The sequence below is a fragment of the Micromonospora sp. BL4 genome (assembly GCF_003667505.1).
In the GTDB taxonomy this organism is placed as follows: Bacteria; Actinomycetota; Actinomycetes; order Mycobacteriales; family Micromonosporaceae; genus Micromonospora.
This window is the reverse complement of the sequence record NZ_RCVJ01000142.1, coordinates 1-44,089: the sequence shown is the minus strand read 5'-3', so window position 1 is coordinate 44,089 and position 44,089 is coordinate 1. Positions and strand designations below refer to the sequence as shown.

Sequence of the window (44,089 nt, the reverse complement as noted above, 5' to 3'; positions counted from 1 at the left end):
GGTTACCCCCGGGGCGCCGCCGCGGTGCCGGCGGCACCCGTCCGTCAGGAGCATCAGCCGGCGTACGCCCGGCAGGCCGGCCCGGCTCTGCCGTCACCCGATCCCCGCCGGTCCCGGCCCGGAATGGTGCTCCTCGCCATCTTGCTGGCCGTGCTGGTCCTGCTCTGCTCCGGCGTGATTTCCTACAACCTGCGGAAGCAGTCGCAAGCCGGTGAACCCGGTGCGCTGGCTCCACACACCGTGACGTCCGACGTGCTGCGGCTCGACGGACGCGACGATGCGACCCGGACGTCGTACCGTCTTGGGATACGGCTCCAGCCGGACGACGGCGGGACGACGACGAGTGAAGGACGACAGACGCGATGACAGCGCAGGCCCGCCTGCTCGGTGGCAGGTACCAGGTCGGCGAGCTGCTCGGCTACGGCGGCATGGCCGAGGTGCACCGCGGTCGCGACCTCCGGCTCGGTCGTGACGTCGCGATCAAGATGCTCCGCACCGATCTCGCCCGGGACGCCACGTTCCAGATGCGGTTCCGTCGGGAGGCGCAGAACGCCGCCTCGCTCAACCACCCGGCGATCGTGGCGGTCTACGACACCGGCGAGGAGACCGCGCCGACCGGTGAGACGCTGCCGTTCATCGTCATGGAGTTCGTCAACGGGCGAACCCTGAAGGAGGTGCTCGGGGCCGAGGGCCGGTTGCAGCCCCGCCGGGCCCTGGAGATCTGCGCCGACATGTGCGCGGCGCTGGAGTTCAGCCACCGGCACGGCATCATCCACCGGGACATCAAGCCGGGCAACGTCATGCTCACCCAGACCGGCCAGGTCAAGGTGATGGACTTCGGCATCGCCCGGGCGCTGGCCAGCGGCGCGACCACCATGACGCAGACCAGCGCGGTGATCGGCACGGCCCAGTACCTCTCCCCGGAGCAGGCGCGCGGTGAGGCCGTGGACGCCCGCTCCGACGTGTACGCGGCCGGCTGCGTGCTCTTCGAACTGGTCTGCGGGCACCCGCCGTTCGTCGGCGACAGCCCGGTCAGCGTCGCGTACCAGCACGTGCGGGAGACGCCGCCGACGCCGAGCGACATCAACCCGGACGTCAACCCCGCGGTCGACGCGATCGTGCTCAAGGCGCTGTCCAAGAACCCGCTCAACCGCTACCAGAGCGCCGGCGAGATGCGTGCCGACCTGCTCCGCGCCGCCGCTGGCCGTCCCGTGCTGGCCACCCCGGTGATGCGCGAGGCGGAGACGGTGGCGATGGCACCGGCCGGCGGCGGGGGCGGCTATCCGCCCGCCGCCGGTGGGCCGCAGACCCGCCAGATCCCGGCCCGGGTCGGCGACCCGCGCCAGCGCAAGGCGTCCTCCTGGCTCATCGCGACCTTCAGCGCGGTCGGCGTGCTGGCGGTGATCGCCCTGGTCGCGGCCCTGCTCTGGAATCAGCAGCCGGACAAGGACTTGAAGTCGGTCCCCACCCTGACCGGCAAGACCCGGGACGCCGCGTTCGCCGAGATCACCAACGCCGGCTTCCAGCCGGTGGTGGGCGAGCCGGTGCTCGAGAGCAACTGCCAGAAGGACACGGTGGTCCAGCAGAACCCGCAGCCGGGGACCCAGCTGGAGCAGACGCGTCAGGTCACCATTCAGCTCTGTGGCGGCAAGCCCGAGGTGCCCGTCCCGGCTGGGCTCAAGGGCAGCAAGCAGGAGAGCGCCATCGCCCGGCTGGAAGACGCGAAGCTCGGCTACATCATCAAGGCCATTGACAACGAGGAGAGCGAGGACATCGTCCTCAGCGTCAGCCCGCCGGAGGGAGAGCGCGTCCCTGAGGGCACGAAGGTGACTCTGACCGTGTCCAAGGGCAACGTGCGTGAGGTGCCGGACGTTGTCGGGCTGAGCGAGGACGAGGCCAGCCGGACCCTGCGGAACGCCGGCTTCACGGTGAACGTGCAGGAGGGGCCGGAGGTGCCGGCTGACGAGGCCGGAAGAGTCACCGACCAGAGCCCGAATGCCAAGGACAAGAAGCCGAGCGGCACCAGGGTGACCATCAAGGTGAGTCAGCCCGAGGAGGTGGACCCGACGCCGACCGCGACGGCGACACCCACGGCGACGCCGACCGCCACGCCGACAACCCCCGGCACCGGAGGCGGCGGCGGGCTGCCGTTCCCACTCCCGCCGACCCGGCCCAACGAGGACTAGGCCCGATGGCTCGGTTCCGGGGACCGTCGGCGTGACAACCGCCGGACCCTCGGTGACCGACCCGCCGAGCCGGGCGAGGTGGTGGCGGCGGCGCCGGACCCGGGCAGCCGCTCTGGGCCTGGCCGTCGCGCTGCTTGTCGCCAGCCTTCCGTGGCTGTGGACGACGATCTCCGCTCGCGGCCACGTCCACGCCGAGGCCGACGCGCCGGCCGTCGACGTCGTGATCGTCCTCGGCACCGCCGTGGCTGCTGATCGACGTCGACCCGGGGAGCGGCTGGCCGGCCGCCTGGAGACCGCCGCCGAGTTGGTGAACAGCGGGCGGGCCCGGGTGGTCCTGGTGTCGGGTGACGGCGGTGGCACGTCGGGTGACGAGCCGGCGGTGATGACGTCGTACCTGACCGACCTCGGTGTCGATCCGCGTCGCGTGGTGGCCGACCCGCACGGCCTGGACACCTACGACAGTTGTGCGCGGGCGCGCGAGGTGTACGGGATCGAACGGGCCCTGATCGTGACCCAGTCCTACCACGTGTCCCGCGCCGTGACGCTGTGCCGACATCTCGGCCTGGATGTCGACGGAGTCACCGCCCGCTGCACTGGTTGTGGCCCTGCGTTGCTGGTCGAGAAGTCGGTCCGGGACTACTTCGCCAGCGGGAAGGCGGCCTGGGACGCGGTCCTGGGTCGTCCGCCCGCGGTCCGCTCGTCCGAGAATCCGGCGGTGCGGGACGCGCTGCGCGGCTGACCCGGTGCCAGTGGAGGCCGGCTCTCGCTGACCGGGGTCAGGCGGTGGCGAAGGCGGCGCGGCGACGGGCGTCGACCTCGGCGGCCAGCTCCGGGGCCCGCTCCAGCGCCTCCGTGTGGCCGCAGGCCGCCAGCCAGTTGGCGAGCATCAGGTGGCCGCCCTCGGTGAGCACCGACTCCGGGTGGAACTGCACGCCCTCGATCGGCAGCGTGCGGTGTCGCATCGCCATCACCACGCCGGAGCCGGTCCAGCCGGTGACCTCCAGCTCGTCGGGGAGCGTCTCGGGCAGTACGGCCAGTGAGTGGTAGCGGGTGGCGGTGAACGGGTCGGGTAGACCGGTGAGCACGCCGACCGAGTGGTGCCGCACCTCGGAGGTCTTGCCGTGCAGCAGTTCGGGCGCGCGGGCGACGGTGGCCCCGAACGCCTCGCCGATCGCCTGGTGGCCGAGGCAGACGCCGAAGATGGGCAGCTCGCCCGCGTACGCCCGGATGACGTCCAGGCAGATGCCGGCGCGGTCGGGACTGCCCGGCCCCGGCGAGAGCAGGATGCCGGCCGCGCCCACCTTGCCCACGTCGGCGACGTCGATCTCGTCGTTGCGGCGGACCTCGCAGTCCACCCCGAGTTGGCCCAGATACTGCACCAGGTTGAAGACGAACGAGTCGTAGTTGTCGATCACCAGGACGCGCATGGTCACCTGTCCGGGGAGGGCGGCGCGGAGTTGTTCCGGTCGGTGTCGTAGGGCAGCTCGTGTTCGTCGCCGGCCGGGGTCTCCCCGGTCACCGCGTCCCCGTTGCCCGGATCTCCGGGGACGCCGGAGTCCTGGGTGACCTGCACGTCGTCGAAGGGCAGCAGCGGCTCGGCCCACGGGAAGGCCACGTACCAGAGCAGGGCCACCGCGGCGGCGGCGAGCAGCACCGAACCGGTCAGCTTGCCGACCAGGCCGAACGGCAGTTTGCGCCAGATGAACGCGTACATCGGGTCAGCCTCCCAGCTCCGCCGGGCGGCCCGCCGACTTGGGTTGGGTCCGGTCCAGCTCGGCGTGGATGATCAGGCGCTGATAGTTGTCGAACTTCGGGTTGCAGGTGGTCAGGGTGAGCATCCGCTTGGTCGGCTTCTTGTCCGGCTCGCCGGGGACCGGCGCCACCACCTCGACCTGCGTAGGCTTGACGATTCGGGACCGCGACACCCGGTAGACGTACCAGTCGGTCTTGCTCTCGACCACGATCGCGTCGCCGTCGTCCAGCTCGTCCAGCCGCCAGAACGTGGCCCGGTTGCGGTGGCCGGCGACGGAGAAGTTGCCGACCTGTCCGGGCAGCGCGCTGGTCGGGTAGTGGCCCGGGGCGTACCGGATGTCGGCCTGGGTGACGCCCTCGACCACGACCCAGTTCTTGTCGAGCTTGGGGATGTAGAGGCCCGCGATCGGCTTGCCGCGCACCGGCGGCGACGGTTTGACGCTCGGGGTGGCCGACGGGGCGACCGTGGGGTCGTCGGTCGGGCCCCAGGCCTGGGCGAGCTGCTGGCTGAGGTCGTTCTGGTGGGCGTCGACGATGGCCGACTTGCCCCAGACCTCGTAGCCGGCGAAGAGCAGCACCACCAGCCCGAAGGTGATCAGGACCTCGCCGGTGACCCGGACGCCGGTGCGCAGCCGGGAGGCGAGCGAGGGGCGGGTGAGCTCCGAGTAGACGCTCTTGTAGCCCTCGCCGGTCTGGTGCGGCCGGAGCTGGACCACCCGCTCGCCGCGTCGGGGCCGCGGCGGCTCGGAGGGGCCGCTCTCGGCGCCGGCCGGTTCGTCGGTGGCCGCCGTGCGGGGGACGGCCCCCATCAGGGCTGTGGCGTCGACGGCCGGTGGCCGGGACGATGGCCTGGTGGGCACGGTCGGGATCAGTGCGGTCGCGCCCGGGTCGGCGGGACGGTCGGGACCGGCCGGAGCGGCCGGGGAGCCGGTGGCCCGTGCGGGCCGGGCGCCGACCTTGGGGATGAAGGCGGTGGGCGCGTCGACGCCGACGCTCGGGGCGCCCGGCGCCGTCGGGCGGGTCGAAGGGCCGGGGGTGACCGGCCGGGTCGGGGTTCCACCGGGCGCACCCGGGGTGGCACCGGGCAGACCCGGCGTGCCGCCGCTGGCCGGTGGGCGGGTGGCTGCGGCGTTGGGCGGAGTCGGCGGCCGGACGGAGGCGTTGCCGGGGGCGGTCGACCGGGCCGGTCCCTGGTCGGGTGCGGCCGGTCGGCCGGGGCCGCCGTGCGGGCCCAACCCGGCTGGCGCGGCGCCGGGCCAGGGCGGAGGCGCTCCGGCGCCCGGGGTCCGCTGCGGGTCGGGTCGAGCGGGCAGCACGGGGTCGGGCCAGTTGCCGGCCGGCCCCGGCCGGTCACCTCTGGGCTCGGGCCGGTCGACCTTGGGCAGAAACGCCGTCGGCTCGTCGGCCTGGTCCCGGTGTCGCCCGTCGCGCCGGTCGTCCGGGCCGCTCACCGGGGCACCGTCGCCGAGCGCAGGGCGGTCGAGTCCTCGAATGCCGGGACTGTCACCGCGGACACGGACTCCTTGTATCCGAGCTGGTAGTCGTCGACTGCGTCCTTGAACAACCGGACTCCCTCAGAGCTGGCGAGGGCCTGCTGGAGGGCAGCGGGATCGCCGATTGCTACGATCTTGAACGGTGGGGAGTACACCCGCCCGTGGAGCAGCAGGGTGTTACCGACGCAGCGTACCGCGCTGGTTGCCAGCACGCGGACGTTCATGATTGACATGGCCTCCGCCCCGCCGGCCCAGAGCGCGTTGACCACCGCCTGTACGTCTCCCTGGTGCACCACCAGGTCGTCGTTGCTGGCGTCCGTGGGCGTCTGGTCGCTGCGTCGAGGCGCGTCGTTCAGCTCCACCGTCACCCCGGTGCCGCTCAGCGCGGTGAACCCGGCGGCCTGGAGGCTGCCCTGGGCGCGGTCCTGCTGGGCCTTGATCGGGCTGTCCGAGTGGGCCAGCGCGTCGGTCCGCTCCTCGACCTCGCCGCGCAGCGTGGCGGCCCGGCGCTCGCTCGCCGCCACCTGCTCGCGGCGGTCCTCGATGAGCTGGTTGAGCTGGGGACGGCGGTCCTCGCGCAGCGAGGTGCCGCCGGCGGTGGTCGCTGTGGTGGTGAAGAGCAGCCCCGCCGCGGCGGCGATCAGGGGCACTCCGATCGACCAGCCTGGCCGGCGTTGACGCGGTCGCCGGGGCAGCAGCCCGGCACCGGCCCGTCGAAGGACCTTCTGCCAGGAGGCGGCGCCGGATGTGTACTCCACCGAGCGTTCCTTCCGCGTTTCGGGGATTGGTCCGCCCCGGCTGGGCCGGTGATACGAACAGTCCCGCCTTTTTCGGTCACTCCGCGCACCGGCCTGACCCCATTCGTGGTCCGGGCGGGCGTTCCGGACTACGCTAGCTTTCGAACATTATTGGCCATGGACCGTCGCCCCCGCGCCCGGTTGTCAGGCCGGACGAGGTCGTCACCCCCTCTGGAGAGCGTCGTGCCCAAGTCACAGGTCCGCAAGAAGAAGGTGTACACCCCGCCGACGGACGTCCGTCCGACGACGGCGGCATCGTCGCGCAAGCCTAGCCCGGTGTGGTTGCCGATCACCGCGGTGGCATTGATCGTCGCCGGCATCGGGTGGCTGGTCGTCTACTACCTCTCCGAGCAGGAGTACCCGGTCATGGCGTGGGGTTACTGGAACCTCGCGGTGGGCTTCGGCGCGATGGTCGCCTCGCTCGGGCTGCTCTCCCGCTGGCGCTGAGCCGGCCCGGCACGGCGCCGCGCCGGAGGATGCACGTCACCCCACGGAGCCCCTGCCCGGCAGGACCGGGCGGGGCACCCTATGGTGTCCGCAGGGCGGCGTGGCCCGCTGCGAGATGACTCACGTTACTGCTGGGTAACCTTGCGCGTAGGCTGCACTGCATGACCGAGCGGAGCGAGGTCATCGACCGGTCCGGTCGCAGGTGCGGCAGCGGCGCGACGCTGGCTCCGTCCTGACCCGGCCCCCGGTCGCCGAGCCGCTCGACAGGCAGCAGACCGGGGAGGCCAACTCGATGGGCAGCGTCCAGATCGTCACCACGATCCTCGCGGCCGCCATCACCGCCGTGGCGGTGTGGCTTGCGGCACGCGCGGTCCTCAAGATGGTGGCAGTCATCCGGCTCGGGCAGCCCGCGCCGGAGCGGTTCACCGACAAGGTCAGCCGTACGAAGACCATGCTGGTGGAGACCGCCGGCCACACCCGGATGCTCAAGTGGGGCGTGGTGGGCGCCGCCCACTGGTTCGTGATGGTCGGCTTCATCGTGCTGTCGCTGCTGGTGCTCGAGGCGTACTTCGAGGTGGTCACGCCGACCGGTGGTCTGCCGATCATCGGGCACTGGGTGGTCTTCGGGCTGGCCACCGAGATCATCGGCGTCCTGGGCCTGGTCGGCATCCTGGTGCTGATGGCGATCCGGCTGCGCAACCGGCCGAACCGCCCGGGCGGCCGGTCCCGGTTCACCGGCTCGACCATGTGGCAGGGCTACTTCGTCGAGTGGGTCGTGCTGCTGGTCCTGATCTTCGGATTCGTGATCCGGGGCTTCAAGGTCGCCACCGACCACTTCGAGTACCCGCTCTGGGCCACCCCGGTCAGCCACGCGGTCGGCGCGGTCCTGCCCGACTGGCACGACGGGGCGAGCGTCGCCGCCCTCATCAAGATTGTCATCTCGATGACGTGGCTGATCGTCATCTCGCTGAACGTCACCATGGGCGTCGCCTGGCACCGCTTCCTGGCCTTCCCCAACATCTTCTTCAAGCGGGAGCCCGCCAAGCCGGCCGGCTCGGGCCTCGGCGCGCTGCGCCCGATGACGAGCCAGGGCAAGCCGCTCGACTTCGAGGAGGCCGACCCGGAGAAGGACCAGTTCGGCGTCGCCCAGGTCGAGCAGTTCAGCTGGAAGGGTCTGCTGGACTTCAGCACCTGCACCGAGTGCGGTCGCTGCCAGTCGCAGTGCCCGGCCTGGAACACCGGCAAGCCGCTCTCGCCCAAGCTCCTCGTGCTGAGCCTGCGCGACCACGCGTACGCCAAGGCGCCCTACCTGCTCGCCGGCGGCGGCAAGGACCTGACCGGTGAGGAGAAGGCCACGGCGGCGCAGCTCGCGCACGTCGACGTGCTGGCGCTGGCCGAGGCCGACCGCCCGCTGATCGGCACCGCCGAGGAAGGCGGTGTCATCGACCCGGACGTGCTCTGGTCCTGCACCACCTGCGGCGCGTGTGTCGAGCAGTGCCCGGTGGACATCGAGCACGTGGACCACATCGTCGACATGCGCCGCTACCAGGTGCTGATCGAGTCGAGCTTCCCCTCCGAGGCCGGCGTGATGCTGCGCAACCTGGAGAACAAGGGCAACCCGTGGGGCGCACCGCAGAACACCCGCGAGGACTGGACCAAGGGCCTCGACTTCGAGGTGCCCCGGGTCGGCGAGGTGGACGACTTCGAGTACCTGTTCTGGGTCGGCTGCGCCGGCGCGTTCGAGGACCGGGCCAAGAAGACCACCCGCGCGGTGGCCACGCTGCTCAACGAGGCGGGCGTCAAGTTCGCCATCCTGGGTGAGGGCGAGACCTGCTCCGGTGACCCGGCGCGGCGGATCGGCAACGAGTTCGTCTTCCAGATGCTCGCCCAGCAGAACGTGGAGACGCTCAACGAGGCGTTCGAGGGTCGGGAGAAGGCCAAGCGCAAGATCGTCGCTACCTGCCCGCACTGCTTCAACACCCTGGGCAACGAGTACGGCCAGCTCGGCGGCGAGTTCGAGGTGGTCCACCACACCCAGCTGCTGGCCCACCTCGTGTCCACCGGCAAGCTCACCCCGGTGCAGCCCGTCGACGGTGGGGTCACCTACCACGACCCCTGCTACCTGGGCCGGCACAACCGGGTCTTCGCCGCTCCCCGCGAGGTGCTCGGGGACGCCATCGAGGGCGAGATCACCGAGATGCCGCGCAACAGCGAGCGCTCCTTCTGCTGCGGCGCCGGCGGCGCCCGGATGTGGATGGAGGAGAAGATCGGCAAGCGGATCAACGTGGACCGGGTCGAGGAGGCCATGGCCACCGGGGCGAAGACGGTCGCCGTCGGCTGCCCGTTCTGCTCGACGATGCTCAGCGACGGGGTGAACGGCAAGGGCGCGGGCGAGCAGGTCGAGGTGATCGACGTGGCCAGCGTGCTGCTCCGCTCGGTCAAGCCGGAGCAGCCGCAGGGTGACAAGGCGGCCGCGCCGGTCGCCGGCTGAGCCCGCGTACCGCAGAAACACCGGACGGCGGTGGCACCCACGGGGTGCCACCGCCGTCGTCGTGGCAGGGCCCCTTGGCGGCACCGCGGTCAGCGTCGACCACCGTGGAACGCCTCCGCTACCGGCAGGCCGGTGGCCGGGCATCCGCCGTGGCACAATCGCGCCGAGGTGAGGCGAACATCGACGGGATTCTCCTGGCCACGCTGCTGCCCCTGGTCGGCTTCGCTGCGCTGACCGCCGGCAACGCGTTCTTCGTCGCGGCCGAGTTCGCCCTGGTCACGGTCGATCGGGCGGAGATCGACCGCCGGGCCGCCGCCGGGGACCAGGCCGCCCTGACGGTACGCACCGCGCTGCGCGAGCTGTCCTTCCAGCTCTCCGGGGCGCAGCTCGGTATCACCATCACCGCGCTGCTGACGGGCTACCTGGCCGAGCCGGCCCTGGCCCGGATCTTCACACCGCTGCTGCGTCCGGTGGCGGGGGACGGCGCGGAGCGGTTCACCCCGTTCCTGGCCCTGGCCCTGGCCACCCTGATCTCCATGCTCTTCGGCGAGCTGGTGCCCAAGAACGCGGCGCTGGCCCGGCCGATGCCGGCAGCGCTGGCCACCGCCGGCCCCATGCACACCTTCTCCCGCACCTTCGGCTGGGTGATCCGGGGTCTGAACGGCTCGGCGAACCGGCTCGTCCGGGCGCTCGGGGTGGAGCCGCAGGAGGAGCTCCGGAGCGCCCGCTCGCCGGAGGAACTGGGACTGCTGGCGGCCATCTCCGCCCGGGCGGGCGCACTGCCCTCGGACACCGCGATGCTGCTGCGCCGCACCATCCGCTTCGGTGACAAGCGGGCGGCCGAGGCGATGACCCCGCGCGTGGACGTGGTCGCGCTGCGGGCCACGGCCACGGTGGCCGAGTTGCTCGAGCTGTCCCGGGAGACCGGGCGGACCCGGTTCCCGGTGTACGAGGAGACCGTGGACCTGGTCACCGGGGTGGCGGGGGTGCCGGACGCGCTCGGCGTGCCGCTGGCCGCCCGCTCGTCGACCATGGTCGGCTCGGTGGCCCGCGAGCCGGTGTACGTGCCGGAGAGCCTGGACCTGGACGGCGTACTGGCCGCGCTGAAGGCCGCCGGCGCCGACCTCGCGATCGTGGTCGATGAGTACGGCGGCACGGACGGCGTGGTCACCATCGAGGACCTCGTCGAGGAGCTGGTCGGGGAGATCGCCGACGAGTTCGATCCGGCCAGTGTGGACGACGCCGGTCCGGTCGAGCTGACCGTGCCGGGCGGGGAGCGCACGGTGCTGGTCGACGGGGTGCTGCGCTCCGACGAGCTGGCCGAGCAGACCGGCTTCCGGCTGCCCGAGGGGCCGTACGAGACGCTCGCCGGGTATCTGATGGCCCGGCTCGGGCACATCCCGCTGGCCGGCGAGACGGTCGAGGCGGGTGGCTGGGAGTTCACCGTGGTCGAGGTGGAGCGGCACCGGATCGAGCAGGTCCGGGTGCTGCGCCCGGCGGAGCCGGACGACGATGCCTGAGCTGCTGGTGACCGTCCTGCTGCTGCTCGGCAACGGGTTCTTCGTGGGCAGCGAGTTCGCGCTCATCGCGTCCCGGCGGACGGTGATCGAGCCGCTGGCCGCCGGCTCGAAGCGGGCCCGGTGGGCGCTGTCGGCGATGAACCAGATTCCCCTGATGATCGCGGGGGCGCAGCTCGGCATCACGGTCTGCTCCCTGGGTCTCGGCGCGATCGCCGAGCCCGCGCTGGCCCACCTGCTGGAGTCGCCGTTCCACGCGGCCGGTCTGCCCGAGCGGGCGGTGCACCCGGTGGCGTTCGTGCTGGCGTTGGGCGTGGTGGTCTTCCTGCACACGGTGGTCGGCGAGATGGTGCCGAAGAACATCACGCTGGCCGGTCCGGAACTCTCCGCGCTCTGGCTCGGGCCGGCCATGCTGGCGTTCTGCGTGGCCACCAAGCCGCTGCTGCTGGCGATGAAGTGGGCGGCCCGGCGGGTCCTCGCGTTCTGGCGGATCGAGGCGTCCGAGGCGGTGAAGACGGTGTTCACCGCCGAGGAGCTGGCCGGGTTGGTCTCGCAGGCGCGCACCGAGGGGTTGCTCGACGCGGAGCAGCACGCCCGGATCACCGGCGCCCTGGCCCTGCACACCCGGACGGCGGCGGACGCGTGGCAGCCGTGGTCGACGGTGGTGACGGTGGCCGAGGACGTCTCGCCCGCGTCGCTGGAGGTGCTGGCGACCCGGACCGGCCGGTCCCGGTTCCCGGTGGTGCAGCGGTCCACCCGGCGGGTGCTCGGTTTCGTGCACGTCAAGGACGTGCTCGGGTACGCCGGACAGGCGCGCCGGGCACCGGTGCCGGCGGAGATCTACCGGCCACTGGCGGTGGTGCCGCCGGAACGTACGCTGGCCGACCTGCTGCTGGCCATGCGCCGCGAGCGGAGGCACATGGTGCTGGTCAGCGACGGCCGTCGCCCGCTGGGCGTGGTCACGCTCGACGACGTATTGACCGCAATCGTTGGCTGATGGACCAATACCCTTGGTGTGCAAGCGGTTGCGTGACAGTGACGGTGACGCCTCTCGCCTTGATTCCGGTGCTGCGCTTCCCTAATGTGGGGCACCGACCGCTGTGGGTCGTCTGCCTCGGCCCTTCCCTCACGCGAGGCGCCCGGCGGTCGGTTGCAAAGGAGTCGGTGCCGGTGGCAACCATGCCCCCTCATCGTCACGCCCCGGGGCTGCCCGCTCGGCCGGGCGGTCTGCGCCGGGTCGCCCACCGTCTACTCGTCCTGGTCGCCGCCGCCGCGGTCGGCGCCGGCGTGCTCTCCGCGCCCGTGCAGGCCGCGCCCACGGTCGACGAGATCGAGGCGCAGATCGACAAGCAGTGGGAGCAGTTGGAGCCCACCATCGAGCAGTACAACAAGGTGCGGTCGCAGCTGAAGACCAACCGGAAGAAGTCGTCCGAGCTGCAGAAGAAGATCGAGCCGCTGGCGCTGCAGAGCGAGCTGGCGCTGACCCGGGTCAGTGACCTCGCCTCCCGCTACTACATGTCGGGCCCCTCGCACGACATCGGCGCTCTGCTGGTCAGCGCCAAGCCGGACACGCTCACCGAGCAGCTCACCGTCCTCGACCGGCTCGCCGCGCGGGAGCGCAAGGAGGTCGAGGGCGTGCTGGCCGTACGGGCCAAGTACGACGGCCAGAAGCAGAAGCTGGACACGCTGATCGCCACCCAGACCAAGCAGCAGAACGAGCTGGCGGCGAAGAAGAAGCAGATCGACGGCGAGATCAAGCGGCTCGAGGCGTCCCTGCCGAAGACGACGATCAAGACCGAGGGCTGCCCGACCATCAACGGGGTGGCCAACGCGGCCGCCCAGAAGGCGATCAAGACCGCCTGCCAGCAGGTCGGCGACCCGTACGTATGGGGCGCCACCGGCCCGAACTCGTTCGACTGCTCGGGCCTGACCCAGTACGCGTACAAGGCGGCCGGGATCTACCTGACCCACCACACGGGTGACCAGTGGCACGAGGGCAAGGCCATCTCGCGGGCCGACGCCCGACCCGGTGACCTGGTCTTCTTCTTCAGCGACCTGCACCATGTCGGCCTGTATCTGGGCAACGACAAGATGGTGCACGCGCCACGCGCCGGCAAACCGGTGCAGGTGGCCAGCATCAACAACATGCCGGTCGCCGGGTTCCGCAGACCCGGCTGATCCAGCAGGCACGACGAGGGCCCCCGGTCGAACGACCGGGGGCCCTCGTGCCGTTTCAGCGGTTTCAGCGCGGTGCGCCCACCGGAGACGGCAGGAGCTGCACGTCGGCGAGGTCGACGTACATGATCCGGTGGCCGAACTGGATCTGGGCGTACCGGTTCTGGCCGCGGATGACCGTCCAGTCGCCCGGCGACGAGCCGTCGAACGTGGTGGCCCGGTAGTACTCGCCCGGCAGCACCGCGCCGACGGCGTACCGCTGGCCGGCCGCCAGTGTGTACTGGAGCGGCGAGATCGGTTGGTAGGGCACCCCGGCCGGGTACGCGGCCTCCTCGGGGTACGCCCGCCCGTACACGGGGATGGTGGCCCGTCCGGGCTTCGGGGTGGCCACCACGCCGACGGTCCAGGTGGCGGTCGGCGCCGACGCCGGGTTGTGGAACCACGCCTTCTGTCCGAGGTACCAGATCGCCGTCCAGTCACCCTGACGGCCGGCGAGGGCGTACGTCTGGCCGGCGGACGCCCGGGCGCCGTGGTCCGACACGGCCATCGTGTTCGGGGTGCCGTCGGGGCGCAGTGCGATGTCGTTGACCAGCGGCGCGTCCGCGGACGGCGCGCTGCGCAGCACCACCGCCGATGAGCCGCGCGGCGCGCACGGCACTCCGGCCGTGACGCAGCCGGTGAACGCCGGCTGGTTGGTGGCGTAGTCGGGGTCGATCCGGACCAGGCCGGTGGCCGGGATGCCGGTGTCCAGCCGTGGCGCGTGCAGCAGCGTGAAGTAGTGCGTCCAGTCCCAGTAGGGGCCCGGGTCCCAGTGCATTCCGCGCACGGTCGAGGCGACGGTGCCGGGCACGTTGTCGTGACCGATGATGTGCTGACGGTCCAGCGGGATACCCAGCCGCAGGGCGAGGTGCCGGACCAGTTTTGCGGAGGTCCGGTACATCGCCTCGGTGTACCAGGTGCCCTGCGCGGCGAAGCCCTCGTGTTCCAGCCCGATCGACTTGGCGTTGACGTACCAGTTGCCGGCGTGCCAGCCGACGTCCTTGGTCTTCACGTGCTGGGCGATGTGCCCGTCCACCGAGCGCAGAGAGTAGTGCCAGCTCACGTAGGTCGGGTCCTGGACGAGTTGCAGCGTGGTCGCCCAACTCGCCTCGGTGTCGTGGATGACGATGTACTCGATCTTCTGCCGGCCGGGCCGGTCGGAGAGGTCGTGGTTGCCGTAGTCCCCGGCGCCGAACGCCTCGTACGGCGCCGGTATCCACTCGCAGGAGATGGTGCGGGGGCACTCCAGCCCGTCCGGACGGGCGAGCCGGCGCAGTCCCAGCCGGTCCAGCCACGAACGCTGAGGTTGGATCGCCCGGGCCGGCAGCGTGATCCGCTGGCCGTCGTCGGTCACCCGGGACTCGCCGGCGCCGATGGTGGTGAACACCTCGTCGGCGAAGGCCGCCGCGGCGTCCGCGCTGTCCGCGCCCGCGTAGCGGGCCACCGCGCCGTACCAGGCCGCCGGGTCGGTGTCGGCGCCCACCGGCGCGGCGAGCTCTCGCTGGTAGGCGGCCAGCAGCGCGGCGCCGCCACGGATGTTGACGCTCGCGTCGGTACGCAGCGACTCGGGCGCGGCACCGGTCAGTGCGGCGGCGGCGTCCACGGTCTGCAACGCGGCGGCGGGCGGCGCGGGATCCTCGGCCGGGCGGGGCGCCACCACCCGTGCCGGCCGCGAGTCGTCGCCGCGCGGGTCCTCGGTGCCGGCATCGTGGTGGCCGCGCCCCGGCAGGGCGGCCACGTGCCGGGCGTCGGTCAGGTGCATCGGGCCGTAGCCGCCGCTGGTGCTCGGCGTGCCGGCGTTGGTGTCCCAGCGTGACTCCAGATAGGAGACGCCGAGCAGCACGTCGACCGGCACGCCGTACTCGGTGGCCGCGGCGACGTACTGCTGCTGACGGTCGGCCGCGGGCGCGGCCACGGCGGGACTGGCGGGTAGCGGTACCGCGGTCGCGGCCGCGACCACGGCGGCGGCGAGCAGCGCGCGCCGGCCGGTGGACAGGGTTGGACGGTACATCGAACCCCCTAGATCTGGCGGGTGAAGATGAGGCCACCTTCGCCCCGCCCGGAGCCCGCGTCAATACCTTTCCATCCACCGAGGTATGTAGAAGAAAACTTTCGTCTCCGGTCGTCGTCCCCCGCAATCGGTACGGAGTGTCACGGCCCCACCGGTTGCGGATCGGTAACGGCCGTCTCTACTCTGGTCATTCGTCGGGCCGACAGCAGCTCCGCCCACCCGGGCGGTAACGGACCGACACCGCCGAGTCGCTTCTCAGCGAACCGGGGACCCAGGTTTCCTGGGGTGAATCCGCAGTCACTGCGGTAGGGCGCCCACCTTCCCGCCCGAACCCGTCAGCTAACCCGGTAGGCGGTCAGGAAGAAGGAGTACGGAACCCGGTGGCTCACCAAGCCCCGCGGCCGTCGTCCGAGCGGCCGGCGTCAGCCGGCCCGACGTCGATCGTGCCGCGCCCACGCTGGTCCCGCTTCACCACCGCCCTCGCCGCCCTGGTCGGCGTCGCCGTCGTCCTGACCGGCAGCGCCACGGCGGCCCACGCCGACCCGTCCGTCGCCGAGATCGAGCGCCAGATCGACGCCGACTGGAACAAGCTCGAACCGATCATCGAACGGCACAACGCCACCCGTACCGACCTGGCCGCGAAGCGCAGGCAGGCCAACGCGCTGGCCGCCCGGATCGCCCCGCTGGAGCGCCAGGTCGACGCCGCGATGGACAAGGTCAGCTCCCTGGCCGTCCGCGCGTACAAGGGTGAGAACGTCTCCACCGTCAACGCCGTGCTGGGCAGCAGCTCGCCCAGCGAGGTGGTCGGGCAGCTGGAGATGCTCGACCGGTTCGCGCACGACCAGCAGCAGGACGTACGGCAGGTGGCCGACCTGCGCGACGAGTTGGCCCGGCAGAAGGCGCCACTGGACGAGATGGTGGCCCAGCTGACCCGCACCGAGGCCCAGCTGGCGGCCAAGAAGAAGCAGATCAACGACGAGATCGACCGGCTGCAGAAGCTGCGCCTCAAGGTCTACGGCAACGGTGGCGGCGGCCCGCTGCGTCCAGCGCCCTGCCCGGCGAGCTACCCCGGCGGCGGTGCCGGTGTGGCGGTCAAGTTCGCCTGCGCGCAGATCGGCAAGCCCTACGTCTGGGGCGCCGAGGGCCCGAACTCGTACGACTGTTCCGGCCTGATGCTGGCCGCCTGGGCCAAGGCCGGGGTGTCCCTGCCGCACAACGCCGCACAGCAGAGCCGGGTCACCAAGGACGTCAGCAGGGCCGACCTGCGCGCCGGTGACCTGGTCTTCTACTACAGCGACATCCACCACGTCGGCATGTACGTCGGCGGTGGCTGGGTCGTGCACGCCTCGCAGGCCGGCCAACCGGTCAAGATGAAGAAGGTCGACGACGGCCCGATCCACAGCTACGGCCGCCCGGGCTGATCCCTGGTGACCGATGGGCCCGTCGCGATCTGTCGCGGCGGGCCCTCGTCGTTACGGCCTCAGCGGGTTGGCCAGGTGCGCCAGTGCTGCCAGGCGCGGCTCGGGGTCGGGCCGCGCTGGCCCTGGTAGCGCGAGCCGTAGACCACCGAGCCGTACGGGTGCTCGGCCGGCGAGGAGAGCTGGAAGATGCAGAGCTGCCCGATCTTCATGCCCGGCCAGAGGGTGATCGGCAGGTTCGCCACGTTCGACAGCTCCAGCGTCACGTGCCCGGAGAAGCCCGGGTCGATGAAGCCGGCGGTGGAGTGCGTGAGCAGACCCAGCCGGCCCAGGCTCGACTTGCCTTCGAGGCGGCCGGCGAGCTGGTCGCCGAGCGAGATCACCTCCAGCGTCGAGGCGAGCACGAACTCCCCCGGGTGCAGCACGAACGGCTCGCCGTCGGGCACCTCGACGACCGAGGTGAGGTCGTCCTGCTGCATGGCCGGGTCGATGTGGGTGTAGAGATGGTTGTTGAAGACCCGGAACAGCCGGTCGAGTCGTACGTCGATGCTGGACGGTTGGACCAGGGTGGGCTCGAACGGTTCCAGGCCCAGCGTGCCGGCCTTGATCTCGGAGACCAGGTCGCGGTCGGAGAGCAGCATCGGACCACCATAGCGGCGTTGCCGGCAACAGCCAGATTCGGTGCCGGTGACCAGCGCGTCGAGGTCGCTGGTCGTACATTTGTTCGATAGAATGCCGGCATGGCTTCCTGGTCCGAATTCGCCGCCGACGAGCCCCGACTCGCCGACGGGATCCGCGTTCTCCTCCAGCAGTACGGGCCGGGCTTCGGCTACCTGGCCACGGTCCGCGCCGACGGCGGGCCGCGGGTCCATCCGGTCTCCCCGGTCATCACCGACGAGGGTCTCTTCTGCTTCATCCTCGACTCGCCGAAGCGTCGCGACCTCGAACGGGACGGCCGCTACGCGCTGCACTCGTTCCCGCCGGAGGAGAGCGACGACGAGGCGTACGTGGCGGGGCGCGCCTGGCCGGTCACCGATCCGGCCCGGGTGGCCCGGCTGGCGCAGAGCGCACGGGCGGCCCCGCAGGTCGACTGGCGGCTGTTCGAGTTCACCGTCGACGTGGCGATGCTGGCTCGCCGCGAGCAGCACGGCATGGGCATCCCGGGTGGCGCGCCCGGCCGTCCGGCCGTCCAGGTCTGGCTCGACCCGCACGCTCCGCCCGCCGCGGCCGGGCCGTCTTCCGTGCCGCAGACCCGCCCGGCCCGCCGCAGCCGTGACGTCCAGCGCTCGGCCGCCTGACCGCGGCCCACGATCCGGTCCTGGGGAAAGACGCCGGTGCCGGCTCCGTCGTGACGGGGCCGGCACCGGTGGTACGCGGGCAAGCTGCGGACCACGGGGTACCTGGGTGCACCGGCTGGGTGACTCAGGTACAGTGGTGCCGCTTGCGGGTGTAGTTCAATGGCAGAACATCAGCTTCCCAAGCTGACAGTGCGGGTTCGATTCCCGTCACCCGCTCCAACGCGAAGGCCCTGGTCAGGATGCGGAATCCGAGCCGGGGCCTTCGAGCTTCCAAAGGTCGGTGACTGTCGATCGACCATCCTCCGGTCGGGTGACGACGAGCGGCCCGCGGGCGACCATGATGTCGAGATGACCACGGTGGACGACCGGCCGGAGGGCACTGAGCCGGTAACGATCCGTGCCCGCACCCGCGCGCTGCGCCTCGGGGCGGCGATCCCCCTCGCGATCGTCGGTTTTCCGCTCCTGCTGGGGATGGCATTCAACCTGATCTGGTGGTCACCGGCGCTCAGCGGTCCGGGTCCCGACCCGTGCGATCCTGCCGTCGACGGGTGGGGTGCCTGCTGGCGTCCGGAGCAGCGGACCTTCTGGATCGTGGCCGCTGCGGCAGGCCTGCCGGGCGCGGTCTGCCTCGTGCTCACGTTGGTCCGAATTTCCCGCACCGGCCGCTGGTGGCCGTGGCCGATCGCGGCGGCGGCGCTCCTCGTCGCCTGCAGCCTGGCGCTGTCGCAGATTCCCTGAATTCGGGGCGGGGTTCGAGTCCGGCGGGCTCGGCCGGGGTTGCGTCGCGTCGGCACGATGAGCCGGTGCGTCGCCTGATCATGATGCTGAGGCGCCCGGTCTGGGTGACCGTCGGCTGCGTGCTGCTGATGGTGATCGGTGGTGCGTTGTTCTGGTTGCCGATGCGCACCCAGTCCGCGCTTGAGGACTGGGAGACCGAGTTGCGGGCCACCGGTGTACCGGCGCGGGGGATCATCTACGACCGGGTGGCGAAGCGCGGTGGCACCTCCACCACCATGCATCTCCGGTACGACGTGGCCGGCAGGACGTACGAGCAGGAGATCGGCTGCGTCGAGGTGTGCCTGCCGGTCGGCGACGAGGTGTCGATCTGGGTGAACCGCGCCGATCCGAGTGACTTCGTCACCGACTTCGACGAGCTGAGCGGACATCGGGGCCGCATCCAGGGCGTCGTGGGCGCGGCCGGGTTCGTGGTCCTGGTCGCGGGGATCCTTCTCACGCTCTCCCGCATTCCGTTCCGGAAGTGGTTTCCTGCCCGCGCGCGGCGACGGCGGTCCGGCGCTCCGAGCAGGGACGGCGGCGCGTTCACGAGCCGTTCGAAGCACAAGCGGGTCGGTCGAAGCTGAGCCGACGCAGGGCACCTCCGCACTCGGCCGAGGTCGATGCCGATGAGTCATTTGCCGGCTAGTGTCCGGCCTGGAGGTGGTCCCGTGTTCACCGAAGCGTTTCCGATCGTGACTACGCCCGACCTGCCGAGACTGATCGCGTTCTACCGGGATGTCGTCGGCTTCGAGCAGATCTACCGGTTCCCGGACGACGGCGAGCCGGAGTTCGTCGCCCTCCGCCTGGGCAACAGCGAGCTGGGCCTGGCCGCCGACCCGAAGGCCGGCGAACCGGCCCACTCGCATCGTTGGGAGCTGTGCGTATACGCCGAAGACTGCGACGCCGCCGTGAACGCGCTGCGCTCGGGAGGTGCGACGGTCACCGAAGAGCCGGTCGACCAGCCGTGGGGTGAGCGGTCCGCCCGGGTCATGGACCCCGACGGCAACCGCATGCTGGTGCTGTCGCGCCTGTCCTAGTGCCGTCAAACGTGCAGAGATCTTGGACAGTTTCCGTTACGCCAGAACGGAAACTGTCCAAGATCTGTGGGCGGTCTGGCTGCCGGCCGGGTGAGCGGTCGGCCCGGGTCAGCCTGCAGTGATCGTGTCGGCGGTCATCGTCGCCAGAACAGGAGATGGGTGACTCCGCTGGGGCTGGGCACCGACTCCAGGTGGAAGCGGTCGAGAAGATCGCGGGGGCTGGCCCACAACCGCTCACCGCGGTCGAGGTCGACGGGCGCGACGGCGATGTGCATGGTGTCGACCAGATCGGCATCGAGGAACTCGCGGATGGTGGCGACACCACCACCGAGGCGTACGTCCCGACCGTTGGCTGCCTGCTTCGCCTGGGCCAGTGCCTCGGCCGGGCTGGCATCGAGGAAGTGGAACGTGGTGTCGGCCAGGGTGAACGACGGGCGTTCGTGGTGGGTGAGCACGAAGACCGGCGTGTGGAACGGCGGGTTGTCCCCCCACCAGCCCAGCCAGTCATGGTTCTCCCAGGGGCCACGCTGGGGGCCGAACTTGTTGCGACCCATGATCTCCGCGCCGATGTTGCACTCGGCGTCGCGGGTCAGGTAGTCGTCCAGACCGCGCGTGCCGCCGGGCTCGGTGCGATAGACGAAGCTGGCGGTGGCGGCCCGCCAGGAGAACAGCGGAGTGGGGTCCGCGTGGCCGAAGGGCCGTTCCAGGCTCTGTCCCTCTCCGGTGCCGAACCCGTCGCGCGAAACGTTGAAGCACTGCACCCGCAACAGTTGCGGCATGGGATCCCCTCTCGGGTCGATGGTCCGTATCCGGTCGGCGCGGTTCAGTTCGTGGTCACCGTCGGGCCGCCGCCGCGGCCCCGGTCGTCGAGCACGAGCGGGGCGCGACCGCCCACCGCGTACCGGATGTGGGTGACCTGTGGCGTGTGGAGGACGCGGGTGGGCGTCAGCTCGATCGCCTCCTTCTCGCCAAGGTCGAGGTCCGCGTCGAACAGGCGGAGGCCGGTGCCGAGCACGACCGGTACGACGTGCAGCTCCAACTCGTCGAGCAGACCGGCCTTGAGGACCTGCCGCACGAGGCTGCCGCCGCCGGCCACCGCGACGTCCTTGCCGCCGGCCGCGGCGCGCGCCTGCTCGACGGCACTCGCCACGCCGTCGGTGACGTAGGTGAAGCTGGTGCCACCGCCGCGGAGCAGTCGCTCGCGGGGGCGGTGCGTGACGACGAAGACCGGCGCGCGGAACGGCGGCACCTCGCCCCAGGGGACCTCACCTCCGTCGGCCATCCGCCGCCCCATCACGTACGCGCCGGCCGAGCCGAAGGACTCGGCGATCACCTCGGAGTTGGTGTCCTGCTCACCGCCGGCGAAGCCCTGTCGCTCGCGCCACGCCATCGCCTCGGTCGCCCAGCGGGTGACCCGGAAGAAGCCGGCGCTCTCGGCCGAATCCATCCAGTCGCCCTCACCGGCGAATCGCGGGCCGGCGTAGAACCCGTCCGCCGACACCGACAGCTGTGCGGTCACCTTCGTCATCTCGCGTCGTTCCTCTCCTCGGGCGACCCCCGGCTCGGGTGCCGCTCACCGATGGGTCGGAGCCGACCGCTCGCTCCCTACCGGGCTGTCGTGTGGCCTAGGTCACGCCGGTTGAGCGAGAAACTGCTCGATGGCCTCGCGAAACCGCTTCACCTCACGAGGCGGGAGATTGGGGTCGGAGAGGGCGGGACCGGCGAGGAGGTGGGCCAGCGCACCCTTGAGGTGCTCCCGTTCCGCCGCCAGGCCCGACCACGCCGAGTGGGGCAGCCGCAGCACCTGCAGGAGCAGGTCACCCGGGTGGTGGTCGCCCTCGACCAGGGGATTGTCGCGCAGCACGCCCACCGCGAGAGGCAGCAGAGCCGGCACGCCGATCGCCTGCCCGAGCATGATGCGGAGGTCCTCGGCCGTGAAGTCGGCCAGCGGCTTACGACGGAGTTCGGTGCAACGAGTGACGAGGAAGGTGGCATCCGGGCCCGGATCCGGCCACACCTCCCGCTCGAGCTGCTCGATCGTCGGCACCGGGCCAGGCTAGTGCGCGGGGCCGCGGTCCGGTTGCCGGTCGTCCGTGGGCAGGTACCACATCCCAGCGTGCTCGGGGCCGCGCAGCCAGCTCATGCGGGACGCCTCCTCGGGGCGGGGCTTCCAGTCGCGGTACGGCGCCAGGGCCAGCCGCCAGGCGATCACCGCGAAGATGTAGATGCCCGGGCCGACCAGCCACAGCAGGGCGTCGCGGCGGCGGTAGGAGGCGCGCGGGGCCAGCCAGGCGGTCACCACGACGGGCACCGCGATCGCGCCGACGTCGGCCAGCGGCCCACGGCCGAACCGGGCCTCGACCAGCTCGCGAATGACCAGGGACGAAACGAGCACCGCGAGCACTATCGCCACCGCGAAGAGCATGCGCGGCCGGCGACCCAACGGTGCGCGGGCGACGGCTCGTTCGATGACCATGAACGGAGGGTACGGGCCGCCAGCAACGCCGGAACTACGACTTACGGTCGGTGATCGCCGCCTCGATCCGCAGACCGATTCCGGTCAGGATGAGGAAGGCGGCAAGGATCTGCGGCTTGAGCCCGTCGGAGCTGGACGGCATGGTGAGCAGCGAGGTCAGGAAGCCGGCCCCCAGCGACAGGGTGCCGAATGCTCGTACCGTGTCGGCCCGACTCGACCGTAGGTCCATTGGAGAACGGTAGCGAAAGCCGGGTGTCCGTGGTGCCCCGGCTAGGCTGGCGATCATGCGGATTGGCATCGTGATCCTCCCGGACCAGCGCTGGGGTGAGTCGCAGCGTCGCTGGCGGCAGGCCGACGAGTGGGGCTTCGACCACGCCTGGACGTACGACCACCTCGGTTGGCGGGACCTGGTGGACGGCCCGTGGTTCGACTCGATGACCACGCTGACCGCCGCCGCCACGGTCACCTCCCGGATCCGGCTGGGCACCCTCGTGGCGTCGCCGAACTTCCGGCACCCGGCCGCGTTCGCCCGGCAGATCACCACCGTGGACGACGTCTCCGACGGCCGGCTGCTGCTCGGCCTGGGAGCCGGTGGTATCGGCTTCGACTCGGCGGTGCTCGGCGGCGAGACGCTGCCGCCGCGTCAGCGGGTCGACCGGTTCGCCGAGTTCACCGAACTGCTGGACCTGATCCTGCGGGAGGACGGCACCACCTGGCGCGGTGACTGGTTCGCCGCGGTGGACGCCCGCAACAATCCGGGCTGCGTGCAGCAGCCCCGGGTGCCGTTCGTGGTCGCCGCCAACGGGCCGCGGTCGATGCGGCTGGTGGCCCGGTTCGGCCAGGGTTGGGTGACCACCGGCACCGAGGCCGACGACGTGCAGGGCTGGTGGGACACCGTGTCGGCGCTGTCCGCGCGGATGGACCGGACGCTGGAGGAGGCCGGCCGCGATCCGGCCACCCTGGACCGCTATCTCTCGCTGGACGCGGCGCCGGTCTTCTCGCTCAGCAGCGCGCAGTTCTTCGCCGATCAGGTCGGCCGGGCCGCCGACCTCGGTTTCACCGACGTGGTGACGCACTGGCCGCGCGCCAGCAGTTGGTACGCCGGCGACGAGGCCGTCCTGGCGGACGTGGCGACCCGACTGCTGCCGGAGCTGCGCGGCTGAGCCGCGAGCGCCAGCGGCGGGGCCACAGCGCCAGCGACGGGGCCACAGCGCCAGCGACGGGGCCACAGCGCCAGCGGCTGAGACCGCGCCGCCAGGGACGATCGGGTCAGGTGCCGAGGTCGCCGCTGGCCACGCCGCCCTCGCCGCCGGAGACGAGCCGTAGGCGGAGGCAGACGATCGGGGTGTCGTCGTCCACCGGGGTGCCGAGCCGGGCCCAGTAGGCCGAGTGTCCGGCCCGCCATTCCTCGATCGAGCGGTCGCCCTCACCCTCGGCGCGGGCGAAGTCCCACGGCACGTCGGCGAAACGGACCACCTCGACGCCGGTGATCTCCACGACGCCGGCCAGCGCGTCGTCGTCGTCGACGAGCGCCAGCCGCTCGCCGACCCGTTCCAGCTCTTCGCCCTCCTCCGCGTACTCGGCGAGCCGGCCGGCCGTGGCGGTCTTCACGCCGGCCAGCACCAGGGTGTTCAGGGTCGCCCGCAGCTCGCCGGGGGTACCGAGGGCGAGGGTGCGCAGTTCACCGATCCGAGGCCACATCCTGCCGAGGCTAGGCCAGCGCGACCCGTACCGCCGCCGCAATATCCCGGCCCGGTCAGATCAGCTGACCGGCGTAGCCGGCGGCGGCGAGCAGCCGCTCGTCGCCGGTGGCCGCGTGCGCGTCGAGCACCGCGTCGGCCAGCTTGACCACGTGCTCGTCACCGTGGCGGGCCGCCCGGGCGAAGACCTCCGCCGGGGTCGCGGCCGGCACGGTCGGCGGCGCCGTCCCGGCGGTCGGGGCGTACACCGAGGTCACGGCCGCCGTCGCGGCCCAGGCCGCGGCGAGGCTCGGCGCCCAGAGCGCCCGATCGAGTGCCGGCAGGGTACGCAGCACCGCGGTCGGCGCGGTGACCGCGTGCACCAGCATGACCGGCGCCGCGTGCCCGAAGCGCAGGTAGTCGAGGCCGGCCCGGTGCACCAGCGCGGTCAGACCCCGCTCCGCCTCGGCCGGGGTCCGCGCGGGGCGCAGCGCCGCGAGTGCCGGCTCCCATCGCGGTACGCCCGGCAGCCGACCCAGCCGGGCCAGGATGCCCCCGGACTGGTCGTCGATCCGGGGCAGCCCGGCCAGGGCGGCGTCCACGTCCATCCCGTCGGTGCCCGGCCCTCCCGCCTCGGCGGCGGTGGGGCCGACCGGGGCGGCCGGGTCGAGCAGTCGGTCGGCCCCGGGGACCGGCTGCCAGCGGGCCGCCCAGTAGCCGAGGGCCTGGCCCAGCTCGGCGACCCGTTGTGGGTTCGCGCCGCCCGGGTCCAGTGCGCGCACGGCGTGCCCGACCCGGATCACGCCGTGGGTGGCGCCGGCGGCGATGCCGGGCAACAGCCGGGGCCACCAGGTGCCGAGGACCTCCCGCCACGGGCGTTCGCGCAGCTCCCGGTCGAAGTACGCCAACCAGTCACCGGCCCGCTTCGGATCGCCCAGCGCCGTCCGCCAGTCGTCGATCGGGCGCAGCCCACGGGGCAGGTCGTCGAGGCGACCGAGGTAGTCGTCGAGCCAGCGGTGCACCCGCTGCTGGTGGCCGTGCCGGGCCAGCGCCTCGACGGCCATCGGCCCGTGGTTGGTCAGCCAGCCGTCGTATTCGGGGCCGGTGCGGTGCAGCCGTTCGTACGCCTCGTCGAGGATCCCGTCGCTCATACGTCGATCGTCGAAGATGAACCGAGGTTCAGGTCAAGCAGGCAGATCCGCGCCGCTGATCAGGCCGGTGATCCGGAGTCGGGCCGCGACGTCGGGTGGACAGTCGACGGCCACCACGGCGCTGCCCAGCACCTCGGCGCCCCGGGCCGCGCAGATGTCGTAGAGGGCGTGGATCTGCGCTCCGGTGCGTACCCAGTCGTCCACGACCAGGACCCGGTCGCCGGGGCCGAGGTGCCGGTCCCGCACGGCCAGGTCGACCTGCCGACCCCGGTAGTCCGGCGGGCTCTGCGCCCAGGTGAGCGGCCCTGCCGGCAAGCGCCCGTCGCCGGGCTTGTGCGCGGCCACGAAGCCGACTCCGAGGGCGGTGGCGGCCAGCGGCCCGAGCAGCAGCCCGGTGACCGCGGGGGCGAGCACCACGGTCGGCCGGGCGGATCGGTAGGGCGCCACGAGGGCCGGGCCCAGCTCGGCCAGCACCGTCGGATCCCGCCACCAACCGGAGATGTCGCTGACCAGGTGGCTGGTGCCCGGCCCGGGGTCGATCCACCGGAACAGGGTGGCGAGGCGTTCGGTCAGCTCGGCGGGCATCGGTCCATCCTGCGGCACGCGCGGCCGGGGTGCGGGCACCCGGGCCGGCCGGCCCATACCGGCTCGGATGATCGGCTACACGTACCAGTGCAAATACGGGCATACCACAATGATCACGTTGACTTCGGAAGTGCTTCTCTCGTTACGGTCCGACCCGGTTTGTTCAGTCGACGAAAGGACCGGGCCGGTGGCAGGTAGGCACTCCCGTACCCGCATCTTCTCCTCCCCGGCGGGCATCGCGGCCACCGCGGCGGCCGCCGTCGCCCTCGCCGTCGGGGGAACCGTGGGCGCCGTGCAGCTGACCTCGGGGTCCGCGCAGCCGGAGCAGGCCACCATCGAGTTCGCCCCGACCATCGCCGCCAGCAGCCCCGCCGCCAGTTCCCCGGCCGCCGCGCCGAGTGTCAGCGCCTCGCCGAGCGCGACGGCCAGTCCGTCGGCCAGCCGGTCGCCACAGGCAGCCTCGCGGAACAAGACCCGCACGGCGGCGCCGAAGCCGAGCCCGACCGCGAAGAAGAAGACGCCGGCGGCGAAGGTGCTGGAGAGCGGCTCGTGCGGCGCCTCCTTCTACTCCGACGGGCAGCTCACCGCCAACGGCGAGTCGTTCAACCCGAACGAGCTGACCGCGGCGCACAAGACCCTGCCGTTCAACACCAAGGTCCGGGTCACCAACCCGGCCAGTGGCAAGTCGGTCGTGGTACGGATCAACGACCGTGGCCCGTTCATCGACGGCCGCTGCCTGGATCTCTCCCGGGCCGCGTTCGCCACCATCGCCTCGGTCGACGTGGGCGCGCTCACCGTCCGGTACGAGGTGCTCGGCTGAGCGGAGCGGGCGATGCCGTTCCGGCCGGACACCCACGCCAGCCGGACAAAACCTCCTCGGACGACGGGCCAGGTTCATTCACCCGCTCACGCGGATCAGGCATGCTGTCCCTCGTACCCACGCGACTCCTCCAGTCGGGCCGTCGCCCGCTGAGCCCCGGATCCCGCGCCGGCCTCGGCGCGGCCTTCGTCCTGCTCGCGATCGTCTCGGCGGTGGAGGTGGCGGACGGCCGCCCCGCGCACTACGTCGCTCTGCTGGCGGCGGCCCCGTTCCTGGCCGCCGCGGTGGCGGCGTGGCAGGTGGTGCTGGGGGTGGGCGTCGCGGCGACCCTGATCGGGGCCGGCTTCGCCGTGATCGAGCCGGAGATGTCGCTGGTCACCTCGGTCAACGTGGTCGCGGTCGCGCTCGCCACCGCGCTGGCGGTGGCGGTGACGTGGGTACGGCAGCGGCAGGCGGTGAAGATCGCCGAGTTGACCAAGCTCGCCTCGGTGGCCCAGCAGGCGGTGCTGCGTTCGCTCGGTCCACAGGTCGGCACGCTGTCGGTGGCCGGCCGCTACATCTCCTCCACGGCGACGGCCGAGATCGGTGGGGACCTGTACGAGGCGATCGACACGCCGTACGGGGTTCGCATGATCATCGGTGACGTGCGCGGCAAGGGGCTGGACGCGGTCCGGCTGGCCAGCATCGTCCTCGGCTCGTACCGGCACGTGGCCTACGAGCGGGCCGACCTGCGCGCCGTGGTGGCCGACCTGGACCGCGCGGTCGCCCGCAACGTCGGTGACGAGGACTTCGTGACCGCGGCACTGGTGGAGGAGCGTGGCGGCACGCTCACGATCGTCAACTGCGGGCATCCGCCGCCGCTGCTGTTGCGGCGGGGCGCGGTGATCCCGCTGGAGCCGCCCGCGCCGGCGCCTCCGCTCGGGTTCATGCCGGTGGTCCGTCCCCGGGTGGAACGTCTGGAGCCCGGCGACCGGCTGCTGCTGTTCACCGACGGTCTCGGTGAGGCCCGGCGGGACGGCGAGTTCTTCCCCACGGCGGACCGGGCCTGGCGGCTGCTCGGGCACGGCACGGTCGCCGACGGGCTGGCCTCGCTGGAGACGGCCCTGGTCGAGTGGGTGCACGGCCGGCTCGACGACGACATCGCCCTGGTCCTGATGGAGTACGCCGGCACGCGGACCGGCGCGGCGGCGGCAGTGCCGAGCTGGGAAGTCGGCGCCGCCGAGAGCTGACCGGTCGGCCCGCAGCCGTGCGGTACCGCAAGTGTGTAATGGCCGTCACTTGGGTGATCGGCTTGTCGGTGGCTACCCGCGAGTAATAGAGTCGGGGTTACTGATCGGTAACACCTGTCCGGAAGCGGGGCCAGTGAGCATGACCCACTACAAGAGCAACCTCCGGGACCTCGAGTTCAACCTGTTCGAGGTCTTCGGGGCGGACCGGGCGTTCGGCCAGGAGCCGTACTCGGAACTCGACACCGACACCGCCCGCAGCTTCCTGGCCGAGGTCGACCGCCTCGCCCGCGAGGATCTGGCCGCCAGCTACACGGACAGTGACCGCAATCCGCCGGTCTTCGACCCGGCCACGCACACCGCGCCGCTGCCGGAGTCGTTCAAGAAGTCGTACCAGGCGTTCATGGACTCCGAGTTCTGGCGGCTGGACCTGCCGCCCGAGCTGGGCGGCACCAACGCGCCGCGCGCCCTCTGGTGGGCCCTCGCCGAGCTGGTGCTCGGCTCGAACGCCCCGGTCTGGATGTACGCCTCCGGCCCGTCCTTCGCGCACGTGCTGCACGTCGAGGGCACCGAGCGGCAGAAGAAGTGGGCCAAGCTCTTCATCGACAAGCAGTGGGGCTCGACGATGGTCCTCACCGAGCCGGACGCCGGCTCGGACGTGGGCGCCGGCCGCACCCGTGCCGTCCAGCAGCCGGACGGCACGTGGCACATCGAGGGCGTGAAGCGCTTCATCACCTCGGGCGAGCACGACCTGACCGACAACATCGTCCACTACGTGCTGGCCCGCCCGGTGGGCGTCGAGGGCGTCGGTGGCCCGGGCACCAAGGGTCTCTCGCTCTTCGTCGTGCCGAAGTACCACTTCGACGAGGAGACGGGCGAGCTGGGCGAGCGCAACGGCGTCTACGCCACGAACGTCGAGCACAAGATGGGCCTGAAGGTCTCCAACACCTGCGAGGTGACCTTCGGCGAGCACGGCGTCCCGGCCAAGGGCTGGCTGCTGGGCGACAAGCACGACGGCATCCGCCAGATGTTCATGATCATTGAGTACGCCCGGATGATGGTCGGCACCAAGGCGATCGCCACCCTCTCCACCGGCTACCTCAACGCCCTGGAGTACGCGAAGAACCGGGTGCAGGGCGCCGACCTGATCCAGCAGACCGACAAGACCGCGCCGCGCGTCACCATCACGCACCACCCGGACGTGCGCCGCTCGCTGCTGCTGCAGAAGTCGTACTCCGAGGGCCTGCGCGCCCTGGTTCTCTACACCGCCACCTGGCAGGACCGGGTCGCCATCGCCGAGGCGGCCGGCGACGAGAAGGCCACCAAGCTGGCCAAGCGGGTCAACGACCTGCTGCTGCCGCTGGTCAAGGGCGTCGGTTCGGAGCGGGCGTACGAGCTGCTCGGGCACGAGGCGCTGCAGACCTTCGGCGGCTCCGGCTTCCTCCAGGACTACCCGCTGGAGCAGTACGTCCGGGACGCCAAGATCGACACCCTGTACGAGGGCACCACGGCCATCCAGAGCCTGGATCTGATCTTCCGCAAGATCGTCCGGGACAACGGCAAGGCGCTGATGGCGGTCGCCGGCGAGATCCAGGAGTTCATCTCCTCCGAGGCGGGCAACGGCCAGCTCAAGGAGGAGCGGCAGGCGCTCGGCAAGGCGCTCGCCGAGATCCAGAACATGCTCGGCGTGCTGACCGGCTGGCTGGGCGAGGCCCAGGGCGGCGACACCCGCGCCCTGTACAAGGTCGGGCTCAGCAGCCGGCGGTTCCTGCTGGCCATCGGCGACCTGGTGGTCGGCTGGCTGCTCCAGAAGCAGGCCGACGTGGCGCTGACGGCGCTGGCCGGTGAGGTCTCCGCCACCGACAAGGCGTTCTACACCGGCAAGGTGGCCGCCGCCCGGTTCTTCGCCCGCGAGGTGCTGCCGCGCATCGGCGCGGACCGGCGCATCATCGAGGGCGCGGACCTCGACATCATGGACCTGCCGGAGGAGGCCTTCTGAGCGTGCCACGGCACGCCTGAAGGTTCCGAGCGCCATCCGACACCGACGGCCGGCGGGGCAACTGCCCCGCCGGCCGTCGCGCTGCCCGCACCACTCCTGCTATTCGGTTGCCCGACCCCGGTAGGCCGGCGACGGGGCGGGTAACCGTCGCGTGGTCACGACAGGGAACGCCCAGAGCCACCGCACGGGGGAGTGCAGCGCACATGGGTGTAGGAAGCGGCATCTTTCTCATCGCGATCGGCGCCATCCTGACCTTCGCGATTCGAGCCAACGTCTGGTGGATAGACCTGCGCGCGGTCGGCTGGGTGTTCATCCTCGCCGGGCTGGCCGTGCTGCTGACCACGCTCTGGTTCTGGCAGGACCGGCGTAAGCGGGCCCGGACCCTCATCGTCGAGGAGAACCGGCTCTCGCATCCGACGGCGATGATGCCGCCGCCGCCCGACCCGCCGCCGCCGACCGCGCCACCCTCCTGAGCCGCGTACGCCCGGGCCACCCGTCGACCATCGGCGGGTGGCTCAGCCGCGTGCGACGTGCCGTGCGGTGATCGGCGCCCGAGCCGGGGCCAGCTCCGTCCAGCTGAGCGTGCCGCGGTGCACCGCCAGCTCGGTGGTCCGTAACCCCTCCGCGTCCGCCCCCTCCGGGTCGAGAAGCGCGGAGAGCAGCGAGATGCCCGGATTGTGGGCGATCAGCAACGCCGTCCGTGCGGTCGCGTCGATGGTGCGGACCAGCGCCAGCAACTCCTCCGGATGGGCGTCGTACGCGCCGGGCTCGTAGCGGACGGTCGGGCGGGGTCCGGCCGGGCCGCCCTCCGGCGGCGAACCGGTCATCCCCATCGCCACGCCGTGCCAGGTCTGCCGGGTGCGCAGCGCCGTCGAGCAGAGCACCACGTCGGGCAGCAGCCCGTGGTGGGCCAGCCAGGCACCGGCCGCGGCCGCGTCGGCGTGCCCCCGCGCGCAGAGCGGCCGGTGGGCGTCGTCCGTGCCCTCGCCGCCCTGCTCGGCCTTCGCGTGCCGGAGCAGCACCAGATTCCGTGTCTCGGGATGGGCGTCCGTCATGCCCCCAGCTTGCCCGATTGGCGATCTCCGTGCCGGGGTAAGTCGATGGGTGCCGCACCCCTACCGACGGCCGCGGCGGGACGTACGCCAGGTTAGAGCCGAGGAGCGAGACATGGGCATTGGTGGCAGCATCTTCCTGATCGCGTTGGGCGCGATCTTCGCATTCGCCGTGGAGGCCGACCTGGGCTGGCTGAACCTGGCCGTGGTCGGCTGGGTGCTGATGCTGGCCGGTGTCGCCGGCCTGCTCGTCACCCTCTACTTCTGGAACAGCCGCCGCCGCACGGTGGTGGCCGCGCCGGTCCGGGAGGACCGCGTGGTGACCGATCGTGTGGTGCCGGTCCAGGACGACCGGGTCATGCGGGAGTATCGCGAGGTGCGCCGGCCGGGCCGTCCGGTCTGACTCCCGCTCGCGCACTCCGGGGTCCCGCAGCGTCGCGGGGCCCCGGCTCGCGTCCGCCCACCGGTGGCTCGCCCGCGCCCTGCACCGGCTCGTACCGCGCCGGTGGGGGTCAGGCGAACAGCGCGAAGTAGATCGCGATGTGGTGGCAGAGCGCGGCCAGCAGGGTGCAGGCGTGGAAGAACTCGTGGTGGCCGAAGACGGTCGGCCACGGATTGGGCCGGCGCAACGCGTAGAAGATCGCGCCGACGCTGTAGATCGCACCCCCGACGCTCAGCAGCACCAGTGCCGCGACGCCACCGCCGTGCAGGATCTCCGGCAGCATGGCGACCGACACCCAGCCGAGCGCCAGGTAGAGCGGCGCGGAAACCCAGCGTGGGGCGTGCGGCCAGACCATCTTGAGCGCCACGCCGGCCAGCGCGCCACCCCAGACCAGGGCCAGCATCACGGTGGCCGGTCGCGGCGCGAGCAGCAGCGCGCAGAACGGTGTGTACGTGCCGGCGATGAAGATGAAGATCATCGAGTGGTCCATCCGGCGCATCACCTGATAGCCGCGCTCCGACCACACGCGACGGTGGTACAGCGCGCTGGTGCCGAAGAGCCCACAGACGGTCAGGCTGTAGATGACGCAGCTGACCAGGGGCGCCCACCCCGGCCGGGTGGCGGCGATCGAGCACAGCACGATGCCGGCGACCAGGGCGACGAAGAAGGCGTACGTGTGCAGCCAGCCGCGCATCCGGGGCTTACCGATGTCGACCGGCTTCAGTCGAAGCGGAGCGGAGGTGGTCACGACATCAGGTTACGGCACCGTAGGTTACTTGCAAGTAGTCGCGCTGGTGACGCCCGGCACCGTCCCCGTGAACACCTCCGCCGGCACGACATCGGCGAAGATGAGCGGATGCGGATGATCCGACCCGCCGGGGCGCACGCCCTGCTGCTCGACTGCTCCGAGCCCGCCGACGCGGCCCAGGCCGCCCTGGTCGACGCGTGGCGGGCCGAGCTGTGGCGCCGCCGCGACCGGGGCGAGCTGACCGCCGTCGAGATCGTGCCGGCCGCCAGCACCGTCCTGCTCGACGGCCTGCCCGACCCGGCCGCCACCGCCGACCTGCTGTCCCGTTGGGCACCAGCGGTCGCCGCCGCCAACGACGCCGACGGCGCGGCGGACCGGACGAGCGAGCGGGAACCCGGCGAGGTCATCGTCCCGGTGGACTTCGACGGGCCCGACCTGTCGACGGTCGCCCAGCACTGGGGGGTCGACGTGGCGGCCGTACCGCGCCGGTTGACCAGCACCCCGTTCCGGGTCGCCTTCTGCGGCTTCGCCCCCGGGTTCCCCTACCTGACCGGTCTGCCCGCCGCGTTGGCGCTGCCCCGGTTGGCCACCCCCCGACCTCGCGTACCGGCCGGCTCGGTCGCCCTGGCCGGCCCGTACGCCGGCATCTACCCGAGCGCCTCCCCCGGCGGGTGGCTGCTGGTCGGCCGGACCGAGCTGGTCCTCTTCGACGTGGACGCCGACCCGCCCGCCCGGCTCGGCCCGGGCACCCGGGTCCGGATGGCGGCGGCGTGACCCGTCCTGGCGAGATCGAGGTGCTCCGCGCCGGCGCGCTCACCACCGTGCAGGACCTGGGCCGACCCGGCTGGGCGCACCTCGGCGTACCCCGGTCAGGTGCGCTCGACCCGGCCGCCCTGGCGCTGGCCAACCGGCTGGTCGGCAACCCGGAGCAGGCCGCCGGCCTGGAGCTCACCCTGACCGGCTGCACGCTGCGCCTGACCCGGGCCACCACCGTGGCGGTCACCGGAGCCGAGGTGCCGATCCGTGCCGGCGATCGTCCAGGCGACACCGGGCGCCCGCTCACCGTGCCGGCCGGAACGGTGCTGCGGATCGGCCCGGCGCGCCGGGGCGTACGGAGCTGGCTGGCCGTCGCGGGCGGGATCGACGTGCCGGCCGTGCTCGGCAGCAGAGCCACCGACACGCTCTCCGGGCTGGGCCCGTCCCCGCTGCGGGACGGTGACCGGCTGCCCCTCGGTGCGCCGTTCGGCGAGCCCGCCCCGGTGGACGTGACCGTCGCCCCCGTACCCCCGCCGGAACTGCGCCTGATCCTGAACCGTGGCCCCCGCGACGACTGGTTCACCCCGGCCGCGTTCGACCGGCTGTTCGGCACCGCGTACACCGTCAGCCCGGTGAGCAACCGGGTCGGCGCGCGGCTCGCCGGCGCGCCGCTGCCCCGCGCGGTCGCCGGCGAACTGCCCAGCGAGGGCATCGTGCTCGGCGCGGTGCAGGTGCCGGCGGACGGGCAACCCCTGATCTTCCTCGCCGACCACCCGACCACCGGCGGATACCCGGTCATCGGGGTGGTCAGCGACGTGACCCCGCTCGCGCAGGCCCGACCAGGTACTACCGTCAGATTCCATGGACCTCAACGCTGACCTGGGCGAGGGATTCGGCATCTGGCGACTCGGCGACGACGAGGCGCTGCTGCACCTGGTCACGTCCGCCAACGTCGCCTGCGGCTTCCACGGCGGCGACCCGTCCACCATGCGGCGGGTCTGCGAGAGCGCGGCGCGGCGCGGGGTGGCGGTGGGCGCGCAGGTCGGCTACCGCGACCTGGCCGGCTTCGGTCGGCGGCACATCGCGTACGACTTCGCCGAGCTGCGCGACGAGGTGACCTACCAGCTCGGGGCCCTCAACGCGTTCTGCCAGCTGTTCAACACCCGGGTCCGCTACCTCAAGCCGCACGGGGCGCTCTACCACGCGGCCGCCAACGACGAGTCCCAGGCGGCCGCCGTCGTCGCCGCGGTGACCGGCCACGACCCCGAGCTGCCCGTGCTCTGCATGCCCGGCTCGACCCTCGCCCAGCTCGCCGTCGGCGCCGGCCTGCCGGTGGTCGCCGAGGCCTTCGCCGACCGCGGCTACCTGCCCAACGGGGCGCTGGTGCCCCGCGGCACCCCCGGCGCGCTGATCACCGACCCGGACGAGGTGGCCACCCGGGCGGTACGGATCGCCACCGAACGGACCGTGGTGGCGGTGGACGGCACCGTCATCCCCTGCCCGGCGGACTCGATCTGCGTGCACGGCGACACACCCGGCGCGGTCTCCGCCACGGAGCTGGTCCGCGCCACGCTGATCGACGCCGACGTCCCACTGGCCCCGTTCGCGTGAGAGGGAGGGCCCTCGGGGGCCCTCCCTCTCAGCTAGGCGTCGAGGCCGCGCAGCACCAGCGGAAGGCGGGTCGCGGCGCCGTCGACCACCCGGACCGGGACGCCCCAGTCCTGTCGGGTCAGGTGGCAGGCCGCGTGCTCGACGTCCGCGTCGCAGGTCGCCGCCTGGGCGGTCACCTGGAGCACCCCACCGGTGACCTCGCCGTTGAGCACCAGCCGGCGGGACAGCTCGGTGCCCGTGCCGGCGCCCTCCACCAGCAGCTCCGGCGGGGACGCGGAGACCACCAGCCGGGTCGACGGCCCGAACGTCTCGTCCAGCTTCTGTCCCGGCGCGGGCGTGAAGACGATGTCGAGGGTGACCTCACCGGCCGCGACGTCGGTCGGCTTGCGCTCGGTACGGTGCCGGGGGCCGTCCACCGTGCTGGCGCCGGCCGCCGACAGTGAACCCGGGGCCAACCGGGTCAGCCGGTGCGCGGCCGACTCCACGACCAGCACCTCACCGGCCGGGGTGAGCACCAGATCACTCGGCTCGGCCAGCCCGTCGGCGACCGTGGACACCTCGTTGGTCGACGGGTCGAAGCGCCGCACCGCGCCGTTGTAGGTGTCCGCGATCAGCACCGAGCCGTCCGGCAGCGCGCACACGCCCAGCGGGTGCTGGAGCAGCGCCGACTCCGCCGGCCCGTCCACGTGACCGAAGTCGAACAGGCCCTGCCCGACGGCGGTGCCCAGCACACCGTTCTCGACGTACCGGACGGCGCTGGTCTCGCTGTCGGCGATCCAGAGCCGGGTGCCGTCGGCGGAGACGGAGAGCCCGGACGGCTGCGCCATCCACGCCTCGGCGAGCGGGCCGTCGCGCAGCGCCTCGACCGTGGTGCCGGCGTACATGCCGGCGGTCCGCTTGATCGGATCGAACCACCAGAGCTGGTGGATGCCGGCCATCGCGATGATCAGCTTGTCGTCGTACCAGGCCAGGTCCCACGGCGAGGAGAAGTCCACGGCGAGCGCGTCGTGCGCGTGGTCGTCGACCGAGGCGCGCCACTGCCGGCCGCTGCCAGCCACCGTGACCACCTCGCCGGACGCCAGGCGTACGCCGCGCAGCAGGTGGTTGACCGTGTCGGCGACCACCACGTCGTAGCCGGCCACCTCGGCGACCTGCCGCGGCAGCACGCAGAGCCCCTGCGGCTCCGAGAAGGCCGCCGCACCGGCCGGCCCGTCGGCCCGGCCCCGCTCACCCGAGCCGATCCGGCGCACCGGCGTCTCACCGTCCGGGGCCAACTCGACCAGGGAGTGCCGGGCCGAATCGGAGACCAGCAGATTGCCGTCCGGCAGCAGCACCGCCTTGCCGGGGAAACGCAGCGCGGTTTCCGGTGCCGGCGGCGGGACGTACGGGCCGTCGCCCCGGTGCAGGGTGCCCTTGGCCTCGTGGGTGGCGATCAGCTCGTCGATCAGCCGGGCCAGCCCTTCGGCGTGCCCCTCGCCGGCCATGGTGGCCACCACGTACCCCTCGGGGTCGATCACCGACAGGGTCGGCCAGGCCCGGGCCGCGTACTGCTGCCACATGTCCATCTCGGGATCGTCGAGCACGGGGTGGTGCACCCCGTACCGCTCCACGGCGGCGGCCAGCGCGTCGGCGTCCTTCTCATGCTCGAACTTCGGCGAGTGCACACCGATCACGACGAGCACGTCGCCGTACTTCTCCTCCAACGGGCGCAGCTCGTCGAGCACGTGCAGACAGTTGATGCAGCAGAAGGTCCAGAAATCCGCCAGGGCGATCTTGCCGCGCAGGTCGGCGAGCTTCAGATCGCGTCCACCGGTGTTCAGCCAGCCCCGACCGCGCAGCTCGGGGGCCCGTACTCGTGCGCTCATGTCCCCATCGTGCCTGATCACCGGCCCGCCGCCGGCCGGAGGGGGCGAGCCGCCGGGATCCGGGATGGGAGGACGACGACGGCGGGCCCACGGTCGCCCGTGGCCCCGCCGTCGGTTCGCGCTACTTGGTGGCCGGCTTGAGGCAGAGCACCCGGTTGATGCCGTCACCGGGCAGCACCACGTGCGGCTGGGCCGGGTCGGCGCACTTGTCGTTCGCATCCACCTTGGAAACGATGGTGAACGCGCCCTCCGCGCCACAGTCCACCGCCGAGGCGCCCTGGCCGGACTGCTTGACGCAGGTGCCGACCGCCGGGTCGAAGGCCGGCGTGTCGTCCCCGCCGAACTTGCCCAGCAGCATCAGCAGGCCGAGCGGCACCGCCAGGATGAGCACCGCGGCGATCAGCACCGCCGCCAGCACCCGGCCGTTGCGCACCTTCGGCGCCGGTGGCTCGGCCTTCGGCTCGTCGGCGTCCGGCTTGAACGCCTCGAACCGGCCCTGGTCGGAATCGGTGGGTTCCTGGCCCCAGGGTGCGGGCTGCTGGGGCACCGACGGGAAGGCCGGCGGGAAGCCACCGCCCGGTGCGGGCTCGCCGCCGAAGCCCGGGCCGCCGAAGCCCGGCGTGCTGTTCACCGCGGCGGAGCCGGCGACCGGTGACCCGGGGGCGCCGAACGGGTCGGCCGGGCGCTCGGCGCCGGCCTGCGGCCGCACCCCGTTCACCGGCCGGTTGCTGCCCGGCGTGTCGACGAACGACGGCACACCCGGCGGGAACGCCGGGGGCGCGGACGCCGCCGCACCGAACGCGTTCGGCGCCGCCGGCCGGTCCCGGTCGTCGAAGCGCGGCTCGGCCGGGGGCTCGCCACCCCAGGCGGGGCCGCCCTGCCGGTCCGGCCCGCCCTGCCGGTCGGGGCTGTTCGGCCACTCCGGTGCGCTCTGCCGTTCCGGGCCGTTCGGCCAGTCGGGTGCGCTCTGCCGTTCCGGGCCGTTCTGCCAGTCGGGTGCGGCCTGCCGTTCCGGGCCGTTCTGCCAGTCGGGTGCGGCCTGCCGTTCCGGGCCGTTCTGCCAGTCCGGGGCGCCCTGGCGCTCGGGACCCGGGTCGGCCTGGAACGCCTCCGGGGCCGCCTGCTCCGGCTCGTTCTCCGGCTCGGGACGGGACGGGCGGCCGTACACCCGAGGCTGCGGCGCGGGCGCGCCGGCCGGTCGTGCGGCCTGGTCGGTGGGGGGCATCACCCGGCTGGCCAGCGGCACCGAGGCGCTCGCCGACGCCCGGCCCGCCGCCGAGTCGGCCTCCGCTGCCGGTACGACCGCGCGGCCCGCGCCGGCCTCCGGAGAGGTACGCGGGGACGGCACCACGGCACCGGCCGCCGGAGCCTCCTCGGCCCGACCCCAACCGGTCGGCTCCGCCTCGTACTGCGCGGCGGCGTCCGGGCTCTCCCGCTCGGCGTACGCGGGCTGCTCGGTGGCCGGGGCGTACTGGGCCGGCGGCACGTAGTTGGCGGGCGGGGCGGCAGCCAGGCTGGCACCCGGCACCCGCTGCTCCTGCGGGGGCAGTGGCACCGCGTTGGCGGGCGAGATGCCCGGCGCGGGAGCGGGCTGGTAGACCGGCGACTCGTCGCTCCGGCCCGCTTCCCAGTCACCGCGGGACTGGGAGGCCTCCGCCTCCGCGCGGCCCCACACCTCGCCGGGCGCCCACGGCTGGGCCTCCGGCGCGGCGGCGTTGCCCTGCGCGGCGTTGGCCTGGGCGGCGTTGTCGGGGGCGGCGGCCCAGGCGGGCGTCCCGTCGTTGCCGGGCACGCTGGCGCTGGCCCTGGCCGGGTTGCCGGTCGCCTCCGGGGTCCACTCCGCCGTTTCGGGCCGCTCGGCCGGCTGGTCCTGCTGAGCGAGCACCCAGTCGGGCTGCTGCGGACGGCCCTCGGCGCCACCCCAGGCGGCGGGCTGCGCGGCCTCGTCCTGCTTCACGTCGGCGCCGTCGCCCCACCCGCCGGGCTGTGCCGGCTGCTGCTGCTGCTGTCCGGCCCATCCGCCGGAGCGGGACGGGTCGTCCTGGCCGGGCCAGTTCGGCGCCGGCACCTGAGCCGCGCCGCGGGCCGCGGCCGGATCGGCCTGGCCCCACCCGGGGGCCGGCTGCTCGGTCGACTCGGCGGCCTGACCCCAGGTCTGGGGGGACTGCTCGGCCGGCGTCCACACCGGCTGGTCGTCCCGGCCGGCGGTGCCGTTGGCCCAACCGGCGGACCCGGCCGGGTCGTCCTGCTGACCGGAGCCGTTGCCGGACCAGCCGGTGGCCTGCGCCGGCTCGGACTGCTGCGACTCGGCGCCGCGCCAGTCACCGGCGGGCGGGTCATCCTGCGCCGCTCCGCCCCAGCCGCCGGAGCGCGCGGGGTCGTTCTGCTGGGCATCGGCGTTCCAGCCACCGGAGCGGGCCGGGTCGTCCTGTGCCGGCCAGGCGGCGGTGGCGGGCGGCACCTGCGCGGCACCCCGGGCCGCCGGCTGAGCCGGGACCCAGTCGGGTTGCTCGCCGGCCCCGGGGGTCCACCCGGGTGCGCCCTGGTCGGCTGGCGGCCAGCCCTGCTGGGCGGCCCACGGGGCGGGCTGCGTGTGCTCGGGTGCGCCACCGGCGCCGGTCCAGGCGCCGGGCTGCTGCGGGGGTTCGTTCGCGCCACCGCCGGTGGCCCAGGCGGGCTGTGTCGGCTCGGTGGGCTGCGGCGCCGCGGCGGCACCCCAGGCGGGGTTCGGTTGCTGCTGCTCCGACTGGGCGGCCCATGCCGGGGCCGACGGGTTCGGCCGCGCCGGCGGCGGGGGTGCCCAGCCCAGGTCGGGGCCGGTGCCGTTGTAGCCGTTGTCCGGCTGCGCCGGGCGGTCGCCGTACGGCGCCGGTCCGCCGGCGCCCGGTGACACCTCGTCCGGCTCCTGGCCGGGGCGGTGCGGGCCCTCGGACGTCATCGGTGCGCCTCCTCCATCACATGTCGGCCGCCGGTGCCGATCGGTCTCCTCGGCATGGCTGCCGGCGTCACCGGCGTACCGCCGTGCCGGCTCCCCGCACGGTATCCGGTGGCCACACGGGGCGTCCAAGGAGCACCGGTCGTCACTCCCCGTTGCCGGTTGGTGTCGAGCAGCTTCTATCGGCTCCGCCGGTGCCGGTCCGACGGGCGTAGACCGAAGCTCACCGTACCGGGCGCTGCGGCACGGCGGAATCCCGGTGCCGTGGGGCGTGGAGACGCCGATGGCCCGCCCGGTCGGCCGGGCGGGCCATCGATCTGGAGGAGGTGAGGAATGTCGTGGAGCGTCAGCCCATGTGACGCTGGGCGATGATGAGGAGTTCCTCGCGGACTGCCGGCGAGTTCGCCGAGCGCAGCGCGTGCTCGATGGCACGGGCGCGGCGGGTGGCATCGCGGTGGCTGCGGATTCGCTCGATCATGCTCATTTGGTGGGTCCTCCTGGCTATTCGGTTGTTGGCCCCTGATGCATCTATTCAACCGCAGAACCCGGCCAACTTCCATCGATTATTAGGTGAGCTGAGACACCTGCCTAACAATCAAAGGTCAGGGACCCTGTTCGCCGACGGTTTCGTCGTCCAACGGACACGGCCGGTGTGCCGGGCGTTAACCCGTGGCACACCGGCCGTGGCTGGCGTTCGGACGGTCAGGTCCAGGCGAGCAGCGCCGCCTCCGGGTCGGCGAGGAAGTCGCCGATGTCGCGCAGGAACTTCGAGCCCAGCTCACCGTCGATGATCCGGTGGTCGAAGCTCAACCCCAGCGTGGTGACCTGACGCGGCTTGACCTTGCCCTTGTGCACCCAGGGCATCTCCCGCACCGCGCCGAAGGCCAGGATCGCCGACTCGCCCGGCGGCAGGATCGGCGTCCCGGTGTCCACCCCGAACACCCCCACGTTGGTGATGGTCAGGGTGCCGCCGGACATGTCCGCCGGCGAGGTGCGGCCCGACTTCGCCGTCTGCACCAGGTCGTTCAGCGCGTCCGCCAGCTCGCGCAGCGAGAGCCGGCCGGCGTCCTTGACGTTCGGCACGATGAGGCCGCGCTCGGTGGCCGCCGCGATGCCGAGGTTGACGTACTCCTTGACCACGATCTCGTCGCCGGCCCAGGTCGAGTTGACCATCGGGTGCCGCTTGACCGCCAGGAGCACGGCCTTCGCCACCAGCAGCAGCGGTGAAACCCGGACGTCGCGCCACTCCCGCCGGCCGCGCAGCCGGTCCAGCGCCTTCATCGCCCGGGTCACGTCGACGGTCAGGAACTCCGTGACGTGCGGGGCGGTGAACGCCGAGCGGGACATGTTCTCGGCGGTGAGCTTGCGTACCCCCTTGACCGGGATGCGCTGCTCGCGGTCCGCGCCGAAGCTGGCGGCGCTCGTCGCCACCGACGTCGCCCTGATCGGCTCGGCCGCCACCACGGCGCCGTTCGCCGCCTGCTGCACGTCCTCCCGGGTGATCGAGCCCAGTGGACCCGAACCGGTCAGCGTGCCCAGGTCGACCCCGAGGTCCTTGGCGAGCTTGCGCACCGGCGGCTTGGCCAGCACCAGCCCACCGGTCGCCGCAGCGACCGGAGTCGCCTCGGCCACCGGCTGCGGAGCCGGCGCGACCGGCGCCGGAGCTGGCGTCGGCGCGGCCGCGGGCGTCGCCGCGGCCTGCGCCGGGACGCCACCCTTGCGCGGCCGGCGCTTCGCAGCGGTGGTACGCGGGCCGTAGCCGACCAGCACCGCGGTCCGCCCACCCGGGGCGGGGCCGCCGATCAGGCCCGGCTCGACCATGCCCTCGGCCGGCGCCACCTCGACGGCGGCCAGCGAGGCCGCCGACGGGGTGGGCAGGTCACCGCCGGGCGTGGCCGTGGTCGACGGCACGTCCAGCGGGCCGGCGCCCGGGTCGGTGTCGATCGCGATGATCGGCGTACCGACCTCGACCGTGGTGCCCTCCGGGTGGAAGATCGCCTGCACCTGGCCGGCCCACTTCGCCGGGATCTCCACGGCCGCCTTCGCCGTCTCCACCTCGACGATCGGCTGGTTCAGCTCGATGGTGTCGCCGACCTTCACCAGCCAGGACAGGATCTCGCCCTCGGTCAACCCCTCACCCAGGTCGGGAAGGTTGAACTCCTTGATCCGGGACATGCCGCTCACCAGCCGAAGGTGCGGTCGACGGCGTCGAGCACCCGGTCCAGGTCGGGCAGGTACTCCTCCTCCACCCGGGCGGCCGGGTAGGGGGTGTCGAAGCCGGTCACGCGCAGCACCGGCGACTCCAGGGAGTAGAAGCACTCCTCGGTGATCCGCGCGGCCAGCTCGGCGCCGAGGCCGATGTTGGACGGCGCCTCGTGCACCACCACCGCGCGGCCGGTGCGCTTCACCGACTCGTAGGCCGCGGCCAGGTCCAGCGGGGAGAGCGAGCGCAGGTCGATGACCTCCAGCTCCCGGCCGTCCTCGGCGGCGGCGGTCGCCGCGTCCAGGCACGTCCGGACCATCGGCCCGTACGCCAGCAGGGTCACGTCGGTGCCGGGCCGGACCACGCGGGCGGAGTGCAGCGGGTACGCGTCGGACAGCGGCGCTTCCAGGTCGACCTGCCCCTTCTCCCAGTAGCGCCGCTTGGGCTCCAGGAAGACGATCGGGTCGTCCGAGGCGATGGCCTGTTGGATCATCACGTACGCGTCCTGCGGGTTGGCGCAGGACACCACCTTGAGGCCGGCGGTGTGCGCGAAGTACGCCTCCGGCGACTCGGAGTGGTGCTCGACAGCGCCGATGCCGCCACCGAACGGAATCCGGATCACCATCGGGATGCTGAGCTTGCCGCGCGAGCGGTAGTGCATCTTCGCCACCTGCGACACGATCTGGTCGTACGCGGGGTAGACGAAGCCGTCGAACTGGATCTCGCAGACCGGCCGGAAGCCGCGGATGGCCAGGCCGACCGCGGTGCCGATGATGCCGGACTCGGCCAGCGGCGTGTCGATGACCCGCTGGTCGCCGAAGTCCTTCTGGAGCCCGTCGGTGATCCGGAACACGCCGCCGAGCTTGCCGACGTCCTCGCCCATGATGATGACCTTGGGGTCGTTCTCCAGGGCGCGGCGCAGACCGGTGTTGAGGGCCTTGCCGAGGGTGAGCGTCTCCGTGGCCATCAGTGGGCGCTCCCCTCGAACGACTCCATGTAGCGGCTGAACTGCGCGCGCTGCTCGTCGAGCAGCGGAGACCCGTTCGGGTAGACGTGGTCGAACATCGTCACCGGCTCGGGGTTGGGCATGGCGAGCACCCGCTCGCGCAGGTGCACCGACTCACGGCGGGCCTGCTCGTCGACCTCGGCGAAGAAGTCCGCGTCGGCGATCTGCTGCTTCTCCAGGAATGCCTTGACCCGGGCGATCGGGTCCTTGGCCTGCCACGCCTCGACCTCGCTGGCGATCCGGTAGCGGGTCGGGTCGTCGGAGGTGGTGTGCGCGCCCATCCGGTAGGTGTACGCCTCGATCAGGCTCGGGCCCTGCCCGTGCCGGGCGTTGTCCAGCGCGGTGCGGGTGACCGCGTACGTGGCCAGCACGTCGTTGCCGTCCACCCGGATGCCGGGGAAGCCGAAGCCGGCGGCCCGCTGATAGAGCGGGATCCGGGTCTGCCGCTCCAGCGGCTCGGAGATCGCGTACTGGTTGTTCTGGCAGAAGAAGACCATCGGGGCGTTGAACACGCCGGCCCAGACGAACGCCTCGTTGACGTCACCCTGGCTGGTGGCGCCGTCGCCGAAGTAGGCGATCACCGCCTCGCCGTCGTCGGTGCCGGTCTTGCCGTCCATGGTGATGCCCATGGCGTAGCCGGTCGCGTGCAGGGTCTGCGCCCCGATCACGATCGTGTACATGTTGAACTTGAACTCGTTCGGGTCCCAGCCGCCCTGGTCGACGCCGCGGAACAGGCCGAGCGGCATGATCGGGTCGATGCCGCGGCAGTAGAGGACGCCGTGCTCCCGGTAGGTCGGGAAGGCCATGTCCTGGGTGCGCAGCGCCCGACCGGAGCCGACCTGCGCCGCCTCCTGCCCGAGCAGGCTGGCCCAGATGCCCAGCTCGCCCTGCCGCTGGAGCGCGGTCGCCTCGGCGTCGAGCTTGCGGACCAGCACGAGGTCGCGGTAGAGCCCGCGGTACTCCTCGTCGGTGAAGTCGACGCGATACTCGATGCCGTCCGGCCCGGTGACGCTGTCGATCCGCTCGCCTTCGGGGGTGAGCAGCTGCACCAGCTCGGGATCGCCGGCCGCCCTCTTCCTGGAGCGGGGTGCTGCCCGCCTGCCGCGGGTGGTGCCCCCGGGGTCGCCCTTTGCCATCCGTCTCTCCCTGTCGTGTCTGCGTCGGCACCGGGGGGTCACCCGGCCGCGCAACTCGTGCGCCTGCCCGGCTGCTGCCGGACCGGTTCCTGGCGGCCGCGCCTAGCCCCGGTGGGGGTTGCCGCGCGGCGTGAGCCGGATTCTGGCCGAACCCGGTTCGGGAGCGCCGGCGCTCAACCGCGCCTGCCGCGAGGGTGCGCGGAGGTCACGGCTGCGTTGCCGTCGTGCTCCATATTCGCAGAGCAGGTGAGCGCGCCCACAGTACGCCCGCCCCGCATTCCGACCGTCCCCTGTTTGCGACTCTTTGTCGCCATCGTGCCCGACCGCGCCCACCAGACCTACCGGCGATGGTTCGTCACCGTTCGGGCCATCTCCGCGTGTCGACACGCAGTGGAGGTTGGCTGACGGAGGGTGACTGGGCGAGGCTGTTTACCGCAGGAACGCGCCGATCGAGTGATTTGCCGGGGTTCTCCAGCCGGCGACGTTCTGCCGTGTCCTCCGACAGCTGACGACAAGGGGTGTGTGCGGTGCACGAGCCAGGTGACGGTCCCGGCACACCCGCGCTCGGCCGGCACCGCTCGGTCGGCGGCTACCGCCGGGTGGTCGGCGCGCACCGCGCTCCTGGCGCGGGCGGCCCCTCCCGCGGTTACCTGCTCACCGTCGCGCTGCTGGCCGGCACCGCGTCGATGCCCATCCTCGCCGCCATCAGCGCGGGCTCCGCCACCCCGGGCAGCACCGCGCTTCCGGACAGCAGCACCCCGTTCATCCCGACCCCGTCGGTCGGGCCGGTGGTGATCCCGGTGCCGGCGACCAGCCAGCCGCCGCTCCCGCCACCCGCCACGCCCAGCGTCGGCCCGACGGCCACCGCCGGCTGGCTGCCCACGGCTCCCGGGCGTGACCAGGACCGGACGGACGCGGGCTCGACCGGGGTCGACCCGGGGACCATCCCTCGGGTGGTGCC

43 protein-coding genes, 1 tRNA gene, 2 pseudogenes and 1 riboswitch are annotated in these 44,089 nt (G+C 72.5%); of the genes and pseudogenes, 24 read left to right on the top strand and 22 right to left on the bottom strand.

All coding sequences use genetic code 11. The features are described 5' to 3' along the window. The 3 genes and pseudogenes from EAD89_RS17955 to EAD89_RS17945 all read left to right on the top strand — a co-directional run. Positions 1–366, top strand: a pseudogene (locus EAD89_RS17955) (serine/threonine protein kinase); the annotation flags it as partial. Next, positions 363–2,186 carry a Stk1 family PASTA domain-containing Ser/Thr kinase gene (gene pknB, locus EAD89_RS17950; RefSeq protein WP_121676545.1) on the top strand — a complete coding sequence of 608 codons (1,824 nt, stop codon included), beginning with the start codon at positions 363–365 and terminating at the stop codon, positions 2,184–2,186. The pseudogene EAD89_RS17955 and the gene pknB, both read left to right, overlap by 4 nt. Positions 2,187–2,217: 31 nt before the next feature. Beyond that, positions 2,218–2,925, top strand: a complete 708-nt coding sequence (locus tag EAD89_RS17945; protein WP_199733548.1) for a vancomycin high temperature exclusion protein — start codon at positions 2,218–2,220, stop codon at positions 2,923–2,925. A gap of 37 nt (positions 2,926–2,962) precedes the next feature. On the opposite strand, the gene EAD89_RS17940 is transcribed toward EAD89_RS17945, so the two are convergent. The 4 genes from EAD89_RS17940 to EAD89_RS17925 are packed head-to-tail and all read right to left on the bottom strand — an operon-like array spanning position 2,963 to position 6,189. Further along, positions 2,963–3,613 (bottom strand): aminodeoxychorismate/anthranilate synthase component II, encoded by a 651-nt coding sequence (locus EAD89_RS17940; protein WP_121676543.1) that lies wholly within the window; start codon positions 3,611–3,613, stop codon positions 2,963–2,965. 2 nt (positions 3,614–3,615) lie between these two features. Continuing rightward, positions 3,616–3,900 (bottom strand): hypothetical protein, encoded by a 285-nt coding sequence (locus EAD89_RS17935; protein WP_121655644.1) that lies wholly within the window; start codon positions 3,898–3,900, stop codon positions 3,616–3,618. A 4-nt stretch (positions 3,901–3,904) separates the two neighbouring features. Next, on the bottom strand, positions 3,905–5,389 hold the full coding sequence (locus EAD89_RS17930; RefSeq protein WP_121676542.1) for a class E sortase: 1,485 nt from the start codon (positions 5,387–5,389) through the stop codon (positions 3,905–3,907). After that, on the bottom strand, positions 5,386–6,189 hold the full coding sequence (locus EAD89_RS17925; protein ID WP_121655642.1) for a DUF881 domain-containing protein: 804 nt from the start codon (positions 6,187–6,189) through the stop codon (positions 5,386–5,388). Before EAD89_RS17925 ends, EAD89_RS17930 begins: the two co-directional genes overlap by 4 nt. Before the next feature lie 222 nt (positions 6,190–6,411). Between EAD89_RS17925 and EAD89_RS17920 the strand changes: the two genes are divergently transcribed. The 5 genes from EAD89_RS17920 (at position 6,412) to EAD89_RS17900 (ending at position 12,861) form a co-directional block, all read left to right on the top strand. Next, positions 6,412–6,675 carry a cell division protein CrgA gene (locus EAD89_RS17920; RefSeq protein WP_121655641.1) on the top strand — a complete coding sequence of 88 codons (264 nt, stop codon included), beginning with the start codon at positions 6,412–6,414 and terminating at the stop codon, positions 6,673–6,675. Between the two features lie 292 nt (positions 6,676–6,967). Beyond that, positions 6,968–9,166 carry a (Fe-S)-binding protein gene (locus EAD89_RS17915; protein ID WP_121676548.1) on the top strand — a complete coding sequence of 733 codons (2,199 nt, stop codon included), beginning with the start codon at positions 6,968–6,970 and terminating at the stop codon, positions 9,164–9,166. Between the two features lie 206 nt (positions 9,167–9,372). Then, entirely contained in the window at positions 9,373–10,686 is a 1,314-nt protein-coding gene (locus tag EAD89_RS17910) for a hemolysin family protein (protein ID WP_121676547.1), read from the top strand. Beyond that, entirely contained in the window at positions 10,679–11,680 is a 1,002-nt protein-coding gene (locus tag EAD89_RS17905) for a hemolysin family protein (RefSeq protein ID WP_121655640.1), read from the top strand. Before EAD89_RS17910 ends, EAD89_RS17905 begins: the two co-directional genes overlap by 8 nt. 182 nt (positions 11,681–11,862) lie before the next feature. Continuing rightward, a complete protein-coding gene (locus EAD89_RS17900; RefSeq protein WP_121676541.1) occupies positions 11,863–12,861 on the top strand; it encodes an NlpC/P60 family protein in 999 nt (332 codons plus the stop codon). A gap of 64 nt (positions 12,862–12,925) precedes the next feature. On the opposite strand, the gene EAD89_RS17895 is transcribed toward EAD89_RS17900, so the two are convergent. Continuing rightward, positions 12,926–14,908: an N-acetylmuramoyl-L-alanine amidase gene (locus EAD89_RS17895; RefSeq protein WP_121676540.1), complete on the bottom strand. Its 1,983-nt coding sequence runs from the start codon at positions 14,906–14,908 to the stop codon at positions 12,926–12,928. Positions 14,909–15,139: 231 nt separating this feature from the next. Further along, positions 15,140–15,276: riboswitch (cyclic di-AMP (ydaO/yuaA leader) on the top strand. Positions 15,277–15,351: 75 nt separating this feature from the next. On the opposite strand from EAD89_RS17895, the gene EAD89_RS17890 reads away from it, so the two are divergent. Continuing rightward, a complete protein-coding gene (locus tag EAD89_RS17890) occupies positions 15,352–16,329 on the top strand; it encodes an NlpC/P60 family protein (RefSeq protein ID WP_233578786.1) in 978 nt (325 codons plus the stop codon). A gap of 59 nt (positions 16,330–16,388) precedes the next feature. On the opposite strand, the gene dcd is transcribed toward EAD89_RS17890, so the two are convergent. Continuing rightward, a complete protein-coding gene (dcd, locus tag EAD89_RS17885) occupies positions 16,389–16,967 on the bottom strand; it encodes a dCTP deaminase (protein ID WP_121676538.1) in 579 nt (192 codons plus the stop codon). A 99-nt stretch (positions 16,968–17,066) separates the two neighbouring features. Here dcd and EAD89_RS17880 point away from each other — a divergent pair, with 99 nt between their 5' ends. The 5 genes from EAD89_RS17880 (at position 17,067) to EAD89_RS17860 (ending at position 19,438) form a co-directional block, all read left to right on the top strand. Further along, on the top strand, positions 17,067–17,624 hold the full coding sequence (locus EAD89_RS17880) for a pyridoxamine 5'-phosphate oxidase family protein (RefSeq protein ID WP_121655636.1): 558 nt from the start codon (positions 17,067–17,069) through the stop codon (positions 17,622–17,624). A 145-nt stretch (positions 17,625–17,769) separates the two neighbouring features. Next, a tRNA-Gly gene (locus EAD89_RS17875) sits at positions 17,770–17,843 on the top strand. Positions 17,844–17,972: 129 nt separating this feature from the next. Further along, on the top strand, positions 17,973–18,362 hold the full coding sequence (locus EAD89_RS17870; protein ID WP_121676537.1) for a hypothetical protein: 390 nt from the start codon (positions 17,973–17,975) through the stop codon (positions 18,360–18,362). 65 nt (positions 18,363–18,427) lie between these two features. Continuing rightward, positions 18,428–18,985: a DUF3592 domain-containing protein gene (locus tag EAD89_RS17865; protein WP_233578785.1), complete on the top strand. Its 558-nt coding sequence runs from the start codon at positions 18,428–18,430 to the stop codon at positions 18,983–18,985. A gap of 108 nt (positions 18,986–19,093) precedes the next feature. Then, positions 19,094–19,438 (top strand): glyoxalase/bleomycin resistance/extradiol dioxygenase family protein, encoded by a 345-nt coding sequence (locus EAD89_RS17860; RefSeq protein ID WP_233578782.1) that lies wholly within the window; start codon positions 19,094–19,096, stop codon positions 19,436–19,438. A 134-nt stretch (positions 19,439–19,572) separates the two neighbouring features. On the opposite strand, the gene EAD89_RS17855 is transcribed toward EAD89_RS17860, so the two are convergent. The 5 genes from EAD89_RS17855 to EAD89_RS17835 form a co-directional block, all read right to left on the bottom strand. Then, positions 19,573–20,217 (bottom strand): dihydrofolate reductase family protein, encoded by a 645-nt coding sequence (locus tag EAD89_RS17855; RefSeq protein ID WP_121655632.1) that lies wholly within the window; start codon positions 20,215–20,217, stop codon positions 19,573–19,575. Between the two features lie 44 nt (positions 20,218–20,261). Then, positions 20,262–20,966, bottom strand: coding sequence for a dihydrofolate reductase family protein (locus EAD89_RS17850; protein WP_121676535.1), 705 nt, complete (start codon positions 20,964–20,966; stop codon positions 20,262–20,264). A gap of 102 nt (positions 20,967–21,068) precedes the next feature. Beyond that, a complete protein-coding gene (locus EAD89_RS17845) occupies positions 21,069–21,485 on the bottom strand; it encodes a contact-dependent growth inhibition system immunity protein (protein ID WP_121676534.1) in 417 nt (138 codons plus the stop codon). 9 nt (positions 21,486–21,494) lie between these two features. Next, positions 21,495–21,914 (bottom strand): hypothetical protein, encoded by a 420-nt coding sequence (locus tag EAD89_RS17840; protein WP_147458826.1) that lies wholly within the window; start codon positions 21,912–21,914, stop codon positions 21,495–21,497. Positions 21,915–21,948: 34 nt separating this feature from the next. After that, entirely contained in the window at positions 21,949–22,143 is a 195-nt protein-coding gene (locus tag EAD89_RS17835) for a hypothetical protein (protein WP_121676532.1), read from the bottom strand. Positions 22,144–22,198: 55 nt separating this feature from the next. Here EAD89_RS17835 and EAD89_RS17830 point away from each other — a divergent pair, with 55 nt between their 5' ends. Then, a complete protein-coding gene (locus EAD89_RS17830) occupies positions 22,199–23,077 on the top strand; it encodes an LLM class flavin-dependent oxidoreductase (protein ID WP_121676531.1) in 879 nt (292 codons plus the stop codon). Positions 23,078–23,183: 106 nt separating this feature from the next. Here the strand turns inward: EAD89_RS17830 and EAD89_RS17825 are convergent, their stop codons facing one another. Genes EAD89_RS17825 through EAD89_RS17815 form a run of 3 tightly spaced genes read right to left on the bottom strand, consistent with a single transcriptional unit; the run spans position 23,184 to position 25,329 of the window. After that, complete coding sequence (locus EAD89_RS17825) at positions 23,184–23,615, bottom strand: ASCH domain-containing protein (RefSeq protein ID WP_121655627.1); 432 nt, start codon at positions 23,613–23,615, stop codon at positions 23,184–23,186. Positions 23,616–23,670: 55 nt separating this feature from the next. Next, entirely contained in the window at positions 23,671–24,744 is a 1,074-nt protein-coding gene (locus EAD89_RS17820; protein WP_121676530.1) for a questin oxidase family protein, read from the bottom strand. Positions 24,745–24,777: 33 nt separating this feature from the next. Then, complete coding sequence (locus tag EAD89_RS17815) at positions 24,778–25,329, bottom strand: phosphoribosyltransferase family protein (protein ID WP_121676529.1); 552 nt, start codon at positions 25,327–25,329, stop codon at positions 24,778–24,780. A gap of 187 nt (positions 25,330–25,516) precedes the next feature. Between EAD89_RS17815 and EAD89_RS17810 the strand changes: the two genes are divergently transcribed. From EAD89_RS17810 to EAD89_RS17795, 4 genes are all read left to right on the top strand, one after another. Further along, a complete protein-coding gene (locus EAD89_RS17810; RefSeq protein ID WP_199733547.1) occupies positions 25,517–26,149 on the top strand; it encodes a septal ring lytic transglycosylase RlpA family protein in 633 nt (210 codons plus the stop codon). Between the two features lie 101 nt (positions 26,150–26,250). Further along, positions 26,251–27,378, top strand: a complete 1,128-nt coding sequence (locus tag EAD89_RS17805; protein WP_121655623.1) for a PP2C family protein-serine/threonine phosphatase — start codon at positions 26,251–26,253, stop codon at positions 27,376–27,378. A gap of 139 nt (positions 27,379–27,517) precedes the next feature. Continuing rightward, entirely contained in the window at positions 27,518–29,374 is a 1,857-nt protein-coding gene (locus EAD89_RS17800) for an acyl-CoA dehydrogenase (RefSeq protein ID WP_121655622.1), read from the top strand. 203 nt (positions 29,375–29,577) lie between these two features. Continuing rightward, on the top strand, positions 29,578–29,847 hold the full coding sequence (locus EAD89_RS17795) for a DUF6458 family protein (RefSeq protein ID WP_074315731.1): 270 nt from the start codon (positions 29,578–29,580) through the stop codon (positions 29,845–29,847). A gap of 42 nt (positions 29,848–29,889) precedes the next feature. On the opposite strand, the gene EAD89_RS17790 is transcribed toward EAD89_RS17795, so the two are convergent. Further along, positions 29,890–30,429 (bottom strand): histidine phosphatase family protein, encoded by a 540-nt coding sequence (locus EAD89_RS17790; RefSeq protein WP_121676527.1) that lies wholly within the window; start codon positions 30,427–30,429, stop codon positions 29,890–29,892. Between the two features lie 112 nt (positions 30,430–30,541). Between EAD89_RS17790 and EAD89_RS17785 the strand changes: the two genes are divergently transcribed. Beyond that, the gene (locus EAD89_RS17785) at positions 30,542–30,829 is read left to right on the top strand and encodes a DUF6458 family protein (RefSeq protein WP_121655620.1); all 288 of its coding nucleotides are present in this window, start codon (positions 30,542–30,544) and stop codon (positions 30,827–30,829) included. A 109-nt stretch (positions 30,830–30,938) separates the two neighbouring features. Here EAD89_RS17785 and EAD89_RS17780 read toward each other — a convergent pair whose 3' ends face one another. Next, the gene (locus EAD89_RS17780) at positions 30,939–31,616 is read right to left on the bottom strand and encodes a hemolysin III family protein (RefSeq protein ID WP_121676526.1); all 678 of its coding nucleotides are present in this window, start codon (positions 31,614–31,616) and stop codon (positions 30,939–30,941) included. Between the two features lie 108 nt (positions 31,617–31,724). Between EAD89_RS17780 and EAD89_RS17775 the strand changes: the two genes are divergently transcribed. Genes EAD89_RS17775 through EAD89_RS17765 form a run of 3 tightly spaced genes read left to right on the top strand, consistent with a single transcriptional unit; the run spans position 31,725 to position 33,983 of the window. Next, a complete protein-coding gene (locus EAD89_RS17775) occupies positions 31,725–32,390 on the top strand; it encodes an allophanate hydrolase subunit 1 (protein WP_121676525.1) in 666 nt (221 codons plus the stop codon). Next, positions 32,387–33,250: a biotin-dependent carboxyltransferase family protein gene (locus tag EAD89_RS17770; RefSeq protein WP_121676524.1), complete on the top strand. Its 864-nt coding sequence runs from the start codon at positions 32,387–32,389 to the stop codon at positions 33,248–33,250. Before EAD89_RS17775 ends, EAD89_RS17770 begins: the two co-directional genes overlap by 4 nt. Next, positions 33,234–33,983: a LamB/YcsF family protein gene (locus EAD89_RS17765; RefSeq protein WP_121655616.1), complete on the top strand. Its 750-nt coding sequence runs from the start codon at positions 33,234–33,236 to the stop codon at positions 33,981–33,983. Before EAD89_RS17770 ends, EAD89_RS17765 begins: the two co-directional genes overlap by 17 nt. A 32-nt stretch (positions 33,984–34,015) precedes the next feature. Here the strand turns inward: EAD89_RS17765 and EAD89_RS17760 are convergent, their stop codons facing one another. From EAD89_RS17760 to pdhA, 6 genes are all read right to left on the bottom strand, one after another. Then, positions 34,016–35,848, bottom strand: a complete 1,833-nt coding sequence (locus EAD89_RS17760; RefSeq protein ID WP_121676523.1) for an NHL domain-containing thioredoxin family protein — start codon at positions 35,846–35,848, stop codon at positions 34,016–34,018. A 121-nt stretch (positions 35,849–35,969) separates the two neighbouring features. Next, entirely contained in the window at positions 35,970–38,786 is a 2,817-nt protein-coding gene (locus tag EAD89_RS30495; protein WP_158610750.1) for a hypothetical protein, read from the bottom strand. Between the two features lie 343 nt (positions 38,787–39,129). Further along, positions 39,130–39,267, bottom strand: a complete 138-nt coding sequence (locus tag EAD89_RS30770) for a hypothetical protein (RefSeq protein ID WP_199723474.1) — start codon at positions 39,265–39,267, stop codon at positions 39,130–39,132. 218 nt (positions 39,268–39,485) lie between these two features. Continuing rightward, positions 39,486–40,958, bottom strand: coding sequence for a dihydrolipoamide acetyltransferase family protein (locus EAD89_RS17750; protein ID WP_121676522.1), 1,473 nt, complete (start codon positions 40,956–40,958; stop codon positions 39,486–39,488). 5 nt (positions 40,959–40,963) lie between these two features. Further along, the gene (locus EAD89_RS17745) at positions 40,964–41,953 is read right to left on the bottom strand and encodes an alpha-ketoacid dehydrogenase subunit beta (RefSeq protein ID WP_121655613.1); all 990 of its coding nucleotides are present in this window, start codon (positions 41,951–41,953) and stop codon (positions 40,964–40,966) included. Further along, complete coding sequence (gene pdhA / locus EAD89_RS17740) at positions 41,953–43,128, bottom strand: pyruvate dehydrogenase (acetyl-transferring) E1 component subunit alpha (protein ID WP_121655612.1); 1,176 nt, start codon at positions 43,126–43,128, stop codon at positions 41,953–41,955. Before pdhA ends, EAD89_RS17745 begins: the two co-directional genes overlap by 1 nt. Positions 43,129–43,655: 527 nt before the next feature. On the opposite strand from pdhA, the pseudogene EAD89_RS17735 reads away from it, so the two are divergent. Continuing rightward, positions 43,656–44,089, top strand: a pseudogene (locus tag EAD89_RS17735) (hypothetical protein); the annotation flags it as partial.

Coding starts and splice junctions, on each gene's coding strand:
- pknB (WP_121676545.1), top strand. CDS start 363: ATGACAGCGCAGGCCCGCCTGCTCGGTGGCAGGTACCAGGTCGGCGAG.
- EAD89_RS17940 (WP_121676543.1), bottom strand. CDS start 3,613: ATGCGCGTCCTGGTGATCGACAACTACGACTCGTTCGTCTTCAACCTG.
- EAD89_RS17935 (WP_121655644.1), bottom strand. CDS start 3,900: ATGTACGCGTTCATCTGGCGCAAACTGCCGTTCGGCCTGGTCGGCAAG.
- EAD89_RS17915 (WP_121676548.1), top strand. CDS start 6,968: ATGGGCAGCGTCCAGATCGTCACCACGATCCTCGCGGCCGCCATCACC.
- EAD89_RS17905 (WP_121655640.1), top strand. CDS start 10,679: ATGCCTGAGCTGCTGGTGACCGTCCTGCTGCTGCTCGGCAACGGGTTC.
- EAD89_RS17900 (WP_121676541.1), top strand. CDS start 11,863: ATGCCCCCTCATCGTCACGCCCCGGGGCTGCCCGCTCGGCCGGGCGGT.
- EAD89_RS17895 (WP_121676540.1), bottom strand. CDS start 14,908: ATGTACCGTCCAACCCTGTCCACCGGCCGGCGCGCGCTGCTCGCCGCC.
- dcd (WP_121676538.1), bottom strand. CDS start 16,967: ATGCTGCTCTCCGACCGCGACCTGGTCTCCGAGATCAAGGCCGGCACG.
- EAD89_RS17880 (WP_121655636.1), top strand. CDS start 17,067: ATGGCTTCCTGGTCCGAATTCGCCGCCGACGAGCCCCGACTCGCCGAC.
- EAD89_RS17870 (WP_121676537.1), top strand. CDS start 17,973: ATGACCACGGTGGACGACCGGCCGGAGGGCACTGAGCCGGTAACGATC.
- EAD89_RS17855 (WP_121655632.1), bottom strand. CDS start 20,217: ATGCCGCAACTGTTGCGGGTGCAGTGCTTCAACGTTTCGCGCGACGGG.
- EAD89_RS17850 (WP_121676535.1), bottom strand. CDS start 20,966: ATGACGAAGGTGACCGCACAGCTGTCGGTGTCGGCGGACGGGTTCTAC.
- EAD89_RS17840 (WP_147458826.1), bottom strand. CDS start 21,914: ATGGTCATCGAACGAGCCGTCGCCCGCGCACCGTTGGGTCGCCGGCCG.
- EAD89_RS17835 (WP_121676532.1), bottom strand. CDS start 22,143: ATGGACCTACGGTCGAGTCGGGCCGACACGGTACGAGCATTCGGCACC.
- EAD89_RS17830 (WP_121676531.1), top strand. CDS start 22,199: ATGCGGATTGGCATCGTGATCCTCCCGGACCAGCGCTGGGGTGAGTCG.
- EAD89_RS17825 (WP_121655627.1), bottom strand. CDS start 23,615: ATGTGGCCTCGGATCGGTGAACTGCGCACCCTCGCCCTCGGTACCCCC.
- EAD89_RS17820 (WP_121676530.1), bottom strand. CDS start 24,744: ATGAGCGACGGGATCCTCGACGAGGCGTACGAACGGCTGCACCGCACC.
- EAD89_RS17815 (WP_121676529.1), bottom strand. CDS start 25,329: ATGCCCGCCGAGCTGACCGAACGCCTCGCCACCCTGTTCCGGTGGATC.
- EAD89_RS17805 (WP_121655623.1), top strand. CDS start 26,251: ATGCTGTCCCTCGTACCCACGCGACTCCTCCAGTCGGGCCGTCGCCCG.
- EAD89_RS17800 (WP_121655622.1), top strand. CDS start 27,518: ATGACCCACTACAAGAGCAACCTCCGGGACCTCGAGTTCAACCTGTTC.
- EAD89_RS17795 (WP_074315731.1), top strand. CDS start 29,578: ATGGGTGTAGGAAGCGGCATCTTTCTCATCGCGATCGGCGCCATCCTG.
- EAD89_RS17790 (WP_121676527.1), bottom strand. CDS start 30,429: ATGACGGACGCCCATCCCGAGACACGGAATCTGGTGCTGCTCCGGCAC.
- EAD89_RS17785 (WP_121655620.1), top strand. CDS start 30,542: ATGGGCATTGGTGGCAGCATCTTCCTGATCGCGTTGGGCGCGATCTTC.
- EAD89_RS17775 (WP_121676525.1), top strand. CDS start 31,725: ATGCGGATGATCCGACCCGCCGGGGCGCACGCCCTGCTGCTCGACTGC.
- EAD89_RS17765 (WP_121655616.1), top strand. CDS start 33,234: ATGGACCTCAACGCTGACCTGGGCGAGGGATTCGGCATCTGGCGACTC.
- EAD89_RS17760 (WP_121676523.1), bottom strand. CDS start 35,848: ATGAGCGCACGAGTACGGGCCCCCGAGCTGCGCGGTCGGGGCTGGCTG.
- EAD89_RS30495 (WP_158610750.1), bottom strand. CDS start 38,786: ATGACGTCCGAGGGCCCGCACCGCCCCGGCCAGGAGCCGGACGAGGTG.
- EAD89_RS30770 (WP_199723474.1), bottom strand. CDS start 39,267: ATGAGCATGATCGAGCGAATCCGCAGCCACCGCGATGCCACCCGCCGC.
- EAD89_RS17750 (WP_121676522.1), bottom strand. CDS start 40,958: ATGTCCCGGATCAAGGAGTTCAACCTTCCCGACCTGGGTGAGGGGTTG.
- EAD89_RS17745 (WP_121655613.1), bottom strand. CDS start 41,953: ATGGCCACGGAGACGCTCACCCTCGGCAAGGCCCTCAACACCGGTCTG.
- pdhA (WP_121655612.1), bottom strand. CDS start 43,128: ATGGCAAAGGGCGACCCCGGGGGCACCACCCGCGGCAGGCGGGCAGCA.